Source organism: Luteibacter sp. ME-Dv--P-043b (genome assembly GCF_030209605.1).
GTDB lineage: Bacteria > Pseudomonadota > Gammaproteobacteria > Xanthomonadales > Rhodanobacteraceae > Luteibacter.
Genome location: NZ_JARVRT010000007.1, coordinates 173,015 through 230,685 on the forward strand (window position 1 = coordinate 173,015; position 57,671 = coordinate 230,685).

Consider the following 57,671-nt stretch of genomic DNA (forward strand, 5'->3'; position numbering starts at 1 on the left):
CGCGTAATGCAGGCGCCGGGCCACTTCCGCGCCGATCACCGCGTCATACAGGTCGTTGAACGGATGGCCGGATGCGAACACCAGTGGCTTGCGCGCGCCGTAGCGGTAGTGCACGAAGAAATCGGTGGTGGTGCCGGTCACCCGGTAGCCACGGTGCGAATCGCCCAGCGACAGCGGCACCGTCCAGGCCACCTCGGGCATGGCGCGGATGTCCTGGTACGTTTTCCAGGTAATGTTGTTGGTAGCCTCGCCGACATGGAACACGGCGTACAGCAAGAGGTTGACCGGGCCCGACCGCGCGCCCACCAGCAAGTCGGTACCGGACACGGTGCTGGCGAACCCCTGCCGTGCATCGGTGCGCACGCGCTCCACACCCAGCAGCAGGAAGACACTCAGCGCGATGGTGAGCACCGTGAGGGCTACGCCGGCGCGACGCTGGCGCAGGCTTTTCAGCGTAAGGCGAAGGATGTTCATCAGGCGACCATCCGGTGGGAGGGTGCGTCGCCGAGGACAAGCGCGCGATCGAAGTGCGTGGCCAGCGCCATGTCGTGGCTGACGAACACCACGCCGGTGCCGTGCCGCGTGCACTCGCTCAGCAGCAGCTGCAGGAACGTGTCGCGGGCCTGGGTATCCAGCGCCGAGGTCGGCTCGTCGGCCACCACCAGTTCAGGGCCGCCGATCAGCGCACGCGCCGCCGCGACGCGCTGTTGCTGCCCGACGCTCAGTTCCCCCGTCTTGCGTCGCGAGAGCGCGCGCTGGTCCAGCCCCAGCGCACCCAGCAGGCGCGCCGCCTCGAAACGCACCGCGCCAGCCCTCGCCGTGCGCGTGCGCGACCACGCGCAGCCGAGCAGCACGTTTTCGATGGGGTCCAGGAACGGCAGCAGGTTGAACTGCTGGAAGATGTAGCCGAGGTGGTCCGCCCGGAAACGATCGCGTGCCGACGAGCCCAGTGACGACAGCGGTGTGCCCAGCACCTCGACCTCGCCCGCGCTGGGCGTGAGGACACCGGCGATCAGGCCGAGCAGCGTGCTCTTGCCGCTTCCGCTGGGCCCGCACAGGAACAACCGCTCGCCGCGCGCCACCTCGAAGTCGTCCAGCATCAGCACCGCATCCGACGATGGCCAGGCGAATCGAAGCCCACGGCAACGCAATACACCATCCCACTGCCGCTCGCTCATGACGCCATCTCAATCTGTTATGTTATAACATAAGTTACATGACCTGCCTCGTACCGCGCCAGCCCTCCCGCTCATTCGATCGCTTTGCCTCTTTCTGGGCCATCGGCTGCGCCATCCATTGCCTGGCCCTGCCCCTGCTCCTGTTCGCGGTGCCTTCGCTTTATCTTGCGCTGTATTCCTTCCATGCCCCGCACCGGGCACTCGCCATGGCGTTACTGCGGTTGATCAGCCTGGAACCCTGGTTCGTGGGCACGGGCGCACTCATCAGCGCGCTGGCGATGGCGCGTGGCGCCTGGTACCACCGACGCGTCGGCCCGGCCTTGCTGGCGGCGGCCGGCATCCTTGCGTTGTTCGGCTCGTGGTATGTCGCGGGCGTCGGTGCCGGCTGGATGCATCCGCTGGGCGTCGCCTGCGGCGCCAGCGCCCTTGTGGTGGCGCACGCCTGGAACCTCAGGCATTTGCGGCCGTTCGCTGCGCGGAAACGGCAAGCGTTGGAAAACTGACGGCGTCCGTTGTGTTCGTACAGGATTTCACACGCACAATCGCCTGCACAGGTCGCGGCAGGGGCGACCGACGGGGGGCGCTGGCCCGCAGGCCGACGCCGTTGGCGAACCATGTAAGGAGACGAACGTGCAGGATGCGGAACCGAAACGGATCTCGATCGGCGCACTGATGGCCATCGCCGCGGCCTACGCCGCCTGTTACGAACTGACGCAACATGTCTCGTTTTCCCACTGGAACCTGTCGTCCGGCCTTCGGCTGTCCGCGTTGATGCTGGTGCCGCGTCGTTACTGGCCAGCGTTGCTGCTCGGCGAGACGCTGCCGGTCATCGAGCATGCCGTGCTGTTCGCGCCACGCTTCGGCCTGAACTGGGCGCTGGTCACGGGCATACCGGTGATCGCGCTATGCATGCCGGTCGTCGCGCTGGTGCGCCGGAAGCTCGCCCTGCATCGCGCGGACGGCTCGCTCAATATCGGCCTGATCCTGGCCACCACCCTGGTGTGCGCGCTGCTCAACGCCGGCCTGAACGATCTGGCGCTGCGTGCGGCACTGGCCGCCTCGCCCGGTGCATGGCCCGACCTGGATGCACGCACCTACTTCTTCGCCTACCTGTTGGGCTCCTACCTGGGCGCCCTGACCCTCACCCCCTCCATCCTGGCGCTGAAGACGGCTTTCGACGCGCCCGCGTCCCTGAAATGGCTGCACGGTGGCCTCCGCCCGCGCACGGCCGCACTGATCGTCGCGGCAGCCTCGGGCATGCTGGCGGTCGGCCTGCTGGCAAGTCACACACAGGACGGCCTGCTGATGGCGCTGCGCCTGAGCGTTGCGCTACCGGTGCTGGCTCTCACACTGCGCTTCGGCTGGCAAGGCGGTGCGCTGGCCGGCCTGGTGGCCAGCGTGGTCCTGGCCACCACGTCGACGACGCTGCTCGACCCACCGATGATCAACGCGCAGATCGCCCTCGCCTTCGTCCTCTCCGGCGCCTTGCTGATCGGTATCCCCATTGCCCGGATCAAGATGGCGCGGCTCACGCGCGCTCGCGCCCTCGACGATCCGGCCCACGGTGGGACGGCGGTATCGGACTGACGCCCGCCGCCCAGGTTCCGGTTCCGGTTTACTGAAAGGTGCTCGAGCACTCCGCGGGATTCTTGCAGTCGGAAGGCACGGCCTGCAGATACACGATGCCGCCCGGGCTGGTCACGACGGTGATCGTGATCGTGTCGTCGCGATACACGATGGTGCGCGTACCGGCGGGACGCATTGCCGACCGTTCGCTGGGCGTGGCCACACGGGCCGCATCCAGGCCGATCGGCAGGCCCACGATGTCCTTCCCTGCATAGGCGAAGGCGCCCCGCACATTGCCGTGCAGATCGTTGACCTGGACATAGCGCGTGCCCAGCCGCTCGAAAACGAAGACGTGGTAGGCCGAACTGGCACTCACGTCCGACGCGTTGGGCCACGCCTGGCCCAGGCCGGTGGAAGCGAACCCCTGGGCGAACACCGGTGCGGCGACGACCGACAACGCCGTGGCAAAACACAGCGGAAGCAAACGAAAAACTGAGCGCATGGCAGTCTCTGGCCGTGGAGGTGGGATTAGCCTAGCCCAGCCGAAAATCCCGATTGCGCGAATACGGCAGATCGTCCCGGGCGCCGCCTTACACCGAACTAACAATCGAAGGCGCATGGTGCAGTTACCGTCCGGCGCGCCGGGCGGCATCCCTCGCGCGTGATTTCGCCTGGTCGACCCAACGCCGCTTCTGGAATGTCATGCCCCCTCTGAAACCCGACAACCGCTTCCCCAAGGGAGCCCCGGCCGACCGTTCGTCCGCCGCCTTCGTTTCATACGTGTATTCGCACTCCCGCCGCGCGCCACTGCCCGAGGTGCCGCGTGCGCCGGCCAAGGCCCGCAAGGGCAAGACGGCCGGCCAGGCGTAGTTTCCCCACGCTAGAATCCCACCTCATACGCTGATGCATGAGGTGGGATACGTGACCGAGCCGACACTCCAGGAACTGGCCGCCGAAGAGGCGCGCCTGCAGTTCGATACGCTCACCCTCGCGCAGGCCTGGGACATCGGCTGCGCGCTGCGCGAAGCGGCGCTGCACCGCTCCGGCAAGGTGGCCATCGAGATCGCGCTGCGCGATCGCACGCTGTTCCACGCCGCCCTGCCCGGCACCGACGTCGCCAACGGGCAATGGGTACGCCGCAAGCGCAACACCGTGCTCGCCCTAGGCACCAGCACGCTGGCCGTCGGCATGAAACTGGCGAAGGCCAACCAGTCCCTGGAAGCACGCTACGGCCTTTCCGCCGCCGACCACGCCCACGACGGCGGCGGTTTCCCGCTGCGCCTGCGCGGCCTGGGTGTCATCGGCGCGATCACCGCCTCCGGCCTGCCCTCGCTGGAAGACCATCGTTTGGTCACCGAGGTGCTGGCGCGCTTTATCTAACCCTCGCGGTTTCCAACGCTCGACGTATCTATCCCTCGGGGTATCCACCGTCGCCGTATCCCTCGTACAAAACCTTTCCTTCGTTTTGCGCTCGGAAACGCCGGCATGGGGGTGGGGACGGCCTCTTTCGCCATCGCAACATTGAGGGTTCGCGCACGTGCGTGCGCTCCTACGTGGGCGTGTTGCTTGGGGTAGGAGCGCACGCACGTGCGCGAACGTGTTGCGTGCGGTTATCGGCGGCATTGTCGCGGGGGGCGCGTTTTGTCAGACTCGATGAACCGTCCCTGAAAAAAGATGTTGCCTGATGCTGACCACGCGCCCTGCCCTTCGTCCCCTCGTGACCGGCTCGTCGGTTGTGCTGGCGGCTTGCTGCCTTGCCCTCGTGGCCGGTCCCGTCGCCGCGCAGCAGGCACTGACGCCGGAACAGAAGGCGACGATCGCCAAGCGCGAGGATATCGAGCGGCAGCTCGAGGCCGTGGCCGTGGTGGATCGCAAGGTGATGGTGACGATGCGCGACGGCAAGCGCATGGCGGCCGACGTATACCGACCGAAGAACGCCACGGGCAAGGTGCCGACGATCTTCGTGCGCACCCCGTACAACTTCAATTTCTGGGACGTGAAGCTCGGCGCGCCCAGCGACATGAGCCGGCAGCTGACGGCGGTGAAGCACGGTTACGCGTACGTCGACATGAACGAGCGCGGCCACTACTTCTCCGAAGGCAACTACGAGATCCTCGGCGCACCCGTGAGCGACGGTGTCGACGCCGTGCGCTGGATGACCTCGCAGCCGTGGTCCAACGGCAAGGTGGGCACCACGGGATGTTCGTCCACGGCGGAATGGCAGATGGCCGTCGTCGCGCAAAACGAGCCGGGCCTGGCCACCTTCAACGTGCAGGGCTTCGGCGCCGGCGTCGGCCGGGTCGGCCCGTTCTACGAGCAAGGCAACTGGTTCCGCGGCGGCGCGGTGCAGATGCTGTTCCAGGCATGGATCTACGGCGAACAGAACCAGGTACGGCCGATGTTTCCCGCCAACACCTCGCAGGCGGACCTGATCCGCGCGTCCAAGGCGTTCGACCTGGACCCGCAGATGCCGCCGGTGGACTGGGACAAGGCGTTCTGGCACCTGCCCGAAAAAGACATCCTCAAGGCGGTCGACGGCCCCAAGGGTATCTTCGCCGATGCCATGGACGTGCCGACCGGCGGCAACATGATCGCGCGTACGCCCAACAGCCCGGCCTGGAACAAGGGTGGCCTGTGGCACGAGAACATGAAGATCGACCGGCCGGGCTTGTGGTTCATGAGCTGGTTCGACGTGTCCGTGTCGCCCAACCTGGCCGCGTACAACCGCGTGCGTGCCACGGCGTCGAAGGAGGTCGCCGACCAGCAGTACGCGATCATCGCGCCGGCGCTGCACTGCGGGTTCACCCGCGCCAGCGAGCACACGATGATCGGCGACCTCGACGTGGGCGATGCGCGCTTCGATTACGAGTCGCTGGTGTTCGGCTGGTTCGACAAGTTCCTCAAGGGCGTGGATAGCCCCGTGGTCGATAAGCAGCCCAAGGTGATGTACTACGTGATGGGCGAGAACAAGTGGCACGACTCGGCCACGTGGCCGCCGGCCAACGCGACCCCGCGCGACCTCTTCTTCACCAGCGGCGGCAAGGCCAACACGCTCTACGGCGATGGCAAACTGGTGGCCGCAGCCGGCGGCACGGACCAGCCGGACCGCTTCGTCTACGACCCGATGAACCCCGTGACCACGCTCGGCGGTGGCGGTTGCTGCCAGGGCACGGCCGTGAAGTTCGGCTCGTTCGACCAGAACCCGCAGCTGGCCCGCAACGACATCCTGGTGTACGACTCCGAGCCGTTCAAGGAAGCCACGGAAGTCAGCGGCCCGATCACCGTCACGCTGTATGTCTCCTCCGATGCGAAGGACACCGACTTCACCTTCAAGGTGATGGACGTGGGCACCGACGGCAAGGCCTTCAACCTCACCGAGAACATCCAGCGCATGCGTTATCGCGAGGGCTATGACAAGCCGCCGGTATGGATGAAGGATGGCGAGGTGTACAAGGTGACCTTCCAGCCGATCGACACCAGCAACCTGTTCTACCCGGGCCACAAGCTGCGCGTGGCGATCTCCAGCAGCAACTTCCCGCGATTCGACCGCAACCTCAACACGGGCGGCAACAACTACGACGAGGCCAGCGGGGTCATCGCGCACAACGCCGTGCACCACGATGCCACGCACCCGTCGAAGATCACCTTCACCGTGGTGCCGCGTAGCACGCCGGTCACCGCGCCGGGTAGCTCGCCCTGATACCCACGTCCGGCCGCGGGGGCCGGTTCATCAGACTCCCGCGGCGGGGAAAGACGATCAGGCGGGTTTGCAGGCGGGCGTCACCTCGCCCGGTTGTGGCGTGACGCACACGGAAAATCCGCCCGGCAAACGATCCACCAGCCGTTCCTCGCGCACGGCGAGGTCAAACGTACGCACCGCGTTCGCACCGTCGAAGACGGTGTAGTGGCACTGCCCGGAGTCGCTGGCCGCGCAGGCGAAACGCGCCCGCCCCATGCGCACGTCCGTGCGGCTGTCGAGCGTCACGTGGCCGTTGTCGCTGGCGGTCATCACCAGGCTGCGGTTCTGCGCGTCCGTGCAGCCGGCCAGGTTCATGAAGCAATAGACGATGGCGAGTAACAGTCGCATGGCGATACTCCTTGGGTCACATGGCCCGGAAGATGGCCATGAACGGCTGACTGACACTGAGGGTTTCCGGTCGCCCGCGCAGGCGAAGGCAGCCCTTGCCGCTGTCGTCGCGTTCCACGGAAGCCACCTGGCGCAGGTTGACGATGGTGGACCGGTGGATCTGCCGGAACGTGCGCGAGTCCAGCTGGCGCAGCAGGTCGCGGATGGGACGCGACACCAGCGCGTCGCCCTCGGCCGTGGCCAGCAGCGTGTACTTGTTGTCGGCGCGGAAATAGATCACGTCGTCCACCAGGATCAGGCGCGTGGCCTTGCCCGCACCGGCGGTGATCCAGGTCAACGGTTCGGCCGCGGGTTCGTCGAAGCGCGCGATCAGGTCGCGAGCCACGTCGCCGGTGCGGCGGGCATGTCTTTCCGCATCGTCCGCCAGCCGGCTGCGCAGCCGGGCCACGGTCTGCGCCAGTCGCTGGCCGACCACCGGCTTGAGCAGGTAGTCCACCGCGCCGCGTTCGAACGCATCCACGGCGTACTGGTCGTAGGCCGTAACGAACACCACCAGCGTCGCGGGGCTGGCATCGGCGGCCGCCGCGGCCACCTCCATGCCGGTCAGGCCGGGCATGCGGATATCGAGGAAGGCCACGTCCGGGCGATGCGTGGCGATGGCCTCCAGGGCCTCGCCGCCGTCCTCGCACACCGCCACCACCTCCAGTTCCGGCCAGGCCGCGGCCAGTTCGCGCTGCAACGCGGTGGCAAGCAGTTTCTCGTCCTCGGCGACGATGCACTTAGGCATGATCGAACGCTCCTTTCACCGGCAGCGTGAGGGTCGCTGCCACACCGTTGGGAAAATTGTTGCCGATGGCGAAGCTGGCGGCGGCGCCATAGGTCAGCCGCAGGCGTTCGCGCAGGTTGCGCAGGCCGATGCCCGTGCCGGCCCCTTCGCTGCGGAAGCCCAGGCCGTCGTCGGCCACCGTAAGCACCAGCGACGCGCCGTCGACGCCGGCACGAATCCAGATGCCGCCACCACCGGGCTTCGGTTCGAGGCCATGCTTGATCGCGTTCTCGACCAGGGTCTGCAACATCATCGACGGCATCGGCGTATCCCGCAGGTCGTCTGCCACGTCCACATGCACGAGGAGGCGCTCGCCCATGCGCAGCTTCATGATCTCCAGCCAAGCGGTGGACCGTTCAAGCTCCTGGCCTACCGTGGACAGCGAGCCGTCGGTGCGTGGCAGCGAGCGGCGCAGGTAATCGATGAGGTGACCGAGCATGCGATCGGCACGGGCCGGATCGGTGCGTACCAGCTCCTGTGCACTGGCCAGCGTGTTGTAGAGGAAATGCGGTTCCACCTGCGCCTGCAGCAGCCCGAGTTGCGCCGCGGTCAGCTCCTTCTCCATGGTCGTCTGGCGCACGTCGGCCCGCTCGCGGTTGCGTCGTTCCGCCAGCCGCTGGGTGGTGGAACGCACCAGGGTTTCCGCATATTCCAGCGACGCGCCGCCGTCGGGATTGAACCAGTCCGTCCAGGCACCCGCATCCGGCTCGCACACGAACATGACGCTGCACGATCCATCGACCGGTGTCACGGTGGCGGTGATTCGCGTATTCAGGTCGAACGGAAGCCGCGGAAGCCGGCGGCCACGGAAGCGCGGCCGCTCGTGATCGGGCTCGCGAATGATCGCCCGTACCCTCAGCCCGGCACGTGTGGCCGACACATCGTGGACATGCAGCAGATCGCGCACCACGCTTTCGACGATCTCGTAAGCTTCATCGGCTGCGTAAGGCACCTCGACACGGCGTCGCTGGCGATTGGACAGCGTCTCGGTATCCAGCCGTCCGGCGATGGTACGCACACGGTACAGATGCGTGACGCCGCGCCCCAGAGCGATCAACAAGCCGACGAACCACGCGAGGGAGAACAGCAGCGGCAGGTCGTCGTGCCAGCCCACGTTGCTCCACACCACCTCCAGCACGCAAAGCGCAGCGATCCACGCCATCACGATGCGACCGAGAAACCGGATGCTCATGCGCTTTCCCATCGTGCGTACCCCGTCCTGAAAGTGGGGCGAGCATACGACGCGCACGCCACGTGCCGAAGACGAATCCGACGAAACGGCCGCTGGGCCGACGAAACGCCCCTCCTGCGCCGCAGCATGACCTGCGCGTGGGAATGGGCCATGCTCGGGAAACGGCCTGGCGATGGGGATCGCCGGCCACGACAAAGACAAAGGGGTTACTGCATGGCCTTGTTGCTCGTCGTTTTCGCTGTCGCCGTTCTCGCGATCTTCCTCGGCATCAACATGCTGCCGAAACACCATCCCGCCAACTGGCTGCTCGGCATCGTCGGCGGCGCCTGCCTGGTGCTTGCCTGGTATGCCATCTTCCGCCCGATGCTGATCGCCTCCGGCGGCGGCGATCCGTCACTGGTCGCGGTGGGCCTCACGGCTGCCGGCATCGTGTCCTGCGTGCTGGGACTGGTCTGCCTGGGCGTGTGCGTGTGGCGCGACCCCACGCGGTTCTGGATGCTGTCCGTCGTCTTCATCGGCGTGATCGGCGCCACCCAGGTCACCGCGTTGTCCTAGGCCTCGCCTTCCCGCGTATCTTCGCCCGCGTAGCGGTAATCGCGGGCGGAGAGCGTGGCTTCACCATCGACGACACGCAGTTCGGCGCTCGCGCCGAAGGGCAAGGTGACCTTGTCCGGCCCATGGCCGAACCGGAGCCCGCGCACCAGCGGTGCCTCGGACACGGCGGCGAAGCGATCCAGCGCGTGTTCCATGTCGTAGCCGTTATCGTATTCGCTTACCCGGTGGCCGCCGAGGCTGCCGATCAGGATGGCCGACTGGCGATCGATGACGCCGGCCAGCTTCAGCTCGTAGAGCATCCTCTCGATGCGATAGGCCTGCTCGCCGCTTTCCTCGATGTAGAGGATGCCGCCGTCGATATCGGGCAGGTAGCCGGTGCCGGTGAGGCTGCACAGCGACGACAGGTTGCCGCCCCAGAGCACGCCGCTGGCCCGCAGGTCGGTCTGGCTGTCCGGGCAGCTCCAGGTGAAATCCGCCCGCGGCGCCAGCACGGTCTGCCAGAACTCGCGCCAGGTGCTTTCGCGCAGGTAGGGCGCACCGAAATCATGCAGCAGCATCGGCCCGTGGAACGAGCCGATCCCGCTGCGCGCCAGCAAGGCGCATTGCACGACGGTGAAATCGCCGTGGCCTACCAGCGCGCAGGACGCGTCGGCAAAGCGCGCGGCCAGTCCGGCGTAGTCGAGCCGGTCCAGCAGCGCGATCGCCCCATAGCCACCGCAGGTGGCCATGACGATGTCCGGCAGGGGGCGGCCGGGCTCGGCGAGGCGGTTGATTTCATCGGCGCGTGCGGTGTCGCTGCCGGCGAAGCGCAGGCAGACCCGGTCGAGCACGTCGGTGCCCAGAATGGTGTGGCCGGCGGCCTGGAGACGTTCGATCCCACGCTGGCCGGCAGCGCGGTCTTCCGCATATCCCGAGGGAGCGATGAGCCGTATATCGAGTCGTTTCGGCATGGGAGGCAAGGTAAGGACGCCCTTACCAATACCGCTACGCCGTCAGGAAGGCAACCCGAAATGGGCAGGAAGCCTTCCTGGCAGCCGGTGGCGCCCCTACCAGCCGTCGTATTCCTCGGCCGCAGTGAGCTCTTCCGCCGGTGCACTGCGGGTGAGCGTCTCACGCGGTTGCTCGCCGAAGACGCTGCGGTATTTCTCCGCAAACCGCGAGAGGTCCCACATGCCGCAGCTGAGCGCCACCGACTTGACCGAACGGCGCCCGGCTTCGGCCGTGACCAGGCTGCGATGCGCGGTGCACAGGCGCAGCATGGCCAGGTAACGGTTGGGCGGGATGCCCAGCAGGTCGTCGAAGGCGTAGCGCAGGCCGCGCTCGCTGGCGCCGGCGGCCTGGCACAACTCCTGGGAGTAGATGTCCCGGCGCAGGTTGGCCCGCATGAAGCGTTCCGCGCGGCGCATCACCTGGTAGTGCGCACGGCGACCGCGCGAGGCCACCGGACGGTCTTCCGAGGACGAGCCCAGGGCCACGCGGATGTGCTCGTCGAGCAGGTCTTCCACGGGGCCGAACGCGGTATCGACCGGCTCGCGCACGCGTTCCGCAATCTGCCGGTAGGCCCGCTTCAGATGATCCGAGGTAACTGAGAAAAGCCTCAAGCGCTGGGCGGCCATGTCCACGTCGGCATGGTCGGACGCCAGGAACCGCGAGCGGAAGCGGGCATACGGCGCCACCACCAGGGTGAACCGGGTACCGCGCTCGAACATGAAATCGGTGGGTGTGCCACGCAGCAGCGTCACCGCCATTTCCGATTCCACGCTGATGCCCTGGCACCAGCTGCGCTCGCCGGCCTCGTGCAGGTACACCAGCATGCAGGCGTCTTCGGGCACGGTCAGTGCCCCGCGCACGTCGAAATCGATGTGCGCCGTGACATAGGTGACCCCGTCATGGGTCTTCGTGGACAGCGCGGCGCGAGGGCGCGCCGGGCTCAACGTCAGCAGGTCGACATCGCACACGCCCAGCGCGGCGCCGAGCGTGACAAGGTCGTAATCTTCAAGCCCCTGTGCATCCGTGAGACGACTCATGTCGGCTCTCCCGGGTGATTTTTCTTAGTCATCTGTTCAACCCCCACGTTCCAGGGGCAGGCACTTTGCCCACCCGCCGAATCCCCCTCGACCCGTGCTCACCCATACCGGGGATGACGATGTCAGGACATATAACTACTCATGTAAGGCAAAAAATGCCAGTGAAGTGTGAATTTGCCGAATCGGCATAACGACCGCTCAAGCTTTTGATGAAATTGGCAAAAGCGCCGCTTGAGCCAGGCCCGCGACCACGCCGAGCGACGGATCGCCATGCACGACGGGCACCCCCGGAAAGCTGGCGCCGACCCGTGCGCGTACCTGCGGCGAGCGCGACGTACCGCCGGTCAGGAAGACGCTCGCGGGTGCCTCGTCCAGATCCGCGCCGGCATCGCGAAGCAACCGCGCCATGCGGTCGAGGAAGTCTTCCGACGCGGCGTCGAAATCCGCCGAAACGGCGTGGATCTGCAGACCTGCCTCGATAAAATCCAGTGAAGCGGTGGTCGCGTCCTGCATCGACAGACCGATCTTGACCCGCTCCGCGGACTGGTTCAGCCGCGTGGTCGAACCGGTGCCCTGCAGCGCCTGGAGGCGCGACCGGAACGGTTCGTCCACGAACCGGTAGTCCTGCTTGCGGAATTCGCGCTGCTTGGGCAGGTTGTGGACGCTGGCGGCTTCCACGAAATGGTGCACGGGCACGCCCGTGATGTCCTTGCCGAACAGGGGCATGAAGCTGTGCAGGCTCACGCCCACGTCCAGGTCCGTGCCGCCCCGGGGCAGGCCCCAGCTGCGATGCATGATCGGTGTCCGCCCTGCCCCAAGCTCCGCGTAGGCCACGTCCGTGGTGCCGCCGCCGATATCGACGATGATCGCGCGCTGCCGCTCGCCGAGGGAGAGGTGGTAGTGCATGGCCGCCGCGGCCGGCTCCTCCAGGAAATCCACCGCGTCGAAACCGGCGATGCCGGCCGCCTCGCGCAGGATCGACAGGGCCTGGTCGCCGCCGGCCGGGCCCATCGAGCTGCGAAACTCCACCGGCCGGCCGATCACCGCCTCGCGCACGGGCGTGCCGAACTGACGGGTCGCCACCAGCCGCACGTGCTCGAGGATATGCGCCGCGATGCTGACGATGGTCTTGCGCACGCGCGGGTCCAGCTTGTAGCCGAACATCGACTTGGGCGACTCGATCAGGTTGCCCGAACCCTCTTCCAGATAGGCCTCCACCGCTTCCTCGCCGAACAAGGCGTCCTGGAAGCTGGCGACCGACGCGGACGCCTCGCGCGTGCGCTCCTCCATCCACTGCCGGCGCACCACGCGGATCGCATCGCGGCGCAGGTCGCGGTCCGAGCGCGGCGTGCGGCCGGCCTGGCGCTCGTCGGCACGGGTGGCCCGCACGAAGGCGTCCACCTGCACTTCGAGCAGGGGCGTCAGCACGAAGTCGTCGACGTTCGGCACCACCTCGGGAAAGAACACCGCCGTGCGGAACTGCTGGGCGTCGCCGAAGCGGACCAGCTCGAGCTGGCCGTCGACCACCGCGGCGGCGGCCGAATAACTGGTACCGAAATCGATGCCGATGCGCATGAGGAGGTTTCCGTGACGGCAAACGTTCCATTATGACCACGTAGGCGCCGGGACGACAGGCCCGGGGATGCGGCTACACTCGGGGGCCACCTTCCGCTACCCGGGGATACCCGACGATGCGTCGACTCGCGCTTGCCTGCCTGACCGCCCTCACCCTGGCCGCCTGCCACTCCCACGACGAGGACAAGGCCGCCGCGACGCCTCCGGCGGCGCCAGCTCGCGCCACCACGTCGCCGCCGCCCCCGCTGCCGGCGGTGGCCAACGAACACCATGAGTTCAGCCCCGAGATCACGGCGGGCGATTTCGCCTCCCACTTGCGCACGCTGTCATCAGACGAGTACGACGGGCGCAAGCCGGGCACGCTGGGCGAGCGGCTGACCACCAACTACATCGTCAGCCAGTTCAAGCGGATGGGCCTGGAACCGGGCAACAAGGGTGACTGGCTGCAGACCGTGCCGGCCGTGTCCACCACGCTGAACCATCAGGACACCCTGACCCTGGACATCGCCGAGGGTGGTGGCAAGGAAGCCTTCGCCTTCGGCAAGGACATGGTCGCCGGCACCCTGCAAGCCAAATCCGACGTGGACCTCAAAGACTCCGACATCGTCTTCGTCGGCTACGGCGTGGACGCTCCCGAGGCCCAGTGGAACGACTTCGACGGCGTGGACGTCAAGGGCAAGACGGTCATCATCCTGGTCAACGACCCGGGCTGGAACGCCAACGATCCGAAACTGTTCAAGGGTCGCGAGATGACCTACTACGGCCGCTGGACGTACAAGTTCGAGGAAGCCGCCCGCCAGGGCGCCGCCGCGGCGTTCATCGTCCACCAGACCGAGCCGGCCGCCTACGGCTGGAACGTGGTGCAGAGCAGCTGGACCATGCCGCGCCTTGACCTGCCCGAGGACGAGTCGCCCGCCCCGCGCCTGCCGGTGGCGGGCTGGCTGACCCACGAGGCGGCGCAGCGCCTGTTTGCCAAGGCCGGAAAGAACTTCGACGACCTGGCCCACCAGGCCGACGTACGCGGCTTCAAGGCGGTACCGCTGGAGGCGAAGGCGTCGATCCACCTGGACAGCACCATCGCGCACTCGCTGAGCAACAACGTGATCGGCATGGTGAAGGGCACCGACACCCCCGGCGAGGCGATCGTCTACACCGCGCACTGGGACCACCTGGGCCACGACCCCGCGCTGCCCGGGCACGCCATCTACAACGGCGCGATCGACAACGGCACGGGCGTGGCCGCCCTTCTGGAGATCGCGGGCAAGTTCGCCCAGGACAAGCCGAAGCGCAGCGTGGTGTTCGCCGCGGTGACCATGGAGGAATCCGGCCTGCTCGGCTCGCAGTATTACGTCGCGCACCCGCCCTTCCCGCTGGCGAAGACGGTGGCCGACATCAACATGGATGCGCTGCCGATCACCGGGCCCACGAAGGACATGGAAGTGACGGGCCTGGGCCGGGGCACGCTGGAAGACCTGTTCGCCGACGTGCTGAAAGCCGACGGCCGCGTGATCAGCGGCGACGACACGCCGGAGAAGGGTCACTACTTCCGCTCCGACCACTTCAACTTCGCCAAGGCCGGCGTGCCGGCACTGGCCGCCGGCGGCGGCATCGACATGGTCCAGGGCGGCAAGGCCGCCGGTAAGGCTGCCGCGGAGGACTACAACGCCCACCGCTACCACCAGCCCACCGACGTCTACGACATGCGCTGGAACTTCGATGGCGTGATCCAGAACGTCAAGGCGTTCTATGCGCTGGGTGAGAAGCTGGCGGACAGCGACCTGTGGCCGGAATGGAAGGACGGGAGCGAATTCAAGGCGGCGCGGGAGCGTTCGCAGACGAAGAAATGAGGAATTGCCCGCGTTAGAAATCGCCCACATCGTGGGCTCCTACAACCGCATGCCACGTCGCATCGTTTGTAGGAGCCCACGATGTGGGCGATCCCCCCAGGTCCGGCGATCAGGCAGGAGCCCACGATGTGGGCGATTCCACGCCCCTACCGCCTAATAATTCACCTGCAACTGCACCCGCAACAACTGCCCGTCGATGCGCGGATACGGAGCGGCCGTGACATCGGTGCGGCGCATGTTGGCCCAGGCCACGGCCAACTCCACGGCGCTGGACGGCTGCCACTCGACGCCGGCCTCGGTCTCGTCCACCGACATCCTCGGCGCGTTGGTGTCGAACTTGGCCGCGCCGCGATAGGTCTGCCACTTCACGTACGGCATCAGCGAGCCATACGCGTCCCCGTCGAACTTGTACATCACCTGCGCATAACCGCCACGCAGCGACTTCGTGCGCACGGTGCGCCGCGCGACATCCAGTTCCGGTCCCTTGCCCACCGTCCATTCCGCCTGGAAGCCGAACGGCTGCGGGTAGTACACGACGTGCGCGGCGACACGACGATCGGTGGACCCCGCCACCGGTGCATCCACCGACGGCGTGAACGTGCGACCGTCGATCGTCGCCGCGGCGGTGCTCACCTTGTAGCGGCCGGTGTAGGCATCCGCACCCACTTCGAGGAACTGGCCGTTGGCGAACTTGAACGGGTAGGACACGTGGATGACCGAATGCAGCTGGTCGTTGCGATCCGGGCGATTGGCACCCTGGCCGTTGTACACGCCGACGCCGAACACGCCGTAGTCGCCCGACCCCTTGAGGCCGGATTTCACGAGGTAGGCGTAGCGTTCCTTGATCTCTTTCGGTGTCCAGTAGAAGAACACGCCCAGGTCTCGCTCGTCGCGGACGCCGGAGTTGAGCGCATCGGCGCGATCCAGGGCGAGGCGGTTCTGGCTCGATTGCAGGTCTTCCCAGCCGTAGGGGATCTTCGACTGGCCCGCGCGGATGCGGAAGGTCTTGTCCTTGTCGAGCCACAGATCCGCGTAGGCATCGCGCAGCTGGGCGAAGTTGCCGGTGCTCGAACCCGACGGCGTGCTGGCAAGGTCGGGCTGGATGTAGATCGACATCCGGTCGGTGACATCGCCGCTGATGACCACGCGGGCGCGACGGATACCGAAACCCTGCTCACGCCCGATGTAACGGTCGCCGGGTGACTTCAGGTCCTTCGCGTCGTCGCCGAGCTCCTGGTTGTAGCGCATCTGCACGTAGCCACGGATGCCGATGCGGTCGTACCAGGCCTTCGCGGACGAAGGCGCTTTCGTGTGGCCCGTGGCCGATGCCGCTCCGGTCGGGCCACCTGCCGACGCCACTTGCGTCGATGTCGACGTCGACGGCACGCCGGTGCCCGAAGCCGCGACGGCGCCGGCCGTCGTCCCGCCCGGGGCCGTGGACGTACCCTCCTGCACCTGGGCGAACTTGCCCAGTCGCGTCCGCCCGGGACCCGGTTCGGCAAAAATCTGCCGCGTCGCGGTGTCTACGTACAACTCGATGGCGGCCTCGGGCACACCTTCGGCAGCCGCGGTACCGCACAGGGTCCAGAAAGCCGCTGCCAGGGGAAGTCTCTTCATGCCACCGCTCCGAAAGTCTTGAGAAAATGCTCAAACGTCGCCGATAAAGACGCTTCATGCTGCCAACGTCGTTTTCACGCTCGACGGGCGGCAAGGTATCGGTGGCAGGTTTCACTTCCGTGACACGGCGCGATTTCTTGCGAATGGATGGATTTCTGCACTGCAACACTTTCGTCATGCGGACGTAACAAGGGATAATTCGCGGCGACGCGCCCTCGCCAGGGGATCGGCTCGACGGATTCGGCGAGGCACTTCCATCCCAGGTACACCCAGGCGGAACCCAAACCATGTCCTTCGCAAGCACGCGCACGCCGCGACGTCTCGTCATTGCCCTGTCCATCGCCGCCTCCCTCGGCGCCGTTCCGGCCTTCGCCCAGGACACGGCACCGACGGCACCGCCGGCAGGTTCGCCGGGCAAGACCGCCACGCTGCAGACGATCAGCGTCACCGCCGAAAAGCGCACGGAAGACCTGCAGAAGGTGCCGATCTCGATGACGGTTGTGACCGCCGAGAAGCTGGAGGCCTTCGGCCAGGCCGGCGACGGCGTGCTGCAACTCGCCTCGCGTGCGCCCAGCGTGTATGCCGAGACGTCCTACGGCCGCGAGTTCCCGCGCTTCTACATCCGCGGCCTGGGCAACAGCGATTTCGACCTCAACGCCTCGCAGCCCGTGTCGATGGTCTACGACGACATCGTGCAGGAAAACCCCATCCTGAAAGGCTTCCCGCTGTTCGACCTGGAGCAGGTGGAAGTGCTGCGCGGTCCGCAGGGCACGCTGTTCGGCCGCAACTCGCCGGCCGGCGTGATCAAGTTCGAATCGCGCAAGCCGACGCAGGAAACCGAGGGCTATGCGCGCGTCTCATACGGCTCCTACGGCACCGCCAACGCCGAGGCCGCGCTGGGCGGCAAGCTGAGCTCCAGCTGGTCCGGCCGCGTGTCCGCCGTGGCCCAGCACCGCGACGGCTGGATCGACAACGACTACACCGGCAAGAAGGACGACCTGGGCGGCTACAACGACCGCGCCATCCGCCTGCAGGCCCTGTACAAGGCCACGGAGGACTTCGACGCCCTCATCAACGTGCACGGCCGCTGGCTGGACGGCAGCGCGATGGTCAACCGCGCCAACGCCATCACCCTGGGCAGCAATCAGTTCGTGCCGGGCTTCGATCGCGATTCGGTGTCGCAGGATGGCGACAACAAGCAGCACCTGTTCACCTGGGGCAGCAACCTGCACCTGAACTGGCACTTCGGCGACCTCAACTTCGCCTCGATCACGGGCCTTGAGCGCGCCACGACCTACAGCCTGGGCGATGTCGACGGCGGTTACGACGCGTCCGGCACGCCGGCACGCGCCAGCGCCACCAACCGCGTCACGCCGTTCCCCTCCGAGACCGCCGACGCACTGCCGAAGGATCGCCAGATCACCCAGGAATTCCGCCTGTCCAACGACACGTCGGACCGGCTGAAGTGGCAGGTGGGCACCTATTACTTCGACGAAGACATCGCGATCAGCAATTTCTCCTACGACACGCTGAACAATCACGTGCTCAACGGTTGGGTGGACCAGAGCCAGCGCACGAAGGCATGGGCGGTGTTCGGCTCGGCCGATTACAACGTGACCGACAGCTTCGACGTGCGTGCCGGCGCGCGCTGGTCGCACGACAAGCGCGAGTTCAGTGCCGAGCGTTTCCTGGGCTTCACCGGCCCGGTCGGTCCGCTCACCTCCGACCCCACCGACTCGCGCTGGAGCGGCGACCTGACCGGCACCTGGCAGCTGACCAAGAACGCCAACGTCTATGCACGCGTGGCCAACGGTTTCCGCGCGCCCAGCGTGCAGGGTCGGATCAACTTCGCCAACAGCATCTCCACCGCGAAGCCGGAGACGATCACCTCGTACGAAGTGGGCTTCAAGTCGACCACGGACGACCAGAAGCTGCGTTTCAACGCGGACATCTACAAGTACAACATGCACAACCAGCAGCTGACCGCCGTGGGGGGTGCCACCAACGTCACGCAGCTGATCAACGCGAAGAAGACCGAAGGCTACGGCGCCGAGTTCGACCTGGAGGCCTACCTCACCCCGCAGTTCTACATGACCGCCGGCGGCAGCTATAACCACACCGAGCTGAAGGACCGCAACCTGGCCATCGCCCCGTGCGGCGGCGGCTGCACCGTGCTCGATCCGCTGAACCTCGCCGGCAACGCGCTTATCGACGGCAACACGCTGCCCAACGCGCCGAAGTGGATCGGCACCTGGACCGCGCGTTACGGCATCCCCTATGGCGAAAGCGGCGAGTTCTTCGTCTACACCGACTGGAACTACCGCAGCGAGGTGAACTTCTTCCTGTACGACTCGGCGGAGTTCAAGAGCAAGCCCTTCCTCGAAGGCGGCATCCGCGTCGGCTACAACTGGGACTTCGGCAAGCGCGAGGTCGCGCTCTACGGCCGCAACATCACCAACAAGAAGGTGATCACCGGCGGCATCGACTTCAACAACCGCACCGCCTTCGTCAACGATCCGCGCGTCGTCGGCATCGAGTTCCGCGCCGAACTCTAAGCCACCCCCGCGCCCCCGCAGGGCGCCCCGCACACCGATCGCCCTCGCGGCCGGCCCCTCCCAGGGCCGGCCGCTTCCACATCCAGCCGCCTCGTCCCGCCTTCTCGCCTTCTCGCCTTCTCGCCTTCTCGCCTTCTCGCCTTCTCGCCTCCCCGCATCCCCGCCTCGCCCGGCCTCTCCGCCGCCGCGCTCACCTGGCCGCTCCACCGCCGCGTAGGAGCGCACGCACGTGCGCGAAATCCCCCCGCGACACCCTGCCCGATCGCACTCACACAGCCCCGCCTTAAACCCTATCCCCCGAACCCGCATCAGACCGTGTGCCCGCCGCCCACCTCACCAGCACAGCGCGGCACGGCCTAGGCCACAAGTCATAGAAGAATCCCGAACGATTCCGCTTGACGACTAAAAATCTGGTGTTATAGTTCACTACAACACCGGTCACCCACATCACCGCAGGAGCAACACCATGAAAACCCCGAACCTCGTCGCTGTCGCCGCATCCGTCGCCCTCGCCGTCGCCAGCCTGGCCGTCTTCAGCAGCACCTCCACCTCCGCCGCCCCGGTCTCGGTCATCAACGGCAGCAAAGTCACCAACCTGGCCCCGATCGTCGTCTACGCCGACGCCGCCCCCGTCGTCGCTTCCCTCTAACCACAACCACAACTACACCTGCACGGCGCCACGCCGGCAGCACGTCCTCGGAGTCGTCCCATGAAAGCGCCGAACCTCATCGCACTGACCGTCTCTGTCCTCATCGCCGGAACCAGCGTGTTCGCCCTGCGCTCCTTCGACGACCGTGTTGCCGCCCTGGCCAGCGTGCCCGCCTTCGTCAACGGCGTCCGCGTCGTCGACCTGCCTGCCCTGAACGTCCGCCCCACCGCCGCCGATGTGCGCGAGGCGGCCCTGGGCAGCGAAGCCAACCTGGACTCGGCAGCTGCCACCCTTCGTCGCAGCGCGGAGGATCGTGCCGCCGCACTGATCGGCGCACAGATGGCCATGCCCTACTATTCGTTTGGAAATGCATTGCGCCGCACGGCGAAGGAATGAATTACATGTCCATCACCTGGAACGACAGCATCCCGATCTACCGCCAGCTCCGCGAACGCGTGGTGGCGATGATCCTGGATGGCGCCTTGAACGAGGGCGATCCGCTGCCGTCGGTACGCCAGGTCGCGGGGGATTTTCAGATCAACCCGCTGACCGTGTCCAAGGCGTACCAGGAGCTGGTCGACGAACAACTGGTTGAGAAACGGAGGGGTCTTGGCATGTTCGTGATCGATGGGGCGCGCGACGCGCTGCTGAAAAGTGAAAGGGAGCGCTTCCTGCGCGAGGAATGGCCGGCCTTGTTCGCCCGCCTCCAGCGCATGGGGCTCGACATTAAAACCCTGATGCGTGAAGCCCACGGCTCCACGGAGGATCCATCATGACCGCGGTCGTTACCGCCACCGGCCTCACCAAGCGCTTCAAGTCGTCGCTGGCCCTGGACGGCGCCTCGTTCCAGATCGGTCCGGGCCGCATCGTCGGCCTCATCGGTCCCAACGGCGCCGGCAAGACCACCGCGCTGAAAGCCATCCTCGGCCTCACCACCTTCGAAGGGCAGCTGGACGTCCTGGGCATGGATCCCCGCCGCGAGCGCGGCAAACTGATGGAACAGGTGTGCTTCATCGCGGATGTGGCGGTGCTGCCACGCTGGCTGAAGGTGCGCGACGCCATCGACTTCGTGGCCAACACGCACCCCCGCTTCGATCGCGCCAAATGCGACGCCTTCCTCGCCCGCACCAAGCTGCAGCCGGGACAGAAGGTCAAGCAGATGTCCAAGGGCATGATCGTGCAGCTGCACCTCGCCCTGGTCATGTCGATCGACGCGAAGCTGCTGATCCTGGACGAGCCCACGCTGGGCCTGGACATCCTCTACCGCAAGCAGTTCTACCAGACCCTGCTGGAAGACTATTTCGACGAGCAGAAAACCATCGTGGTGACCACCCACCAGGTGGAGGAGATCGAACACATCCTCACCGACCTGATGTTCATCCGCGACGGCAAGATCGTGCTGGACACCGACATGGACAGCCTGGGCGAGCGCTTCGCCGAGGTGCTGGTCGGCGCGGAGCACGCGCAGGCCGCCCGGGAACTGGGGCCGCTGGACGAGCGCCAGGTGTTCGGCAAGAGCATCTTCCTCTTCGACAACGTGGATCGAGCGCGGCTGGAACAGCTGGGTGAGGTACGACGTCCGTCGATCGGCGACCTTTTCGTCGCCACCATGAAGGGCACCTACGTATGAAAACCTTCTACTGGCTGGTCAAGCGCGAGTTCTGGGAACACAAGGGCGGGTTCTTCTGGGCCCCCGTGATCTCCGGCATCGTCTTCCTCGCGATCAACCTCATGGGCATCGCCGTTGGCGAGATGTTCGGCAACAACGGCCGCATGGGTGGCTTCCACTTCGACGACATGCACCTGCAGGGCGGCATGAGCCTCGAGGATCTGCGCAACGCCGGCGCCGCCATCGACATCATGCTCTACGCCGTGGCCGGCATCATCCTGGCGGTGGCCGCCATCGTGATCTTCTTCTACTGCCTGGGTGCGCTGTACGACGATCGTCGCGATCGCAGCATCCTGTTCTGGAAGTCGCTGCCGGTGTCGGACACCTCCACCGTGCTGTCCAAGGTAGCCAGTGCCGCGGTGCTCGCCCCGGTGATCGCGATCGTGGTCGGTGTCATCGTCGGCTTATGCCTCGCCCTGGTGGTGGCCATCGTCGGTCAGGTCCACGGCCTGAGCGTCTGGCGGCTGCTGATGGAAGCGCATCCGGTGGGCGTGGTGCTGAAGATGGTGCTGCTCATCCCGCTCTACGCCATCTGGGCCCTGCCGACCATCGGCTGGCTGCTGCTCTGCTCCGCCTGGGCCCGCAGCAAACCGTTCCTCTGGGCGATCGCCCTGCCCCTCGGCGCCGGCGTCATCGTGTCGTGGTTCAACCTGATGGGTGCCGCCGGCATGGAAAGCGGCTGGTTCTGGAAGAACATCGTGGGACGCCTGCTGGGCAGCCTGGCCCCGGGTGGCTGGGTCACCAAGTCCTCCACGCTGGTGGTCACCGGCCACGACAACCCGGCGGCCCTGCTCAACAGCATGGACCTGGCCTACCACTACAGCGCCCTGGCCAATCCGTCCGCCTGGATCGGTGCGATCGCCGGTGTAGTCATGATCGCCGGCGCCATCTGGTTCCGCCGCTGGCGCGACGACAGCTGAGCGCGAACGACAACGGCCCCCACGGGGGCCGTTCATTGCAGAACGACAACGGCCCGCAAGGGCCGTTTTTGTATGGTGTAGGAGCCCACGATGTGGGCGAACCCTCAACGTAGCTACAGCGAAAGACGCCGCCCGCATGCACAAGCGAGCGTCTTTAGACTCCCCTAACGCGGCTTTAAGGCGCTTTAAAAGCCGCTTCGTTCAACACATGGAAACGCTGGCACGGATGCGGCGCATGGCTTCATTCGCTGCACGTAGGCTGAGGGTTCGCCCACATCGTGGGCTCCTACACAAAGACCATGCGTGCACGAAGACCATGCGTGGGTGCAGGAAGAGCATGGGTGGGTGCACGAAGGCCATGGTCGGATGCGCCCGATCCATGGGCGGTTACACGAAGAGCATCGTCGGTGGGGGATGCATCAGGAAATGCTGGTGCGAGATGTTCCACGCGTACGCGCCGGCGAGTGTAAACACCAGCCAGTCGCCGGGGGCCAGCGTCGCGAGGCGCTGGTCGCGGGCCAGCACGTCCTTGGGCGTGCACAGCTGGCCGACGAGGGTGACCTCCTCGTCGGCGACCACGGGCGCACCGCCGCGTCGCACCGTCACGAACGGATGGTCGTGTCCCTGCGCCGCGGGCGTGCGGAAGTGATGCGTGCCGCCGCGTGCGATGGCGAACCAGCGGCCATGGTTGCGCTTGATATCCAGCACCTCCATCGCGTAGAACCCACATGCGACGCTGACATAGCGCCCCGGCTCGAACCGCAGTGTCATCGCCGGATACCGCGCAAGACGCTCGTCCAGGCCGGCGCAGAAGCGGGCCCAATCGAACGAACGTGATGGTTCCGCATAGTCCACACCGAAGCCGCCGCCGACGTTGACTACCGTCGTTTCCACACCGTAGGCCTGCCTCCAACGTGCCACCGCGGCCAGGCAGGCATCCACCAGGGCCAGATGCGTATCGACATCGGGCTGATGCGACATCAGGTGGAAGTGGAAGCCCTGCAACGCCAGCCACGGCGATGCCCGCAGGCACGCCAGCGCATCGGGCAACGCGTCCTCGTCCAGCCCGAACGGCGAAGGCCGGCCGCCCATCATCAGCCGCGTGCTGCCCAGCGCGGGCAAGGCGATGTTCATGCGCAGGAAGACCGGCACGCGGCGCTCCGCCCGCTCGGCGATCGCCGCAAGCCGGGTCAGTTCACCCACGCTTTCCACATGGATGGCGCAGTCGGGCAGCGACACGGCCAGTGCCAGTTCCTCGTCCAGCTTGCCCGGGCCGCCGAACAGCAAGCGGCTGCCGGGCTCGTGCTCGTGCAGCCAGCGCAGTTCGCCGCCGGAGGCCGCCTCGAAGCCGTGGACGATGGGGCGAAGCGTCCGCAACACCGGCGGCTCGGCGTTGGCCTTCGCGGCGTAGAACACCTCGCAACGCGCTGGCAACAGCGACATCATCCACTCGGCATGACGACGCAATGCATCCAGGTCGTACACGTAGGCACACACCGGCTGGTCCGCGTCCGCACGCAGCCGGTGCAGGGCCTTCATGGCCCGGGTCGGATCGGGCGCCAGGCTCATGCCGCAGCCCGCGGGATAGCCCGATCGATGAGCGGGCTGGGCAGCGCGGTGTAATCCGACTCGCGATCCGCGCGGCGGAACAGGCGGGTACGCAGGTTGTTCTTGCTCGGCAGGTCGGCACCGTCGACCAGCGCGTCCAGCAACGACTCCGCGCCGAAACGCTGCCCCCAGCGTCGGGCGATACCGCCGACCACCTGCCACAGGCGTTGCTCCAGTTGATCGAACGCGGCACCGGCACCCGCGCCGGACGCGATATGGAAGATAGCCTCGCCGAGATTGTTGATGAGCGCGCAATAGGCCACGCGCTTCCAACCCAGGTCACGCGGATAGAGCAGCGAATCGCGGGCACGCGGCGACATGTCCGCCAGGCGCGGCCCGGCCCAGGCATCGTCGCTGAGCTTGGTGCCTTCCAGGTCACGCACCCAGACGCGCGTGGGCAGGCCATTCTCGAAACCGAGCACCGTGTTCTGCAGGTGGGGTTCGAGCACCACGCCGTGGTCGAAGAACGCCAGCCACACACCATCCAGAAGCAGCGCGGCATAGCTGTCGAACCAGCGCTCAGCGGCCGCGGCGTAGTGCAGGCCGGCCCGTTCGGCATGCTCGCGCACCATGGCTTCGCACGGCCGCTCGCCGTGACGGTCGGTGGCGAACAGCGCACCCGCCACGGCCGGGCGATACCGCGTGCGCGTGGCGCCGTCCAGCGTGTCGCGGTAGAGCATGCCGAAGCTCTCGGTGAGTTCACGCACGGCGTCGGCATCCTCGCTGGCCGCACCGAAATCCAGCGTCGTGGCGGCGGGTTCGGTGAGGACATCGAAACCGCGCACGCGCCGGCGCACGTCGGCCCATACCGGCGCCAGCAGCCGGGTCAGCGCCACCGCACTCTCCAGTTCGTACCACGCGTTCTTGCGCACGCAGTTGGTCAGGCGGACATGGATGGACAGCTTGAGGAAGTAGTCGAGGTCCGCGTGGTACATGGTGCGCACCGACGAGGTGGGACCCAACGCCAAACCACGCTCGCCCACCGGCTCGATCAGCCCCTGCGCGCGTGCGGCCTGGAACGCCGGGTTGGCGAGCACCCGTTCCACCTCCCAGGGATGGCAGGGATACAGCGCCTCGCCGCCCGCGGCGCGCAGCAGCGTCGCGTCCACGTCGATCCCGTAGCGCTTGCGCAGGCCCGCATCGACACGGAACCAGTACAACGGAAACCGCGTGCCTGCCTCGGGCGAACAGGCCAGCACGTCCTCGACGGGTACGCCTTCGCGGCTTTTCGGGGTCGGGTGCATGGCATGGCCCCAGATCATGGCCTGCTCCGCATCCAGCAGGCTATCGCCGCTGGCCACCTTGTCCAGCCCGCGGGCCAGCAGGCGCCGCGTGATGTCCACGCTGTTGACGCTCTGCGCCAGCAGTTCGGCGTTGAAGCCGACCGCGGGTGCCACGCGCTCGAGCAGGAAGTGCACCAGGCTGGTGGCATCCGCGCAGCGCCAGGGCTCACCGGGACGCTTGAGATACGGCGCCGACACGTAATCGCAACGACCGAGCCGGCTCATGCGACCTGTACGCACGGCGATGGCGTAACCGGCTTCGGGAAACCGGATGCGCAGGCATTGGCCGCCTGCGTGGCCGAGCGCCACGGGATCGTCTGCATGGGACGTATCGATATCCACCTCGCCCGCGGGCAAGGCGAACTCACGCAGGTAGCAGTTGAGCCAGCACGCGATGGCCTGGGACTGGGCCAGCGCGTCGTACCACTGGTCACGCATGACGTGGGGGGACATGGACGTTTCTCCGTGTGGCGGGAAGATAGACGGCGACGGCGAGCAACCAGGCCACGCCGGCGGTGATCGCGGCAGCCACGAAGGGCATCGCCAGGCCGTAGCGCGCCACCAGCGAACCGGCGACCACGCCACCCAGCGCACCGGCCCACTTGCCGGTGGCGTCGAAACGGCCGAACAACGTGCCCGCGCCGCGCTCGTGCGACTGCGCCGCCATGGCGCGGTTCAGCCCGACGAAGGAAAGCAGCATGCCGGCGCCGTAGGCCAGGCGCATGACCGGCAGCCAGGTGTCCACGGTGAGCACGGCATGCCCGACGCACGCGAGCGCGAGCACGGCCAGCCCCGCCAGCAGGGTCAACGGCGAGGTGCCCATCCGCCGCAGCCAGGGCATGGCGACCAGGTAGACCAGGTGCGGCAGGCTGTAGAACCAGCCCGCCACGCCGTCGTCGCGTACGCCGAGGTGCTCGCTGTACGGCAGGAAATACGGGAACGTGACCACCATCGCGAAGCAGAACAGGAACTGGATGGCGAGCAGGCCCGCGAGGACCGATGTGGGCGAGATGTCCCCGGCATGAGGCATGCCGGTGATGGCTGGCGCCGGCGGCGTAGATGCAGCGGCTTTCGTGGACGCCACAACGCGTGGCACATCGCGCGGCAGGCGCGAGGTGACCAGCAGCGCGAGGCACGGCAGCACGGCCAGGTAGCCGTACAGCTCGTGGGTCAGCCCCGTGCGCGTGGCCAGGCCGAGCAGGATCGGTGCGGTCACCATGGCCAGTCGTGCGGAATACTGCGTCCAGTCCAGCGCGCGCGACAGCGTGCCGGCCTTCGACTGCGTCGCCAGATACGCATTGGCTGCAGCCAGCGAGCCCCCGAACGTGCCCTGGATGACCAGCGCCACGACAAACACCGGAAGGTTGGGCGCGAAGCCGGCGATGAGGAAACCGACGGCCAGCCCCGCCTGCGCGCGCAGCAAGGACAGCCGGCGGCCGTGCCGGTCCGCCCAGCGCCCCCACGCCGTGGCGGTCAGCGCGGTGCAGACCGTGGGCAGGACGTACAGTGTGCCCACCAGCCAGGTCGGTGCGCCGGGAGCCAGCACACCCAGTACCCGCGGCATGAACAACGGCATGCCCAGTGCCGTGAATGCCGCGAGATAGTGCGCGAACAGCACCGGGCCGAGGATGCGCATCAACCCGCACCCTGCGCGACGAACGCACCGGCAAGCCTGTCGTCACGCGTATCCCGCATGAAGTTGGGCCCGCTCTCGCCGTAGAACTTGTTGATATCCGCCGCGCCGCTGGCCGCCTTGCTGAGCAGGCTGCCCGCGCTGAGCAGGTACTTCACCGGCAGGCGTGGCGCATCGAGCAGGCGGCGTGCCGGCGCGATATCGACGCCCTCGCCCGACAGCACACGCAGCATGTGTTCCAGCGCGTCGCGCAACACCACATACATCGCATCGCGAAGATCGGCGCGCTGTTCCGCCAGCCCTTCGATCACCGCGACCAGGCACAGTTGCAGCGTAATCGTGCAGAACATCCGTGCGAGCGCCGCATCGTCGTCCACGGCGATGCGCGCATCGCGCAGCGGCCCGTACGCCTCCAGATCGCCCAGCGTGCCGCGCAGGCGCGGCAACAGGACGCGCGCGGCATCGTTGTCCTTCATCAGCAGACGCAGCGGATGGCCCGCTTCGTGGATCAGCACGGCGTTCTGCTGGTTGGATTCCAGCGCGATGCCGTGCACCAGCCACAGGCGCAGGTGCACGTCGCACAGCAGCCCGGCATACGCCGTCCACCAGGCCAGGACATCACCGTCGTACCACCGATCCGCCAGGTGCATCGCCATGGCGCGCCCGTCGGGCAGCGTGGCGCACAGCGCCGCGACGGGAACGAGGGTGGCGTCGTCCAGGGCGGGGTAGCGGCGCACCAGCCAGGACAGATGGCGCGCTTCGTCCACATGGCCGCCGTGCGATTCGTCCACGTGCACGTAACGGTCGCGCAGCGCGTCGTCCACCTCGGCCACGCGGCGCAGCACCCGCTCGAACCAGTGCCCGTCGTACAACGTGGACGGCTTGATGAGACGCAGGTTGAGCGCCCCCAGCGTCCGCATCAGCAGGGGCAGCTTGAGGTGCTCGCGCGGATGATCGACCGGCACCACGGTGCGTACGGACAGCGTCGGCCGCACGGTCAACCACGCGTGCGGCGCGCGATGAGACCCGTGCGGCAACGCCAGTCCCTCGGCCTCGCCGCCCTCGCCCAGGCGCGACCACGTGAGCGGATGGACCGGCAGCAGCGCGTGCGTGGCATGCAGCGCGGACGGCAGGCCCACGTCCGCCATCGACGGCCAGAAGCCCGGCGGCGGCGTGGTCATGGTCACGAGCGCCACCGGCACGGCCAGCCAGCGCAAGGCGAACGACGGATCGTATTCCGGCGCATAACGGCGCAGGTCGTCACCGTCGAAGCCGGACTTGGCCCGGGCGGTCGGATAGAAGGGATGATCGCGGAAGCTGGCCAGGCGATCGCAGGCCAGCAGGCGTTCGTCCCACGTCGGGTGGTCCAGTGCGTGGGCCAGCACCGCGGCATCGCGCTCGAACGCCTCGCGCGCCAAGCCGCGATGGGCGACGGCACAGGCCGCCTCGTCGGCATACGCACGGTGCAGGGCCACGGTTTCCTCGTCCAGCCCGTCCGACAGGTGCGCCAGCCAGCAAGCCGCCCCACCCTCTTCCACCACGCCCGTGCCGTCGTCGCGCAACCAGCGCGACGCATCGGCGCGCACATCCTGCATCGCGTCGTACTGGGCCGCCGGCAACCAGATCACGCCGGCCGGCAGGTGATCGATCCGCCACCACCCCTGGGGCGACGCGCCGCTCCAGTGCGAGCGGACGGCTGCGGATGGTTGCGCAAACGCGCCGCGACCGGCGATGCCGCGCACGTCCTCCCGCAGGCAGGTATCGATGATCCGGCGCACGATGTACGCCTCGTCCGTCATGTGCACAAGGCCGCTCATCCGTGCGACTCCATCGGAGCGATGTGCCAGCGCAGGCCGGACTCGATACGCGACAAGGCGCGGGCCAGATCGTCGTCGTTATCGGCCACCAGGCTCAGCGCGCCCAAGTAATCCTTGTTGGAACGGGTGAGGCGGATCTCGTCGCCGGTCTTGCGCAGGGCGCGGAACACCCCGTGCGCACCGTCACCGGCTTCCTCCCGATCGGTCGGCGAGGCGGATAGCGTGCCCTCCTCCGTGGCCACGTAATAGCGCACCATCGCGCGGCGCTCGCTGGGCACCGCATCTTCCAGCGGATGACCCAGGTGCAGGCGCAGTATCCGCTCGAACCAGCCGTCCGGCTGCAATGCATCGAGCATGAACTCCCGGCCGTCGCCGATGCTGCGGTAGTTGATCTCGATCAGCACGGGACCCTTCGGCGTGGCGACGAACTCGCTATGGCACACCCCGAAGCCGACGCCGAAGGCGATCACCTGGGCCAGCGCCTGCTCGCGGCAGGCCACGCCATGCGGCCCGTTCCAGTGCGCCTCGCGCTCGATGAAATCAGGCGGCGGCGACAACGTGACGTCGAAGCCACCGATGGCCTGCACGCGATGCCCGTCACCCAAGGTCTCCAGCGTGAACAGCGGGCCCTCGATGAAGGCTTCCAGCAACACCGCACGCTCCGGCCCCTGGCGGCGGAAAGCCTCCAGGTACGCCAGCAAATCCTCGGCAGAGGCACACAGGCGGACATCCAGGCTGGCGACACCTTCGCGCGGCTTCGCGATCACCGGATACGGCGTGTCCGCCGGTGGCTGTTCGCCCGGCGCCAGCATGTGGAACCAGGGACACGGCAAGCCGCGTTCGCGCAACCGCTCGCGCATGGCGGCCTTGTTCTTCGCCGCGTAGCACACGCGCCAGTCCTTGCACGGCACGCCGAATTCCGCCGCCACCAGCGCGGTGGCGGTCTGCAGGTGGTCGCTATTAGAGAACACCGCCGCCGGCCGGATGCCTTCATTGCGCAAGGCGTCGATCACGGCCAGCGGATTGAAGACGTCGCAGGCCACGACCTCCACAGGTGTGTCGGTCGCGCTCAGGCGCTCGAGATGGTCCAGCCGCCGGTCCGTGGCGATGACCACGCGCAGGCCGAGGCGGTGCGCGGCGGGGAGGAAGCCGTCGAGGACGGCGGGATGCGCGATGTGCGCGAGGATGACGAGGGGGGAGGACACCATGGGGGAAGTTCCTTGTAACGTGGAGCGTTAGAAAGCCAGCTCCAGTCCGAGGGTCACACTGCGACCCGGGGCCGGCTGGCGACCCCACGGACTGGTATCGATTCCCCTGTACCAGTACTGCCTGTCGAAAAGATTGTTCAGCGCCAGCGACCCGGTGAGCACCGACGTGCCCTGCGTGAGCAGGGTCTGCGTCCACTGCGCGTTCCACACCGCGTACGCGGGCAAGCGGCCCACCGAGGCGATGGCGTTCTCGGCCCGCGTGTTGGCGGTGTCCGTGAAGGCGCTGCTGAAGTAGTAACCCGACAACGCGACGGTGGTATGACCGCGCGTGTACGACGCGCCCACGTTCACCTGGTTGCGCGAGGTGTACGGCACGCGCAGGCCTTCGAAGGCGCCCGAGCGCTGCTCGGCGTCGAGGTACGCGTAGCCGGCGGTCAGCTTCAGCCCATCCAGCGCTTCAGGCGACCACGCCACATCGGCCTCCAGGCCCTGGTGGATGGTCTTGCCGATGTTGCCGTAGGTGCGCGTGGTGTTGTCGAGCTGGATCTGCTTGTCGAAGTCGATGCGATACAGGTCGGCATGGATGGCCGTCCGCGCGGTGGGCTGGAAACGCGCGCCCAGCTCGTAGTTCCAGGCCAGCTCCGAATCCAGGTTGTCGCCGAACACGATCTGCGTGACCTGCGGCGCGCGCAGCGAGCGCTGCGCATCCGCATACACGTACCACGCATCCGTGGCCTTGAAGCCCACGGTCAGGCCCGGCAGCGCGTTACGCACGTTGTTCTCGAAGCTCACGCCGTTGGCGAGGTTACGATAGGTAGCGTCCAGGTGCTCGTAACGCACGCCGGGGGTCACGGTCAGCCGGTCGTCGGCAAAACCGATCGCATCGCTGACATACGCCGCCCAGGCACGGTCGCGGAACTGCCAGTCGCGCACCAGCGTGTACACGCCGTTGTCGAGGCCGGTGTTGCCGACCAGGAAATCGATGTCCTCGTGCACCGCACGCGCGCCCACCGTCCACTGCTGGGTCACCGGCCCGTCGATGTGCAGGCTGAACTGCGGTTGCGTGCCGTACACCTTGAAGCCGCGCGGCGCGCTTTGCAGCAACTGCGGGGGCAGGTCGGAACGCCAGGTCTGCGCGGAGGAACGGCGCATGCCCACGATGAAATTGCGTTCGCTGTCGGAGCTGAAGTTGCTCCAGCTGAACTTGGAGGTGTCGAACAGCCACCAGGCGCCCAGGTCCTGCTCGTAGGTCAGCGATGCGCGGGTGGTGGTGCCGTGGAAGCGATCCAGCGGCCGCGTGGCCTGCCGCGGGTCGTCCTCGTAGTCGGCGACCGACAAGGCACCCGCCATGTCCATGCGCGCGACGTAGCGCTGCACATCCGCCTTGAGCAGCTTGTCGTCGCTGATCCACCACTCGGTACGCAGGCGGACGTTCTTGACGTTCGTACCGCTGTGCCCACGGAAGTATTCACCCTTGAGGTAATCGGCATCCAGCTGCATGCCGAAGTTCGGCGTGAGGTAGCCGCCGGTGGACACCGAGGTGTCGCGCAGCATCTGGCCGCGGCCATACGCGGTGATGCGCTCGCCGACCGTGGTGCGCCACGTATCGGGAATGGGCTTGCTGACGAAGTTGATGACGCCGCCCACGTTGTTCGGACCGTACTGCACGGCCGCGCCGCCGCGCACGATGTCGATGCGATCGATCTGGTTCAGCGTCACCGGGAACAGCGACAGGCTGGTCTGCCCATACGGCGCCAGCGACAGCGGGATGCCGTCCAGCAGCGCCTGCACGCGTCCGCTGCGGCTTTCATACAGCCCGCGCAACGCGATCTGCGGCAGCACGCCGGTGCCCGTCTCGTCGAAGACCTTCACGCCCGGCACGCGCTGCAAGGCATCGTCCAGCGAGCGATTGGCACCGGTGGCCAGCGCCTCGCGATCGATCACCTGACGGCTGCCCGCATACGTCTTCACGTCCTCCGCCCGCGATGCGCCCAGCACGCTGCCGGTGACCGTCACGGCATCGAGCTTGCGCGCCTTGTCCGGCGGCGTGGCCGTGGTGGAGGCGGTCGTGGCGTCCTGTGCCGACACGGCTTGCGCGAGCACGGCAAGGCCCAGCGCGATAACGATGTGCCGCTGGCGGAGGCGGTGCTTCATGGAACGTTTCCTTGGCATGAATTAAGAGGGATTACGGATCACGCAGTTCGCTGGCCCGTGCGCGCAACGCGCCCTGCAACAGGCCACGGTCTTCACCGGCAAGCAGCCACGCCCCGCCGTGCGCGAGCCAGTAGGCACGCTGCTCGGCCGTGCGGGGGTTGGCGCAGAATGGGATGTCGTGCGCAGCGCAACGCGCCGCCAGGTACAACAGGGCGTCCCATACGTCAGCGTGCAACGGCTGGGGACCCAGGCCCATATCCAGCGACAGGTCGAGCGCGCCTTCCATGACCAGCGATACGCCGGGCACGGCAAGGATCTCGTCGATGGCCTCCACGCCCGCCCTGCTCTCGATCATGGGAACGATGCGGATATCGCGGTTGGCGCGCTCGATATAGGTATCGAGCGGTTCCCGGCCGAAGCCGGTGACGCGGCCGCCGGTGATGCCGCGACGCCCCAGCGGCGGAAAACGTGCCGCCGCCACGGCATCGCGTGCCTGTGCGGCGGTTTCCAGGCGAGGTATCACCACGGCCCGCGCACCGGCATCCAGCACGCGGCCGATCAGCTTCGCATCGACTTCGGGTACGCGGACCCACGGCTCACAACCCACCACCTCGCAGGCGCGGATGGCGTGCATCAGCTGATCGGGGGAGACCAGCTGATGCTCGAGGTCCAGCACGACGAAGTCGTAACCGGCCCTGCCGATCATCTCGCAGAGCAACGGTGAGTGGAGCGAATTGAGAATGCCGATCTGGCGTTGCATAACGTCCTGTCGAGCCGGGAAAGGATCGACGCGAACGATAATGCGAATAGTTCTCAATAACAAGCCTAACCGATCACACTCCGCTTACAAAAACTTGCGAATCAGCCGCCGCCACCGCCACCGCCACCACCTCCATGAATGCCGCCCTTGGTAAGCGCCGCGGGATCGAGCAGTTTGGCAAGCTCCGCCTTCGACAGGCCCGTGGTTTCCAGGGCCACGTCCATGATCGGGCGCTTTTCCTTGTACGCCTGCTTGGCGGTCGCGGCGCCCTTCTCGTAACCGATGACGGGATTGAGCGCGGTGACCAGGATCGGGTTTTTGTCCAACGCTTCGCGGATGTGTTCCTCGTTGACCTTGAAGCCCGCGATGGCTTTGTCCGCCAGCAGCACGGTGACATTGGCCAGGATCTCGATCGACTGCAGCAGGTTGTATGCGATCACCGGCAGCATCACGTTGAGCTGGAAATTGCCCGACTGCCCCGCGATGGCGATGGTCGCGTCGTTGCCGATCACCTGGGCCGCCACCATGGCCGCGGCCTCGGGAATCACCGGATTGACCTTGCCCGGCATGATCGACGACCCCGGCTGCAACGCCGGCAGTTCGATCTCGCCCAGGCCGGCCAGCGGCCCGGAGTTCATCCAGCGCAGGTCGTTGGCGATCTTCATCACCGCCACGGCCAGCGTGCGCAACTGGCCGGACAATTCCACCGGTGCATCCTGCGCCGCCATGCCGGCGAAGTAGTTGGCCGCGGACTCGAACTTCACGCCGGTCAGCTTCGACAGCTCCGCCGCCACCGCCGGGCCGAACTTCGGATCGGCATTGATGCCCGTGCCCACCGCGCTGCCGCCCTGCGGCAGGCGCCGGGTGCGTTTCAGCGTGTCGCCGATCCGCTCGATCGCGTCGTCGATCTGCGCCGACCAGCCGGACAGCTCCTGGCCGAAGGTGATCGGCATGGCGTCCATCAGGTGGGTGCGCCCCGTCTTCACCACCTTCTTCAGCTCCTTTGCCCGGCCGTCGATCGTCTTGCGCAGGTGCTTCAGGGCAGGCAGCAGCGTTTCGGTGGTGGCCAGCGTGGCGCTGACCAGGATCGCGGTGGGAATGACGTCGTTGGAGCTCTGGCCCGCGTTGACGTGATCGTTGGGATGCACCGTGCTACCCGCCGCCTCGGCCAGGTGCGCGATCACCTCGTTGGCATTCATGTTGGAACTGGTGCCCGAGCCGGTCTGGAAGACATCGATGGGGAAATGCGCGTCCACCTCGCCCGCCGCCACCCGCTCCGCCGCCGCGCGGATGGCCTTGGCCGACGCCTTGTCCAGGTGGCCCAGCTTGACGTTGGCCTCCGCGGCGGCCGACTTGATCAGCCCCAGCGCGCGGATGAACTCGCGCGGCAGGGTCAGGCCCGAGATGGGGAAATTGTCCACGGCGCGCTGGGTCTGCGCCCCATAAAGGGCCTTGGCAGGCACCTTCAGCTCACCCATGCTGTCGCGTTCAGTACGGAACCGGGCCATAAGAAACCTCCAATAAAACCATGTAGGAGCGCACGCTGTGCGCGAATGCTTTACCCGAACGGTATACTAAAGAACTGACCGAAACGCCCCAGGAACGCCTCCATGTCCCACGCCACGCTCACCGCCCTTTCGCCGCTGGACGGCCGTTACGCCGCCAAGGTGGAGCCGCTGCGCCCCATTTTCAGCGAATTCGGCCTGATGCACCGGCGCGTGCACGTGGAGATCCACTGGCTGCTGGCCCTGGCCGCCCACCCGGGCATCGTCGAGCTGCCGGCCTTCCCCGCCGAGGCGGTCACCCGCCTGCTGGCCATCACCGACGGCTTCTCTATCGAAGACGGCGAGCGGATCAAGGCGATCGAGGCCACCACCAACCACGACGTCAAGGCGGTGGAATACCTCATCAAGGAAAAGATCGGCAACGATCCCGCCCTGGCCCAGGCCAAGGAATTCGTCCATTTCGCCTGCACCAGCGAAGACATCAACAACCTCGCCTACTCGCTGATGCTGCGCGACGCCCGCGAGTCCGTGCTGCTACCCGCCCTGGACCAGGTGATCGCCCGCTTGCGCGCCCTCGCCCACGAACACGCCGGCCTGTCGCTGCTGTCGCGCACGCACGGACAGACCGCCTCGCCCAGCACCATGGGCAAGGAGATCGCCAACGTCGTGGCGCGCCTGGAGCGCCAGCGCAAGCAGCTGGTCGCCATCGAGATCCCCGGCAAGATCAACGGCGCCGTGGGCAACTACAACGCCCACGTCATCGCCTATCCCGACGTGGACTGGCCGTCGCTCGCCGCGCACTTCGTCGATGGCCTGGGCCTCACCTTCAACCCGTACACCACGCAGATCGAACCGCACGACGGCATCGCCGAATTCGCCGACGTGCTGCGCCGGATCAACATCATCCTGATCGACCTGGCGCGCGACGTGTGGGGCTACATCTCGCTGGGCTACTTCCGCCAGGCGTTGAAGGCCGGCGAAGTGGGTTCCTCCACCATGCCGCACAAGGTCAACCCGATCGACTTCGAGAACGCCGAAGGCAACTTCGGCCTCGCCAACGCCCTGCTCGGCCACTTCGCCGAGAAGCTGCCGATCAGCCGCTGGCAGCGCGACCTCACCGACTCCACCGTGCTGCGCGCCCTCGGCACCGCGTACGGCCATTCGCTGGTCGCGATCGAGTCGCTGCTCAAGGGCTTGGGCAAGCTCAACGTCAACGCCGAGCGCGTCGCCGCCGACCTCGACGCCAGCTGGGAAGTGCTGGCCGAAGCCGTGCAGACGGTGATGCGTCGCTTCGGTTTGCCGGAGCCGTACGAACAGCTCAAGGCGCTGACGCGCGGCCAGGGCATTACGAAGGACTCGATGCGCGCCTTTATCGACGGGCTGGATCTGCCGGCCGATGCGAAGCGGGCGCTGGCGGAACTGACGCCTGCTTCGTATATCGGCCTGGCGGATAAGCTGGCTCGCGATATCTGAGTCTCTGTAGGTTGCGTGGTCATGGAAACCCGGCTCGGGTGAGTCGGGTTTTTTTGTGGGGTCTTCTTGCATGGCCCGGGCTTGTCTCGAAGCCGCTATGCCGGAGCCGCGGTTGCTCGCATGGTGCGGCGACGAGGCGCTGGGTGGTCACACTCTGCGCTCGAGCAGCGGCCACAAGTGGCCGAACTCGCTCAGAGCGTAACCACCCAGCACCTCTACGAATACAGAGGTAAACGGGATGGAGGACATGTTATAGCTTGTCCCACTCCATCTTCTTCTGTGCGTGCGCCACGCATTGCACGCTCATCGACACCAGTGTCCCTACGGCACCCAGCGCCAGCATCGTGCGTTGGCGGTGCAGAATGTCATCGTCTTCGAGTGATTCGACCAGCAAGCCGGTGACCCCGCCTGCGTAACGTAGCCATGCATGCGCATCGTTGAGCAGCATGTTGACGCTGACGTCAGCAGCGATCGCCATGCTGCCTTCACCCGTGTGTCCGTTCTCGTCCATGGAGTTCTCCTTGATGCCGCCGTGTTGCCGAGTCGTGGCACGCCATGGGTAAGCACGTGCCACCATCGCTCGCACGATGAGTCTCATCGGCCTGCCCGTGACCGGGCGCCGGGCGGCGTGATTGCAGAAGTGGATGCAGCGTCAGCCGTCGACCGTCGGACACGCGGCAACGCGCCGTGTGTGCTCGGCACGAATCGTCTCAGGACAACGGCGAGCGCCGTGGTTCTTCAACCGTGTCTGCAGATGCGGCAGACGGCCCGGTAACCGTTGAGGGAAGCGCCACCGGGAAGCGGCGCGCGTGAGAATGCCTTAAGCTTTGGCGTAGCCATGGTCAACCTTGTTCGTTGATTAGGGTCAGCGGACCTTGTGGTGCTGTCACACCCCTGGTCCGCGCTTCTCACCGCTTTCGAGCGATGGTTGCCTGCGGGGTGGATAGCGGGTCCGCAGGCAACGGGGACAACCTAGCAAAAAGGTTGGGGGGTTGTCTTGAGAATGTGGCGGCTGGTTTCTCTGTAAGGTTTCCCCTACAGACACAGAGTCCGAGGCGATTTACTCTCGCGCCCGTCGGGGCGGTACGGCCCCTCAGGGGAATACCATGGATAAGTCCACCCGCCTGCGGGCACGCCTTGGCCGGCTTTGCATAGGCCTCCTGCTGATGTGCCTTTGGGGCCTCGCGGAAGCTGGACACGCACCCATCATTTTCTACAACGTCCCCGACTGGTACAACGGCGGGTGGGACCAGATTCGATACCAGACGCCCTACGATGCATTTGCAGAGGACTGGGGCAAGCATGCGCCTTATTGTCAGAATGGCTCACTCCAATGGGTGTTGCAGTCCGTGGAGGCAGTCCACTCGAGCGACTATGAAGACGGTGACTTAAACAGAGCCAAGAAAATAGCGAATCACTACGACGATTGTTCGTTTTTCGAAAACGACTACTACGCTTCGCTTGCTCGACGCTGGGCAATGTGTCCCGGTTCCACTTGGGGACCCTACAACGCCGATGCGTGGGGCGGTCGCTGCCCGGGCATCATGCCAGACCCCGATAAAAGCCGGGGTGCCCCCCAATGCCCGGTTTGCGCAGTCGGTGACCCAGTCAACCCCGCGACAGGAAATAAGTTTGAGTCACTGACTCTATTTTCCGGGCAGGGAACGTTTCCCGTCCGTTTCGACATCACCTACTACGGTGGACAGAGTGTGCCTATCCTGAGCCCTGTCCAGCTTTCGCTTGGTGCGCGGCGGGTGCACAACTACCAGATGCGGGTGGTTGTCGAAAGCAATTCGACCCTTACGTCCGCCTATGTGCTTCGCCCTGACGGAAAGGTCTATGGGTTTGATCAGAATGGTACATCGTGGACCGGCGACTTGGACGTCGTCGATACGCTAGAGTCGACCCTTGACGCATCGGGAAACATCGCGGGATGGACTTACACGCGCAGCGACAAGACGCGCGAAACCTATGATTCGACTGGTACGCTTAGATCCATCATTCGTCAGGATGGAATGACGCAAACCTTTGCCTATGATTCGCAAGGTCACCTGAGTTCCATCACGGATCCCCAGGGCAGGAGCATCGTCTTTACCTGGGACACCAGCAACCGTATGGCGGGAATGCAGGACACCGCAGGTGGAAACTACACGTTCTCATATGACGCGAATAACAATCTGGTTACGTTGACGTACCCGGACAATACGACGCGCCGGTATGTCTATGGCGAGAACGACGGGTCGACCAATTTCGCGGGCGTCAACGACCTGACGGGACAGCTGGACGAACTTGGCACGCGCGTCGACACGACAACGTATGCCCAGTATCACGCGACCGTAAGCAGCACGGTGGGTGCCGCAGGTTCGAATCCAACTGCAGTCATTAATGACCCGCATGGCGTACAGAACAGCACGCAGTACGCTGTCGTCGATAGCTTTGGCGCAACTGAAACGACCACCGTGTCTTACATGTTTGGCGTCAGCAAGCCGATGACGGTCACGCGGACCTGCGATGGCTGCGCGGCCCAGACCACGACCTATACATATGACGCCAACGGCCGCATTGCGTCCAAGGTCGATGGCAATGGAAATACGACGTCTACCACCTACGACGCCAATGGCTTGTTACTGACGAAGGTTGATGCCAAGGGTTTGTCCGAGCAGCGCACGACGGACACGACGTGGAACTCATCTCTGCGTGTACCCCTTGTGCGCACGGTCAGGGACAGTTTGGGCAAAGTGGTCAGCAAGGAAGGCTGGGCGTACAACACAGCCGGACAAACCACCGCCCAGTGCCTCATCGACCCGGCAACGGCCCCGTCTTATACCTGTTCTCCGAGCAGCACTGCGCCAGCCGGCATCCGACGTACGGTGATGACCTACTGCACGGCCGTCAACACCACGACCTGTCCCCTGGTCGGCCTGCTGCTGAAGACCGACGGCCCGCGCACGGATGTCGCCGATACCCTGTCCAACAGCTACTATCTGACCACGGACGAGTCGGGCTGCGCCACGGCGGGTGGTACCTGCCATCACCTCGGTGACCCCAAGTCGACGACGGACGGTGCCGGCCTTGTCACCACCTACGTGTCGTACGACAAGGCGGGGCGGGTGACCCGCATGAAGGACCCGAACGGGGTCTTGACCGACTATACCTATACGGCCCGGGGCTGGCTCGCAACCAAGACCCTTCGCGCCAACGCCTCCGGGGCGGCCTCGACCCTTGATGCGACCACCACCATCGCCTATGACCCGACCGGCACGGTCCATTCGGTCACGGATGCGGATGGCGTTGTGACCACATACACCTACGACGCGGCCCACCGCCTGACCGACGTCACGGATGGCGTTGGCGCGCGAATTCACTACACCCTGGACAACGCCGGCAACCGCACGGCCGAGCAAGTCCTGAGCCCGACGGGAACGGTGGTTCGGTCCCTCGGCCGTACGTTCAACAACCTCGGCCAAGTGACCGCCTTGACCGATGGCCTCAACCGGACGGTGTTCAACGCAGGCTTTACCGATAGCTATGACGCCAATGGCAATCTGGTCCACAGCCAGGATGGCCTGTCGGTGCAGCAAAAGCAGGTTTACGACGGGCTCAACCGCCTCGTCAGCACCTTGCGGGACTACCAGGGCAGCAATACCGCGACGGCCAACAGCCAGTCAGTATCGAGTTTCGACGCCCTTGATCGGCTGACCGGGTTCAGTGACCCGGATGGGCTCAACACCACCTATGACATCGATGCCCTGGGCAATGCCGGGGGACTGCACAGCCCGGATACGGGCACGACCTCGCAGACATTCGATATCAGTGGCAACCCGGTCACCTCGATGGATGCGACCAATGTATCGACTGCCTCGACCTTCGACGCGCTCGGACGGCCGACGGCCAAGACCTATGCCGACACCACGCTCAACGTCGCCTACAAGTTCGATGAAGCCGACTCCGTCACTGGCTGCACTGGAAGTGTCGGAAAGAGCCGCCTGACCCGAATCATCGAGGGCAATGGCGGGCTGGTGTACTGCTACGACCGGCGCGGCAACGTGGTGAAAAAGCAGCAGACGGTTGGCACTGATACCCGGACCACGATCTACACCTGGACACCCGGCAACCGGCTCAAGTCCCTAACGACCGCCAACGGCACTGTGGTTGCCTACGCCCGCGATGCGGCGGGTCGTATCATGTCGGTCACGGCCACCCCATCTGGCGGCACCACGACGACGGTTGCCAGCAACGTCGCCTACCAGCCATTCGGCCCGGTGGCGAGCTACAAGCTCGGCAACGGCCAGACGGTCACCCGCACCTTTGACGCCACGGGTCAGCTCACCGACATCGCAAGCACCGCGTTTTCACTGCATCTGAAGCGCGACACCATGGGTAACATCATTGCCCTTGGCGACACGGCAGGTGTGGCGACTCCTGCGGAGACCTACGGCTACGACGCGCTTTATCGTCTGACCGGCGTCAATGCTGGGGACGGCACGGCGGTGGAGGCCTACACATATAATAAGACGGGCGACCGGTTATCGAAGGTCGCACCCGGCATGCTCACCGGCACCTACACGTACAAGGCGGGTACGCACCAGCTGACTGGCGTCGGTACGACCAGCCGCCAAGTCGATGCACGAGGCAACGCCACCGCGAATGTGCTGGCCTCCGGAACCTATGGCTTTGGCTACAACCAGCGCAACCGGTTGACCGTGGTTCAAAACGGCGGCGCGACGGTCGGCAGCTATGTACTGAATACCTTCGGGCAGCGGGTCCAGAAGGTAGCTGGCGGGCTAACCACGCGATTTGACTACGACGAAGGCAGTCACCTGCTGGGTGAAAGCACCGGGACAACCACGCGTGACTACGTCTGGGTGGATGACTTACCGGTCGGCATTGTTGACCGCAATGGCACGACAGCGACCGTCAACTTCCTCTACGCCGATGGACTCGGGTCTCCCCGCGTCATCACCAACAACAGCGGTGTCCTGCTCTGGCAATGGGCGTATGCAGGCAACCCGTTTGGCGAAAAGGAGCCGGTATCAACGAGTGGATATGTAAACAACCTGCGCTATCCAGGCCAGTATTTCGACCAGGAGTCAGGTTTGGCGTACAACGTAAAGCGGGATTATGAGGCCGCAACGGGAAGGTATATCCAAAGCGATCCGATTGGGCTTCTGTCCCGGCAGGCAAGCACCTATGCCTACGTCCAAAGCAATGCGCTACGCGGCATAGACCCGCTCGGGCTCGCTGAGTGTGGCGGGCACTGGGTTCAAGTTGGCTCGGACATGCTGAATCTCGACATTCTTGGCGACCTAGGCACGTTGATTAGTAACAATGTTTGTCATTGCTTGTGGCTATGGGTCAATACGTCGGGACCCTATATGTGGTCCGGCGACCTTAACGACCCGACTCTCACGAGGACACGCGGTTATCCTGTGGGGATGGGAGGCGACCCCTCTTTGGACTACGACCATGAAAAAGGTCATTCGTTGACGCCATCCCCGAGTAACTGTCTCTGCTCACCGCCACCTGCCAAGGACTAGAAATGTTAACTAGACAGAGAATAGGCCTACTAGTTGTTCTAGCTGCTATGGGCACTACAGCCTGCTCCAGACAGCACAACCAGTTGGAGGCCATGGTTCCAGCTGGAGCCAGCAGCGTCTCTTACATACATCAATCCGATCTGAGCGATGGCGTGAGCTTCCACCTCATCTCGGAGCCCGAATCCTATCGGTACGTTGAAAGCATTCGACATGCCCTGCGTGCGCAGGGGTTTTCACTCTGCAAGAAGTCAGCGATTAGCGGATGGGCAGCGAAGCCGCTTCAATCGGGAGAAGCATCTCATGGCGAATTCTGGCTCAGTGAACTGTATAAGAAGGATGGCCTTGGCAAGTTTTTTATGATTCGTGCGGACGGCACTCCTGTCGATGGTGGCGCTCACTGGCGTCAAGGTTTCCTTTTGGCAGTCCAAACCGTTCCAGAAGGTCGTCAGGACATGGCATCTATCAAGAATTTCTGTGAGTGAATGTCGATTCCAACCCGCGCGGTGCCAGGCTTGATGCATTTGTTGCCGGGATGCAATCTCAGCTGTTCGGTAGTCAAGGACCCTCCGACACACACGACGTGGCGATGATGAAAAGCATCTTCTTGATCTATCTTCGTATTGGCAGTGATAGTTGTGAACTTGACGTTTTTGCCGAGCAATTTTCATCGCTGCTTGGCGGAGAGGTTAAGACACGCTTGGGTCGCGGCGCGCCAATTAACAACATTTCTGCTAAGTACTGGCGATCAGAATATTTCTTAACTTCTTTTGAGGAAATTTCAAGTGACTTGATAGCTCTTCTGGCACTCATTCCAAACAACGTACTGAAACCGTTCGCGGGACATATTTCAATCTGTCTGGTCGAGCGATATCAAGCAGATGACGATCGCCATGGATACTACCTTTCCATGGATGTGCTCAGAGCGATGGCATCGAGTGGTGCTGACTTCGATCTTGATCTGGCAGAACAGGACGGATTTGATGCTGGCAAGTTCAGACCTGTTCCGAAGGGTGAACGGAAAGCGTCGCGAGGATGAGTTCAAGATCGAAGCGTTGATGCAGATGACCGGGCACGGCAGGCCCGTGCTCGAAGTCGCCCAGCCTTTGTGCATCACGAGCCACAGCTTCGATGCCTGAAATGAAAACATTCACCAGTTCACCCTTTGTACTCCGTGTCGAGCTGGATCAGAGTGGCGAGGTTTCTACTGCCCCGTACTGAAAAAATCTGGGAGTAACCTGATGAAGTATTGCGATGGCCAAGTTTGCCAGCTAGGTGACATCGTCTCTTTAAGTGGAAAGACAGGCAACGTAGTCGTCGATATCGATGGCGACCAATATGGAGGTAATCTAGAATATTCGGTTGAGCAATGGACGTATCTTGGAGCGGGCGTCATGATCAACTTCGAAAGTTACGGCCTCATCCATTACACCGAGCCCGAGCAAGATTTGATCCTTCTCCACCGCACAGGTGAAACTGACTAGCTAAGACGTATTTCGCGGACACGGATTGGGACCCAGTGTCGATGCCGAATTCGCTTGGGAATCGACTTATATTCACGTCTCGAAAGACACATGCCCGAATTGCGAGAAATGAGCAGCATCAATCTATTTATCGCAGTGCCTGTGGTGCTCTTGTGCCTTGTGACCACCCTCGTGTGGTGGTCGCATCGGACAAAAGTGGGGACGAAAAGGACACGAGCTGCTGACTTTATGTTTCTGTGGCCGTTTGTTCTTCGGCAGCGACGTAGCCGTAGGGAAAACCTCTTCCTTGTATTCGGTGTGGTCATCGCGATCACTCTAATCTGTTGGTCTTTTACGCTTCCAAAGTCGTAAAGCATTCGATTTCTGTTAGATCAGTACTTCGACGCAGAGTTACCTGCCTTACAACGTCAGCCGGGATACGAGGCGGTATCAAAACGACCAAGCAGCGGGAAAAAATTCAACGTGACGCCCTCTATTGGAACATGTCGAATCCTTCTGGCGAATGGCCCACATCCACAGTTCATCAATCACGCCGAACAATACTCGCACCAACCCATGCGAACCCGTCGATGACTGCCAAACGTCTAACCTCCCTCGCACTTGCATCCCTGCTGACCGTGGCCGTCCCTGCTTCCGTCCTGGCGCAAACCTCGCCCGCGCCGTCGGGCACGATGACTCAGGCGCCCGCATCCGCAAGCGCACCATCCAAAGACGCCCTTCTCCAACGCCTCACCGCAAGAGCCAAATCCCTCTCCGCGCAAATCGCCACCGCGGAAAAATCCGGCCACCTCTCCCATCCCGAGAGCACCGCCCTGTCGTCCAAAGTCACCCAGGTCGTCAAGAAAGCCCGCGCCGACCACGCCAGCCAAGGCTTCCTGAGCGCCGGCGAAAGCGCCTCCTACATGCGCGAACTCGACCAGATCCAGTCCACGCTCGGCACGCCCAAAAGCACCCAGCCCAAGACCTCATAAACGCAGCGACGCCCCAAAGCTCTTCCCCCAAACCTCCACACCGTACGCAGGCGCGGCCGGGTCGGATCTTGGGGCCGCCTGAGCTGAGGGCCGCGCACCCTGATTCGAGCACAAGCGCAGCGACGGCCCGCCCCGAAGGGCAGCGTCGAAGGCCCCAAGGTCCGACCCGGCCGCGCCCCCCGCCACGCGCCGGCCGCGCCCCCGCCGCACGCCACGCTACAATCCCGCCCCATGGCCATCCCAACCCCCACCCGCAAACCCCTCCCCATCGAAGTCCGCGGCACGTCCACCCATCCCCTGGGTATGACCCCCGCGCACTTCCTCCGCGACTACTGGCAAAAGCGCCCGCTGCTGATCCGCAACGCCTTCGAGAACTTCGACCCGCCCATCGAGCCCAACGACCTCGCCGGCCTGGCCTGCGAAGAAGGGGTGCTGGCCCGCCTCATCGTCCACGACGAGAAGCGCGACCGCTGGACGGTGAAAACCGGCCCCTTCGAAGAAGCCGAATTCAGCAAGACGCCCAAGCGCGACTGGACGCTCCTCGTCCAGGACGTCGACAAGTGGGACGCCGATGTCGCCGCGCTGCTCGACCACTTCGCTTTCCTGCCCAGCTGGCGCGTGGACGACGTGATGGTCTCCTACGCCGAGGACGGTGGCGGCGTCGGTGCGCACGTGGACCAGTACGACGTGTTCCTGATCCAGGGCATCGGCCAGCGTCACTGGGCCATCAGCGACGACCCGGACGCCCCATTGGACTTCCGCACTGATGTGGAGCTGAAGCAGCTGAAGGACTTCCTGCCCACCCACGAGTGGCTGCTCGAGCCCGGCGACATGCTCTACCTGCCGCCCGGCGTGCCGCACGACGGCGTGGCCCTCGGCGACTGTATGACCCTCTCGGTCGGCATGCGCGCGCCCTCGCAGGCGGAGCTCACCGGCGACCTGGCCGACTTCCTCGCCGAGCGCATGCCCGATGAACTGCGCTACACCGATGCCGACCTCGCCCCGGTCAAGCGCATCGGCGAGATCGACACGGCCGCGCTCAACCGGCTGCGCCAGGCGCTGCCCTTCGCCGGGGCGCTGGACCGTGACCTGCTGGCCGACTGGTTCGGGCGCTTCATCACCCGCTACCGCAACGCCCAGTCGCCCGCCGCCCCGCCCAAGGCGACCACCGCCGCGGCGCTGGACAAGGCACTGGCCGCCGGGGCCGGCCTGGTTCGCCATCCGTACGCCCGGCTGGCCTGGGTCGGCGGCAAGAAGGCCGCCACGCTGTTCGTCAGTGGTAACGCCTATGCCTGCCCGGCCGAGCTGGCCGAGCGGCTGGCCGCCGAGCGCGACGTCCGGCTCGACCGCGCGCCCTCGCCGGCCGAACGCGAGCTGCTGCTGGCCCTGGTCAACGAGGGCGCCCTCGCCGTCCGCAAGGGCCGCCGTCGGTGAACGGGCCGGCGGACACGGTGCTGGCCGCGGACGATCGCGCCAGCCTCGAGCTCGCCCAGATACGCCTGCTCAGCCAGGCGCGCTACCGTGCCGCGCTGTACCTGCCGAGGATGGCCGTGGGCGAGCTGGACAGTGAGGCGATTCTCACCGAACTGCGCCGACTCGCCACCAGTGGCCGACAGGCCCAGGTCCGCATCCTCACCCACGATGCGGAGCAGGCCCACCGCGACGGTCACCGGCTGGTCGCCCTCGCCCAGCGCCTGCCTACGGCGGTGTCGATCCGCGTCCCGCTCGACGAGGTGCACCTCGCCTACGCATCGGCGTTCATCTGCGATACGAAAAGTGGCTACCTGTTCCGGCCGGTGGCCGGGCGCTTCGAAGCCCGTGGCGACCTCGACGCACCCGGTGAGACCTCTCGTCTCATGGCCTATTTCGACGAGGTCTGGGAGCGGGCCGAGCCCGCCTGGCAGATAAGACCACTCGGGATCTGAAAGGCATCCCCTACGTGAATTCGGGTTGGCGCCGTGTAGCGCCACGGGGCTATACTTAACGGATTCTTATGCCGCGGCGCGCCCCCTTGCGCCCAGCGGCAACCCGTCTTTTTCGTGTGTGCCGGTGGTGACGTGAGCGCAAACCTGATCCGCGAGTTTTCCGAATCCTCCCAGCTCGCCGGCGGCAACGCCGACTACGTAGAGCAGATCTACGAGGCCTGGCTGGCCGATGCCGGTTCCGTGCCGTCCGAGTGGGATGGCTACTTCAAGGCGTTGAAGGGCCGCGAGGCTGGCGATGTCCCCCACTCCGCCGTCATCGCCCGCATCGAGGCCGCGCAGAAACAGCGCCGTGGCGCGGTCGCGGCGCCCGCCGCCGGCTCGGCCGACAACGCGTATGCCCAGAAACAGGCCGGCGTCCTGCGCCTGCTGACGGCGTACCGTTCGCGCGGCCACATCGCCGCCCAGCTCGATCCGCTCGGCCTCACCGTCCCGGATATCGACACGCCGGACCTCGGCCTGGCCTTCCACGGCCTGTCCGACGCCGACCTGGATACCGAGTTCGACGCGGGCACCTTCGCCGGTGGCGGCCAGCGCATGAAGCTGCGCGATCTGCTGGCGAAGCTCAAGCACATCTATACCGGCACCGTTGGCGCCGAGTTCATGTACATCTCCGATTACGAGCAGCGCTCGTGGATCTACTCGCGGCTGGAGAAAGCCGCCGGTTCGCCGGGCCTGGAAAAGGCCGAGAAGGTCCGTGTCCTGGAGGCGCTCACCGCCGCCGAGGGCCTGGAGCGCTACCTGCACACCAAGTACGTCGGCCAGAAGCGCTTCTCGCTGGAAGGTGGCGACAGCCTGATCCCGATGGTCGACGACGTGGTCCGCGCCGCCGGCGACAACGGGGTCAAGGAAGTCATCATCGGCATGGCCCACCGCGGCCGCCTGAACGTCCTGGTCAACATCCTCGGCAAGGCGCCCTCGCAGCTCTTCAACGAGTTCGAAGGCAAGTTCGAGCACGACGACAGCGCCATCCACACGGGTGACGTGAAGTACCACATGGGCTTCTCCACCGACGTCAAGACACCCAACGGCGGCGTGCATGTCGCCCTGGCGTTCAACCCGTCGCACCTGGAAATCGTCAACCCCGTGGTTGCCGGCTCCGTGCACGCCCGCCAGTCGCGCCGTCGCGACACCGCGCGCGACAAGTCGCTGGCCGTGCTGATCCACGGCGACGCCGCCTTCGCCGGCCAGGGCGTCAACATGGAGCTCCTGCAGATGTCGCAGGCCCGTGGCTTCGCCATCGGCGGCACGCTGCACATGGTGGTCAACAACCAGGTGGGCTTCACCACCTCCAAGCGCGAAGACGCCCGCTCCACGCTGTACTGCACCGACCTGGCCAAGATGGTCAACGCGCCGGTGTTCCACGTGAACGGCGACGACCCGGAAGCCGTGATCCAGGTCACCCGCCTGGCCTACCAGTTCCGCAAGCAGTTCAAGAAGGACGTGGTGATCGACCTCGTCTGCTACCGCCGCCACGGCCACAACGAGGCCGACGAGCCGGCGGCCACCCAGCCGCTGATGTACCAGGTCATCCGCAAGCGGCCGACCACGCGCGATCTCTACGCGCAGTCGCTGGTCGCCGCCTCCACCATCGGCGCGGACGACGGCCAGAAGATGCTCGACGATTACCGCGCGCGCCTGGAAAAGGGCGAGCCGCTGATCGCGATCAATCCGAACCCCACCCGGGACATCCCGGTGGACTGGAGCCGTTTCCAGAACAACAAGCTGTCGATGTCCGTGGACACCGGCGTGCCGCGCGAGCAGCTGGGCAAGGTGCTCGACGTGCTGCTGGACATCCCCTCCGATGTCACGCTGCACCCGCGTGTCGCCAAGATCTACGACGACCGCCGCAAGATGGCCGCCGGCGAGATCCCGGGCGACTGGGGCTTTGCCGAGAACCTGGCCTACGGCACGCTGATCGCCGAAGGCAACGACCTGCGCGTGGTCGGCCAGGACGCCGGTCGCGGCACGTTCTTCCACCGCCACGCGGTGCTGCACGACCAGAAGAGCGACGACGTCTACCTGCCGCTGTCCAAGATCCGCGCCGACGCCCGCGTCGACGTCATCGACTCGCTGCTCTCCGAAGAAGCCGTCATGGCCTTCGAATACGGCGAAGCCACCACCTCGCCCGACCAGCTCACCATCTGGGAAGGCCAGTTCGGCGACTTCGCCAACGGCGCCCAGGTCGTCATCGACCAGTTCATCAGCTCCGGCGAAGCCAAGTGGGATCGCTTCTGCGGCCTGTCGCTGTTCCTGCCGCACGGCTACGAGGGCCAGGGTCCGGAGCATTCCTCCGCGCGCCTGGAGCGTTTCCTCCAGTTGTGCGCCCTGGACAACATGCAGGTCTGCGTGCCGACCACGCCGGCGCAGGCGTTCCACATGATCCGTCGCCAGCAGGTGCGCCCGGTGCGCAAGCCGCTGATCGTGATGACGCCCAAGTCGCTGCTGCGCCACAAGCTGGCCGTGTCCTCGCTGGACGAACTGGCCCGCGGCCAGTTCCAGCTGGTGATCGGCGAGCACCGCGAACTGCCGGCCAAGAAGGTCCAGCGCATGGTGCTGTGCTCGGGCAAGGTCTACTACGACCTGCTCGAGGACGCCCAGAAGCGTGAACTGACCGACGTGGCCATCGTCCGCGTCGAGCAGCTCTATCCGTTCCCGCGCCCGGAAGTCACGGCCGAACTGGAAAAATACCCCTCCGTGAAGGAAGTGGTGTGGTGCCAGGAAGAACCGATGAACCAGGGCGCCTGGTTCCAGATCCGCCACCACCTGCAAGCCTGCATCGGGCCGAAGCAGAGCCTGTCCTACGCCGGACGCTCGCGCTCGCCCTCGCCGGCCGCCGGCCACCTCAATACCCATATCGCCGAACAGACGGCGCTTGTCGAGCAGGCGCTCGTGGCGCCCGTCGGCACCGATCACGCAGCGGAGTAAGGCAAGCATGTCCATCGAAGTCAAAGTCCCGGTCCTGCCGGAATCGGTCTCCGACGCGCTCATCGCCACCTGGCACAAGAAGGCCGGTGACGCGGTCAAGCGCGACGAGAACCTGCTGGATCTCGAAACCGACAAGGTCGTGCTCGAAGTGCCCTCGCCCGTCGACGGCGTGCTGAAGGAGATCAAGTTCCAGGAAGGCTCGACGGTCACCAGCAGCCAGGTCATCGCCGTGATCGAGGAAGGCGCCGCCGCTGCCGCGCCCGCCCCGGCGCCGGCCGCTGCCGCCGCTGAAGCGCCCAAGGCCGAGAAGGCCGAGTCCAAGGAAGCCCCGAAGGGCGTCGACGAACTCTCCCCCGCCGGCCGCCGTGTCGCCGTGGAAGACAACATCGATCCGTCCAAGGTCGCCGGCACCGGCCGCGACGGCCGCGTGACCAAGGAAGACCTGGTCAACGCCGGCAAGGGCGGCGCCACCGCGCCAGCCGCTGCCGCCGCGCCCGCCGCCAAGCCCACCCCGGGTTCGCGTCCGGAAGAGCGCGTGGCCATGACCCGCATCCGCACGCGCATCGCCGAGCGCCTGATGCAGTCGAAGAACTCCATCGCCATGCTCACCTCGTTCAACGAAGTGAACCTGGCCGAGGTGGTCAAGCTGCGCAAGGCTCTGGGCGAGCAGTTCGAGAAGGCCAACGGCGTGAAGCTGGGCTTCATGAGCTTCTTCGTCAAGGCCGCCACGGAAGCCCTCAAGCGCTACCCGGTGATCAACGCCTCGGTGGACGGTTCGGACATCATCTACCACGGCTACCAGGACATCTCGATCGCCGTGTCCACCGAGAAGGGCCTGGTCACGCCGGTGCTGCGCGACGTGCAGGACATGTCCTTCGCGGACGTCGAGAAGGGCATCATCGGTTACGCCAAGAAGGCGCGTGACGGCAAGCTGGGCCTGGACGACCTCCAGGGCGGCACGTTCACGATCACCAACGGCGGCACCTTCGGTTCGCTGCTGTCCACCCCGATCGTCAACCCGCCGCAGAGCGCCATCCTGGGCATGCACACCATCAAGGAGCGCCCGATCGTCGAGAACGGCCAGGTGGTTGCCGCCCCGATGATGTACATCGCCCTGTCGTACGACCACCGGATCATCGACGGCCGCGATGCCGTGCTGTTCCTCGTGGACATCAAGAACCAGCTGGAAAACCCGCAGCGGATGCTGCTCGGCCTCTGATGGTCGGTTGATTCAGTCACGTGAAAACGGGAGTCGAAAGACTCCCGTTTTCACGTTCCGACCCCATATATGGCGGCAGCACCCTTCCGCCGTTTCATCCGGAGCAAAGCAATGAGCGACAAGTTCGACGTCATCGTCATCGGTGCGGGCCCCGCGGGTTACGTGGCCGCGATCCGCGCCGCGCAGCTGGGCCTGAAGACCGCCGTGGTCGACGCGTTCGTCGGCAAGGACGGCAAGGCGGCCCTGGGCGGCACCTGCCTCAACGTGGGCTGCATCCCGTCCAAGGCGCTGCTGGATTCGTCCAAGCAGTTCCACAACCTGACGCACAACTTCAAGGATCACGGCATCACCGCCGAGAACCCGAAGATCGACATCGGCACGTTCATCGGCCGCAAGGACAAGATCGTCAAGCAGTTCACCGGCGGCGTGACCATGCTGTTCAAGGCGAACAAGGTCACCTCGTTCTTCGGCAAGGGCAAGCTGCTGAAGGGCAACGAAGTGGAAGTCACCGGCAACGACGGCACGGTGTCGACCATCTCGGCCACCAACGTCATCCTCGCCTCGGGCTCGGTGCCCATCGAGCTGCCGTTCGCCAAGTTCGACGGCAAGCACATCATCGACAACGCCGGCGCGCTCGACCTCACCGAGGTGCCCAGGCGCATGGGTGTGATCGGTGCCGGCGTGATCGGCCTGGAGCTGGGCAGCGTGTGGAAGCGCCTCGGCGCCGAGGTCACGGTGCTGGAAGCCCTGCCGAAGTTCCTCGCCGTGGCCGACCAGGACATCGCCAAGATGGCCGCCCGCGAGTTCGCCAAGCAGGGCCTGGACATCAAGGTCAATGCGAAGGTCACCTCCGCCGAAGTCAAGGGTGACGAAGTGCACCTGGGCTACACCGACAAGGACGGCGCCGCGCAGACGCTGGTCGTCGACAAGCTGCTGGTCGCCGTCGGCCGTCGCGCCTACACCGCCGGCCTGCTGGCCGACGACACCGGCGTCAAGCTGGACGAGCGCGGTCGCATCGTGGTCGACGAGCACAACCACACCGGCGTCGATGGCGTCTGGGCCATCGGCGATGCCGTGCGCGGCCCGATGCTCGCGCACAAGGGTTCCGAGGAAGGCGTCATGGTGGCCGAGCTGATCGCCGGCAAGCCGGGCCACATCAACCTCGACACCGTGCCCTGGGTCATTTACACCGAGCCGGAAATCGCCTGGGTCGGCAAGACCGAAGAGCAGCTCAAGGAAGAAGGCATCCCCTATAAGACGGGCGCCTTCCCCTTCGCCGCCAACGGTCGCGCCGTGGCGATGAACGAGGGCATCGGCCAGGTCAAGATGATCGCCCACGCCGAAACCGATCGCATCCTCGGCGTGCACATGGTCGGCCCGGTGGTCTCCGAACTGATCCACGAGTGCGTCGTGGCGATGGAGTTCAAGGGCTCGTCGGAAGACCTGGCCCGCATCGTCCACGCCCACCCCGCCTTGTCGGAAGTGGTGCACGAAGCCGCCCTCTCGGTCGACAAGCGCGCCATCCACAAGGGCAACTGACCTAGCCCGCGCCACCGAAGCCCGCCCCTGCCCCAAGCAAGGGCGGGCTTCGTTGTTTGTACGCACGTTGCCGGAATGTTGCCGGAACACCGTAGGAGCGCACGATGTGCGCGATTCACGCCGCGACACGCCCAAACCCGGCGCACAGGCTCACCGGTTCGGCCTCAAAACATGTCGCGCACATCGTGCGCTCCTACACGCCTGGCCGGTTCGCGCACATCGTGCGCTCCTACGCGCCAGACCGGTTCGCGCAAAGCGTGCGCTCCTACAAATACATCGGAGACTTCAACCATGCGTGAGATCAGATCCCTCTGCGTCTACTGCGGATCCAACAGCGGCTCGCATCCGGCGTATGTCGAAGCGGCCACGGCTTTCGGGCAGCGGATGGCCCGCGAGGGCATCGCCCTGGTCTACGGCGGGGGCAAGGTCGGCCTCATGGGCACCGTGGCCGACGCCGTGCTCGCCGCGGGCGGCCGCGTCATCGGGGTCATTCCGCGCCAGCTGGTGGAAAAGGAGGTCGCCCACACCGGGCTGTCCGAGCTGCAGGTGGTCGAGACGATGCACCAGCGCAAGACGCGCATGTACGAGCTGTCCGACGCCTTCGTCGCGCTGCCGGGCGGCTTCGGCACCATGGACGAGATGTTCGAGATGCTGACCTGGGCCCAGCTGGGCCTGCACAGCTACCCCTGCGCCTTCCTGGACGTGCGCGGGTTTTACCAGGGCCTTGCGGCGAGCATGGACCACATGGTGGCCGAGGGCTTCGTCAAGTCGACCCAGCGCGACCAGGTGTGGTTCGGCGACGACATCGACGCCCTGTTCAACTGGATGCAGCACTACGAATCCAGCTACACGCCGAAATGGATCACCGCCACATCGGTCGATACGGGCGGTTGAGGGCGGCATTGGCCGTGTTAAGTCGCTGTCGAGGCAGGTTTAATCCGCCCGGCCATTGATACGGGCGCATCGGTCGGTAGAATGGCCCATCGCCAGAGGCGCAACGCGTGACGGATTACCGTCACGCGTGGTTATCGAAGATGCCCGCCCGGATGGCGGGGGTCACCAAGGAAACACATCGGGCTTTGCCCGGGGGAAAGTGAATGGCTCGCATCCTGATCGTCGACGATTCGCCGTCGCAGCTGCTGGGAATCAAGCGCATCGTCGAGAAGCTGGGCCACGAGGCCATCACCGCCGAGGACGGTGCCCAGGGCGTCGAAGTCGCCAAGCGCGAGATCCCCGACCTCATCCTGATGGACGTCGTCATGCCCAACCTCAACGGGTTCCAGGCCACGCGCACCATCAGCAAGGAAGAGGCGACCAAGCACATCCCGATCATCCTGGTCACCACCAAGGACCAGGACACCGACAAGGTATGGGGTCTGCGCCAGGGCGCCAGGGCCTACGTGGTCAAGCCCATCAAGGAAGACGAGCTGATCGCCGCCCTGAAGGAACACCTGCCGGCCTGACCGCCGGGCCGGACAACGTCTGGCCGCACGGACGATGTCTGTAGGAGCGCACGATGTGCGCGATGGGGCTTGCCGAACCTTCGTGGCTTGCCTCATCACCGCTTTGTCGGCTTTTCGCGCACATCGTGCGCTCCTACACACACCCCGCGACGAGTTAGCGACGGGGGTCGAAGCCGCTGAAGGCGTCCTTGAACTCCGCGTAGGCCGCTTGCTCTTCGTGCGTTTCCGGCACGGGGACGCGAATCTCCAGCACCACGATCTGGTCGCCGGGCTCCGAGCCCGGCAGGCCACGCCCCTTGAGGCGCAGCTTGCGACCGGACTGCGAGCCGGCGGGGATGCGCAGGTCCACGTGGCCGCCAAGGGTCGGCACGGGCACCGTGGCACCCAGCGCGGCTTCCCACGGGGTGATGGGCAGCGTGTGCGTGACGGTACGGCCGTCGAGGCGGAAGCGCGCATCGTCGCGGATGCCGATCTCCAGCAGCAGATCGCCCGAGGGGCCACCACCGGCGCCCGGGTGGCCCTGTCCGGCCAGACGGATCGTCTGCCCGGACGCGATGCCCGCCGGGATCTTCACTTCCAGCGTTCGCTCGCCGCCGTTCGAGTCGTTCAGCACCACGCGCGTCTTGCCGCCGGTGAAGGCGGTCTGCAGGTCGGTCTCGATCCTGGCCTGGATATCCCGGCCGCGACGCGCCTGGGCCTGCTGCTGCGGCCCCCTGCCCCGCCCGGCACCGCCGAACAGGCTTTCGAAGAAGTCGCTGAAGTCGCCGCCACCGCGGCCACCCATGTCACCGAAGTCGAAGCCACCACCGCCCTGGCCGAAGCCCGGGGGCGGACGGAACTGCTCGCCCTGGCGATAACCGCCGGCGCGGATCTGGTCGTACTGGCGGCGTTTCTCGGGATCTTTCAGGGCCTCGTTGGCCTCGTTGATCGCCTTGAACTTTTCCTCGGCCCCCGGCTCCTTGTTCTTGTCGGGATGGTATTTACGGGCAAGCTTGCGGTACGCCGCCTTGATCTCGGCGTCGGTCGCATCGGGCTTGACCCCTAAGGCTTCGTAGTAATCCTTGAACTCCACAGGCTCTCCCGGGCTTGTGTCGACAACCAAAAAACGAAATGCCCGCGGCGGAACGTGTCCACCGCGGGCCAGGCTTCCAAGCTTAGAGCGAATCAGCCCGCGGCGTTAACTACAATACGACGTGGCGCACTCTGGGCCTTCTTCGGAATGGCGATTTCGAGCACGCCGTTGGCGCCGGATGCCGTGATGCCCTCGGCATCGGCGCTCTCCGGCAGCGTGAACCGGCGCTTGAACGCACCCGCCGCACGCTCGACGCGGCTGAAGCTGCCTTCGGCCTCGCTGGCGAACGCCTTGCGCTCACCCGAGATGCTCAGCACGTTCTTTTCCATCTGGATCTCGATACCGGCCAGGTCCACCCCGGGCACGTCGGCCAGGATGAGGAATCGCCCGGCTTCTTCACGGATATCCACGCGCGGCGCCCAGGCGCTTTCAGTGCTGGCCGTGGCTGCGTTCGCCGGGATCTCGGCGCCGAAGAACTGATCGAACACGTTGCGGACGTCGCTGGCGAACACCGGCGCACGACGGAACGACACCTGACGAAGCTGGTTCATCTGTTTGACTCCCAAGAAGTTTTTCGGCCCGCTGGCCGTCTGGGATGAAACATATGACCGCCGCGGCGCGATTCAAGAGCACGCGGGCGACGGTTGCCGTCGCTTCAGCAAAAGCGCCTTCCCGTACACTCGGCACTTCCATCACCCCAAGGACCTTGCCATGACCATTGCCGTCGGCGACCGCATTCCCGAAGCCACGCTCGCCGTCTTCCAGGACGGCATCCAGACCGTCTCCAGCACCGACGTCCTCGGTAAGGGCAAGGTCGTGCTGTTCGCGGTACCCGGTGCCTTCACCCCGACCTGCTCCAACAGGCACCTGCCCGGCTACATCCAGCACCTGGAGGATTTCACGGCACGTGGGGTCACGGTTGCCTGCCTGTCCGTCAACGATGCCTTCGTGATGCACGCCTGGGGCGAATCGCAAGGGGTGCCCGACGGGCTGCTGATGCTCGGCGACGGCAATGCCACGTTTGCCAAGGCCATGGGCCTGGAACTGGACGGCACCAAGAATGGCATGGGTATTCGCGCGAAGCGTTTCGCCCTCTACGCGGAAGATGGCGTGGTCAAGGTGCTGAACGTCGAGGCGCCCGGCGAGTTCCGCGTGTCGACGGCGGAGACGATGTTGCAGGCGATCGACGGCTGAAAAAAAACCCCCGCGGATACCGCGGGGGTTTCTCGTGACGCGTCGATCTGTTTACGCGTCGCTCGGTTCGGTGCCGTCGTCGTCCACCGGACCGCTTTCGACCGGCGGCATGTCCGCCGCCGCCTCGCCGCCGATCATGGCGACATCGTCGGCAAGTTCGCCGTCGATCTCCAGCTCCTCTTCCGCTTCCAGGCGCACGATGCCGATCAGCGTCTCGTCCTTGGGCAGCTTGATCAGGGTGACGCCCTGCGTATTGCGGCTGAGCTGCGAGACTTCGGACACACGCGTGCGCACCAGCGTGCCCTGGTCGGAGATCAGCATCAGCTGCTGCGTCTCGGTGACCTGGGTGGCGGCCACGAGCTGGCCGTTACGATCCGAGCACTGAATGGCGATGACGCCCTGCGTGCCGCGGCCCTTCTTCGGGAATTCCTGCAGCTCGGTGCGCTTGCCGTAACCACGTGCCGTGGCGGTGAGGATGTCACCCTCGCCCTTGGCTACGATCAGCGAGACCACCTCGGAACCGTCGGCGAGGCGCATGCCGCGCACACCGGTGGCCGTACGACCCATCGAGCGGACGGTGCCTTCGTCGAAGCGTACCGACTTGCCGTTGGACGCGAATAGCAGCACGTCGCTTTCGCCGTTGGTCATGGCGACATCGACCAGCGCATCGCCCTCGTCGAGGTTGATGGCGGCCTTGCCCTTCTGCAGCTGGAACGCGAATTCCGTGAGCGGTGTTTTCTTCACCGTGCCCTGTCGGGTCGCGAAGAAGACGAAGCAGGTCGGATCGTACTCGCGCACCGGCAGCAAGGCCTGCACCTTCTCGCCCTCGCCCAGCGGCAGGAGGTTGACGATGGGCTTGCCGCGCGCACCCGGGCCGGCTTCCGGCATCTGGTACACCTTGAGCCAGTAGACGCGACCGGTGCTGGTGAAGGTGAGCAGCGTGTCGTGCGTGTTCACCACCCACAGCTGCTGCACCACGTCTTCGTTCTTCAGCGCCGACGCCGAACGGCCCTTGCCGCCGCGCTTCTGCGCACGGTAGAGGCTGGCCGGCTGCCGCTTGATGTAGCCGGTGTGCGACAGCGTGACCACGACATCCTCGGGCGCGATGAGGTCGAGGACGTTGAGGTCTTCCTGCGAATGCTGGATCTCGGTGCGACGGGCGTCGCCGTAGTCCGTGCGGATCTGTTCCAGTTCCTCGCGGATGACTTCGAGCAGGCGCGCCGGGTTTTCCAGGATATCGATGAGCCCACGGATGGCCTCGAGGATTTCCTTGTACTCGTCGGAGAGTTTTTCCTGCTCCAGGCCGGTGAGGCGATGCAGGCGCATCTGCAGGATCTCGGTGGCCTGGGCTTCGGACAGCTGGTAGCCGTCGTCACGCAGGCCGTCGCGCGGGTCCATGTCTTCCGGACGCGAGGACGATGCGCCGGTGGCGGCGAGCAGCGCCTTGACCAGGCCCGGCTCCCAGCGACGCGCAACCATGCGCTCGCGGGCTTCCTGCGAGGAGGCCGACGTGCGGATCAGCTCGATCATCTCGTCGATGTTGGCCAGGGCGACCGTCAGGCCTTCGAGGATGTGCGCGCGCTGGCGTGCCTTGCGCAGGTCGAAGATGGTGCGACGGGTGACGACTTCGCGGCGATGGCGGATGAACGCCTCGAGGATGTCCTTGAGGTTCATCAACCTCGGCTGGCCGTCGAGCAGCGCGACCATGTTGATGCCGAAGGTGACCTGCAGCTGCGTCTGCTGGAACAGGTTGTTCAGCACCACGTCGCCCATGGCGTCGCGGCGGATCTCGATGACCACGCGCATGCCGTCCTTGTCGGACTCGTCGCGCAGCTCGCTGATGCCCTCGAGCTTCTTTTCCTTGACCAGCTCGGCGATCTTCTCGATCAGCCGCGCCTTGTTGACCTGGTAGGGAAGCTCGTGGATGAGGATGGTTTCGCGACCGTTGGCCTCGGTTTCGATCTCGGTGCGCGCGCGCACCAGGATGCGGCCACGGCCCGTGCGATAGGCCTCGACGATGCCGGAGGAGCCGTTGATGATGCCGGCGGTCGGGAAATCCGGACCGGGGATATGCGTCATCAGTTCGTCGACGCCGAGCGAGGGTTCCTCGATCAGCGCCAGCGTGGCGTTGATCACCTCGGTCATGTTGTGCGGCGGGATGTTGGTCGCCATACCCACGGCGATGCCCGCGGAACCGTTGACCAGCAGGTTGGGCACGCGCGCCGGCAGGACCAGCGGCTCGCTTTCGCTTTCGTCGTAGTTCGGCCCGAAGTCGACGGTTTCCTTGTCGATATCGGCAAGCAGTTCGTGCGTGAGGCGCGACATGCGCACCTCGGTGTATCGCATGGCGGCGGCGTTGTCGCCGTCGACCGAACCGAAGTTACCCTGGCCGTCGACCAGCATGTAGCGCAGCGAGAACGGCTGGGCCATGCGGACGATCGCGTCGTAGACCGACGAATCGCCGTGCGGGTGGTATTTACCGATGACGTCACCGACCACGCGGGCCGACTTCTTGTAGGCACGGTTCCAGCCGTTGCCCAGCTCGTTCATGGCGAACAGAACGCGTCGATGTACCGGCTTG

Annotated in this window: 50 protein-coding genes (2 of these 50 running past the window's edge); 28 read left to right on the forward strand and 22 right to left on the reverse strand. The window is 65.6% G+C overall.

Annotated features, from left to right (window positions below; translation table 11 throughout):
- Positions 1 to 474, reverse strand: the beginning of a protein-coding gene (locus QRN34_RS04760) for an ABC transporter permease (RefSeq protein ID WP_285402473.1). It extends 783 nt beyond the left edge of the window; 474 of the gene's 1,257 nt are visible here — the first part of the coding sequence; it begins with the start codon at positions 472 to 474; its stop codon lies off the left edge, out of view.
- Entirely contained in the window at positions 474 to 1,100 is a 627-nt protein-coding gene (locus QRN34_RS04765; protein ID WP_285402573.1) for an ABC transporter ATP-binding protein, read from the reverse strand. The genes QRN34_RS04760 and QRN34_RS04765 overlap by 1 nt, the downstream gene beginning before the upstream one ends.
- Before the next feature lie 116 nt (positions 1,101 to 1,216).
- Here QRN34_RS04765 and QRN34_RS04770 point away from each other — a divergent pair, with 116 nt between their 5' ends.
- Both QRN34_RS04770 and QRN34_RS04775 read left to right on the forward strand, forming a co-directional pair.
- Positions 1,217 to 1,681: a MerC domain-containing protein gene (locus QRN34_RS04770; protein WP_285402475.1), complete on the forward strand. Its 465-nt coding sequence runs from the start codon at positions 1,217 to 1,219 to the stop codon at positions 1,679 to 1,681.
- A gap of 127 nt (positions 1,682 to 1,808) precedes the next feature.
- Positions 1,809 to 2,765, forward strand: a complete 957-nt coding sequence (locus tag QRN34_RS04775) for an MASE1 domain-containing protein (protein WP_285402477.1) — start codon at positions 1,809 to 1,811, stop codon at positions 2,763 to 2,765.
- Positions 2,766 to 2,793: 28 nt separating this feature from the next.
- Here QRN34_RS04775 and QRN34_RS04780 read toward each other — a convergent pair whose 3' ends face one another.
- Entirely contained in the window at positions 2,794 to 3,246 is a 453-nt protein-coding gene (locus QRN34_RS04780; protein ID WP_285402478.1) for a hypothetical protein, read from the reverse strand.
- A gap of 200 nt (positions 3,247 to 3,446) precedes the next feature.
- Between QRN34_RS04780 and QRN34_RS04785 the strand changes: the two genes are divergently transcribed.
- The 3 genes from QRN34_RS04785 (at position 3,447) to QRN34_RS04795 (ending at position 6,444) form a co-directional block, all read left to right on the forward strand.
- Positions 3,447 to 3,614 carry a hypothetical protein gene (locus tag QRN34_RS04785; protein WP_285402479.1) on the forward strand — a complete coding sequence of 56 codons (168 nt, stop codon included), beginning with the start codon at positions 3,447 to 3,449 and terminating at the stop codon, positions 3,612 to 3,614.
- A 51-nt stretch (positions 3,615 to 3,665) separates the two neighbouring features.
- On the forward strand, positions 3,666 to 4,124 hold the full coding sequence (locus QRN34_RS04790) for a heme-degrading domain-containing protein (RefSeq protein WP_285402481.1): 459 nt from the start codon (positions 3,666 to 3,668) through the stop codon (positions 4,122 to 4,124).
- A 304-nt stretch (positions 4,125 to 4,428) separates the two neighbouring features.
- Complete coding sequence (locus tag QRN34_RS04795) at positions 4,429 to 6,444, forward strand: CocE/NonD family hydrolase (protein WP_285402482.1); 2,016 nt, start codon at positions 4,429 to 4,431, stop codon at positions 6,442 to 6,444.
- A 57-nt stretch (positions 6,445 to 6,501) separates the two neighbouring features.
- Here the strand turns inward: QRN34_RS04795 and QRN34_RS04800 are convergent, their stop codons facing one another.
- From QRN34_RS04800 to QRN34_RS04810, 3 genes are read right to left on the reverse strand one after another with little or no spacing between them, the layout of a single operon-like run.
- Positions 6,502 to 6,831 carry a hypothetical protein gene (locus QRN34_RS04800; RefSeq protein WP_285402483.1) on the reverse strand — a complete coding sequence of 110 codons (330 nt, stop codon included), beginning with the start codon at positions 6,829 to 6,831 and terminating at the stop codon, positions 6,502 to 6,504.
- Between the two features lie 16 nt (positions 6,832 to 6,847).
- Entirely contained in the window at positions 6,848 to 7,618 is a 771-nt protein-coding gene (locus QRN34_RS04805) for a LytTR family DNA-binding domain-containing protein (RefSeq protein WP_285402484.1), read from the reverse strand.
- On the reverse strand, positions 7,611 to 8,849 hold the full coding sequence (locus QRN34_RS04810) for a histidine kinase (protein WP_285402486.1): 1,239 nt from the start codon (positions 8,847 to 8,849) through the stop codon (positions 7,611 to 7,613). The genes QRN34_RS04805 and QRN34_RS04810 overlap by 8 nt, the downstream gene beginning before the upstream one ends.
- A 213-nt stretch (positions 8,850 to 9,062) precedes the next feature.
- Between QRN34_RS04810 and QRN34_RS04815 the strand changes: the two genes are divergently transcribed.
- Positions 9,063 to 9,404 carry a hypothetical protein gene (locus tag QRN34_RS04815; protein WP_036142332.1) on the forward strand — a complete coding sequence of 114 codons (342 nt, stop codon included), beginning with the start codon at positions 9,063 to 9,065 and terminating at the stop codon, positions 9,402 to 9,404.
- Here the strand turns inward: QRN34_RS04815 and QRN34_RS04820 are convergent.
- The 3 genes from QRN34_RS04820 to QRN34_RS04830 all read right to left on the reverse strand — a co-directional run bounded on the left by QRN34_RS04820 (position 9,401) and on the right by QRN34_RS04830 (position 13,006).
- Positions 9,401 to 10,354, reverse strand: a complete 954-nt coding sequence (locus tag QRN34_RS04820) for an LD-carboxypeptidase (RefSeq protein WP_285402489.1) — start codon at positions 10,352 to 10,354, stop codon at positions 9,401 to 9,403. The genes QRN34_RS04815 and QRN34_RS04820 overlap by 4 nt on opposite strands.
- 96 nt (positions 10,355 to 10,450) lie before the next feature.
- Positions 10,451 to 11,431: a helix-turn-helix domain-containing protein gene (locus tag QRN34_RS04825; RefSeq protein ID WP_036142334.1), complete on the reverse strand. Its 981-nt coding sequence runs from the start codon at positions 11,429 to 11,431 to the stop codon at positions 10,451 to 10,453.
- A 198-nt stretch (positions 11,432 to 11,629) separates the two neighbouring features.
- On the reverse strand, positions 11,630 to 13,006 hold the full coding sequence (locus QRN34_RS04830; RefSeq protein ID WP_285402491.1) for an Hsp70 family protein: 1,377 nt from the start codon (positions 13,004 to 13,006) through the stop codon (positions 11,630 to 11,632).
- Positions 13,007 to 13,122: 116 nt separating this feature from the next.
- Here QRN34_RS04830 and QRN34_RS04835 point away from each other — a divergent pair, with 116 nt between their 5' ends.
- Positions 13,123 to 14,853, forward strand: a complete 1,731-nt coding sequence (locus tag QRN34_RS04835; RefSeq protein ID WP_285402493.1) for a M28 family metallopeptidase — start codon at positions 13,123 to 13,125, stop codon at positions 14,851 to 14,853.
- Positions 14,854 to 15,006: 153 nt separating this feature from the next.
- Here QRN34_RS04835 and QRN34_RS04840 read toward each other — a convergent pair whose 3' ends face one another.
- The gene (locus QRN34_RS04840; protein ID WP_345782889.1) at positions 15,007 to 16,470 is read right to left on the reverse strand and encodes a porin; all 1,464 of its coding nucleotides are present in this window, start codon (positions 16,468 to 16,470) and stop codon (positions 15,007 to 15,009) included.
- Positions 16,471 to 16,757: 287 nt separating this feature from the next.
- Here QRN34_RS04840 and QRN34_RS04845 point away from each other — a divergent pair, with 287 nt between their 5' ends.
- From QRN34_RS04845 to QRN34_RS04870, 6 genes are all read left to right on the forward strand, one after another.
- Entirely contained in the window at positions 16,758 to 19,025 is a 2,268-nt protein-coding gene (locus QRN34_RS04845) for a TonB-dependent receptor (RefSeq protein WP_285402494.1), read from the forward strand.
- 466 nt (positions 19,026 to 19,491) lie between these two features.
- Positions 19,492 to 19,674 carry a hypothetical protein gene (locus QRN34_RS04850; protein WP_285402496.1) on the forward strand — a complete coding sequence of 61 codons (183 nt, stop codon included), beginning with the start codon at positions 19,492 to 19,494 and terminating at the stop codon, positions 19,672 to 19,674.
- Between the two features lie 60 nt (positions 19,675 to 19,734).
- Complete coding sequence (locus tag QRN34_RS04855) at positions 19,735 to 20,070, forward strand: hypothetical protein (protein ID WP_285402498.1); 336 nt, start codon at positions 19,735 to 19,737, stop codon at positions 20,068 to 20,070.
- A gap of 5 nt (positions 20,071 to 20,075) precedes the next feature.
- The gene (locus QRN34_RS04860) at positions 20,076 to 20,450 is read left to right on the forward strand and encodes a GntR family transcriptional regulator (protein WP_036142347.1); all 375 of its coding nucleotides are present in this window, start codon (positions 20,076 to 20,078) and stop codon (positions 20,448 to 20,450) included.
- Complete coding sequence (locus QRN34_RS04865; RefSeq protein ID WP_036142350.1) at positions 20,447 to 21,304, forward strand: ABC transporter ATP-binding protein; 858 nt, start codon at positions 20,447 to 20,449, stop codon at positions 21,302 to 21,304. The genes QRN34_RS04860 and QRN34_RS04865 overlap by 4 nt, the downstream gene beginning before the upstream one ends.
- A complete protein-coding gene (locus QRN34_RS04870; RefSeq protein ID WP_285402501.1) occupies positions 21,301 to 22,263 on the forward strand; it encodes an ABC-2 transporter permease in 963 nt (320 codons plus the stop codon). Before QRN34_RS04865 ends, QRN34_RS04870 begins: the two co-directional genes overlap by 4 nt.
- 387 nt (positions 22,264 to 22,650) lie before the next feature.
- Here QRN34_RS04870 and QRN34_RS04875 read toward each other — a convergent pair whose 3' ends face one another.
- The 8 genes from QRN34_RS04875 to QRN34_RS04910 form a co-directional block, all read right to left on the reverse strand.
- A complete protein-coding gene (locus QRN34_RS04875) occupies positions 22,651 to 23,832 on the reverse strand; it encodes a type III PLP-dependent enzyme (protein ID WP_285402503.1) in 1,182 nt (393 codons plus the stop codon).
- Positions 23,829 to 25,607, reverse strand: a complete 1,779-nt coding sequence (locus QRN34_RS04880; RefSeq protein ID WP_285402505.1) for an IucA/IucC family protein — start codon at positions 25,605 to 25,607, stop codon at positions 23,829 to 23,831. The genes QRN34_RS04875 and QRN34_RS04880 overlap by 4 nt, the downstream gene beginning before the upstream one ends.
- Entirely contained in the window at positions 25,585 to 26,793 is a 1,209-nt protein-coding gene (locus tag QRN34_RS04885; protein ID WP_285402506.1) for an MFS transporter, read from the reverse strand. The genes QRN34_RS04880 and QRN34_RS04885 overlap by 23 nt, the downstream gene beginning before the upstream one ends.
- The gene (locus QRN34_RS04890; protein ID WP_285402508.1) at positions 26,790 to 28,604 is read right to left on the reverse strand and encodes an IucA/IucC family protein; all 1,815 of its coding nucleotides are present in this window, start codon (positions 28,602 to 28,604) and stop codon (positions 26,790 to 26,792) included. The genes QRN34_RS04885 and QRN34_RS04890 overlap by 4 nt, the downstream gene beginning before the upstream one ends.
- Positions 28,601 to 29,812 carry an ATP-grasp domain-containing protein gene (locus QRN34_RS04895; RefSeq protein WP_285402510.1) on the reverse strand — a complete coding sequence of 404 codons (1,212 nt, stop codon included), beginning with the start codon at positions 29,810 to 29,812 and terminating at the stop codon, positions 28,601 to 28,603. Before QRN34_RS04895 ends, QRN34_RS04890 begins: the two co-directional genes overlap by 4 nt.
- A gap of 27 nt (positions 29,813 to 29,839) precedes the next feature.
- Positions 29,840 to 31,966, reverse strand: coding sequence for a TonB-dependent siderophore receptor (locus tag QRN34_RS04900; RefSeq protein WP_285402512.1), 2,127 nt, complete (start codon positions 31,964 to 31,966; stop codon positions 29,840 to 29,842).
- Positions 31,967 to 31,997: 31 nt separating this feature from the next.
- Positions 31,998 to 32,726: an aldolase/citrate lyase family protein gene (locus QRN34_RS04905; protein WP_285402514.1), complete on the reverse strand. Its 729-nt coding sequence runs from the start codon at positions 32,724 to 32,726 to the stop codon at positions 31,998 to 32,000.
- Between the two features lie 101 nt (positions 32,727 to 32,827).
- Positions 32,828 to 34,234 carry a class II fumarate hydratase gene (locus QRN34_RS04910; RefSeq protein WP_285402516.1) on the reverse strand — a complete coding sequence of 469 codons (1,407 nt, stop codon included), beginning with the start codon at positions 34,232 to 34,234 and terminating at the stop codon, positions 32,828 to 32,830.
- Positions 34,235 to 34,336: 102 nt separating this feature from the next.
- On the opposite strand from QRN34_RS04910, the gene purB reads away from it, so the two are divergent.
- Positions 34,337 to 35,704 (forward strand): adenylosuccinate lyase, encoded by a 1,368-nt coding sequence (purB, locus tag QRN34_RS04915; protein ID WP_285402518.1) that lies wholly within the window; start codon positions 34,337 to 34,339, stop codon positions 35,702 to 35,704.
- Between the two features lie 250 nt (positions 35,705 to 35,954).
- Here the strand turns inward: purB and QRN34_RS04920 are convergent, their stop codons facing one another.
- Positions 35,955 to 36,215, reverse strand: coding sequence for a hypothetical protein (locus QRN34_RS04920; protein WP_285402520.1), 261 nt, complete (start codon positions 36,213 to 36,215; stop codon positions 35,955 to 35,957).
- 595 nt (positions 36,216 to 36,810) lie between these two features.
- Between QRN34_RS04920 and QRN34_RS04925 the strand changes: the two genes are divergently transcribed.
- From QRN34_RS04925 to pilH, 13 genes are all read left to right on the forward strand, one after another.
- Positions 36,811 to 41,241 carry an RHS repeat-associated core domain-containing protein gene (locus QRN34_RS04925; protein ID WP_285402522.1) on the forward strand — a complete coding sequence of 1,477 codons (4,431 nt, stop codon included), beginning with the start codon at positions 36,811 to 36,813 and terminating at the stop codon, positions 41,239 to 41,241.
- Between the two features lie 152 nt (positions 41,242 to 41,393).
- The gene (locus QRN34_RS04930; RefSeq protein ID WP_285402524.1) at positions 41,394 to 41,723 is read left to right on the forward strand and encodes a hypothetical protein; all 330 of its coding nucleotides are present in this window, start codon (positions 41,394 to 41,396) and stop codon (positions 41,721 to 41,723) included.
- The gene (locus QRN34_RS04935; protein ID WP_285402526.1) at positions 41,720 to 42,277 is read left to right on the forward strand and encodes a hypothetical protein; all 558 of its coding nucleotides are present in this window, start codon (positions 41,720 to 41,722) and stop codon (positions 42,275 to 42,277) included. The genes QRN34_RS04930 and QRN34_RS04935 overlap by 4 nt, the downstream gene beginning before the upstream one ends.
- 202 nt (positions 42,278 to 42,479) lie before the next feature.
- Entirely contained in the window at positions 42,480 to 42,722 is a 243-nt protein-coding gene (locus tag QRN34_RS04940; protein WP_285402528.1) for a hypothetical protein, read from the forward strand.
- A 569-nt stretch (positions 42,723 to 43,291) separates the two neighbouring features.
- Complete coding sequence (locus QRN34_RS04945) at positions 43,292 to 43,693, forward strand: hypothetical protein (protein WP_285402530.1); 402 nt, start codon at positions 43,292 to 43,294, stop codon at positions 43,691 to 43,693.
- Between the two features lie 231 nt (positions 43,694 to 43,924).
- Complete coding sequence (locus QRN34_RS04950; protein WP_285402532.1) at positions 43,925 to 45,127, forward strand: cupin domain-containing protein; 1,203 nt, start codon at positions 43,925 to 43,927, stop codon at positions 45,125 to 45,127.
- Positions 45,124 to 45,618, forward strand: a complete 495-nt coding sequence (locus QRN34_RS04955; protein ID WP_285402534.1) for a hypothetical protein — start codon at positions 45,124 to 45,126, stop codon at positions 45,616 to 45,618. The genes QRN34_RS04950 and QRN34_RS04955 overlap by 4 nt, the downstream gene beginning before the upstream one ends.
- Positions 45,619 to 45,750: 132 nt before the next feature.
- Entirely contained in the window at positions 45,751 to 48,603 is a 2,853-nt protein-coding gene (locus tag QRN34_RS04960; protein WP_285402537.1) for a 2-oxoglutarate dehydrogenase E1 component, read from the forward strand.
- A gap of 7 nt (positions 48,604 to 48,610) precedes the next feature.
- Positions 48,611 to 49,822, forward strand: a complete 1,212-nt coding sequence (gene odhB / locus QRN34_RS04965; protein ID WP_285402539.1) for a 2-oxoglutarate dehydrogenase complex dihydrolipoyllysine-residue succinyltransferase — start codon at positions 48,611 to 48,613, stop codon at positions 49,820 to 49,822.
- A gap of 111 nt (positions 49,823 to 49,933) precedes the next feature.
- The gene (gene lpdA, locus QRN34_RS04970) at positions 49,934 to 51,361 is read left to right on the forward strand and encodes a dihydrolipoyl dehydrogenase (protein ID WP_285402542.1); all 1,428 of its coding nucleotides are present in this window, start codon (positions 49,934 to 49,936) and stop codon (positions 51,359 to 51,361) included.
- 104 nt (positions 51,362 to 51,465) lie between these two features.
- Positions 51,466 to 51,660, forward strand: coding sequence for a hypothetical protein (locus QRN34_RS04975; RefSeq protein ID WP_285402544.1), 195 nt, complete (start codon positions 51,466 to 51,468; stop codon positions 51,658 to 51,660).
- Positions 51,653 to 52,255 (forward strand): TIGR00730 family Rossman fold protein, encoded by a 603-nt coding sequence (locus tag QRN34_RS04980; RefSeq protein WP_285402546.1) that lies wholly within the window; start codon positions 51,653 to 51,655, stop codon positions 52,253 to 52,255. Before QRN34_RS04975 ends, QRN34_RS04980 begins: the two co-directional genes overlap by 8 nt.
- Positions 52,256 to 52,458: 203 nt before the next feature.
- Entirely contained in the window at positions 52,459 to 52,824 is a 366-nt protein-coding gene (gene pilH / locus QRN34_RS04985) for a twitching motility response regulator PilH (protein WP_036142375.1), read from the forward strand.
- 154 nt (positions 52,825 to 52,978) lie between these two features.
- Here the strand turns inward: pilH and QRN34_RS04990 are convergent, their stop codons facing one another.
- Together QRN34_RS04990 and QRN34_RS04995 are read right to left on the reverse strand one after the other, a co-directional pair.
- Entirely contained in the window at positions 52,979 to 53,896 is a 918-nt protein-coding gene (locus QRN34_RS04990) for a DnaJ C-terminal domain-containing protein (RefSeq protein ID WP_036142378.1), read from the reverse strand.
- A 92-nt stretch (positions 53,897 to 53,988) separates the two neighbouring features.
- A complete protein-coding gene (locus QRN34_RS04995; RefSeq protein WP_285402549.1) occupies positions 53,989 to 54,447 on the reverse strand; it encodes an Hsp20/alpha crystallin family protein in 459 nt (152 codons plus the stop codon).
- 160 nt (positions 54,448 to 54,607) lie between these two features.
- Between QRN34_RS04995 and QRN34_RS05000 the strand changes: the two genes are divergently transcribed.
- The gene (locus QRN34_RS05000) at positions 54,608 to 55,090 is read left to right on the forward strand and encodes a peroxiredoxin (RefSeq protein WP_285402551.1); all 483 of its coding nucleotides are present in this window, start codon (positions 54,608 to 54,610) and stop codon (positions 55,088 to 55,090) included.
- A 51-nt stretch (positions 55,091 to 55,141) separates the two neighbouring features.
- On the opposite strand, the gene gyrA is transcribed toward QRN34_RS05000, so the two are convergent.
- Positions 55,142 to 57,671, reverse strand: partial view of a DNA gyrase subunit A gene (gene gyrA / locus QRN34_RS05005; protein ID WP_285402553.1) — the 3' portion only. It continues 122 nt past the right edge of the window; the window shows 2,530 of its 2,652 coding nt (coding positions 123-2,652); its start codon lies off the right edge, out of view; the stop codon is at positions 55,142 to 55,144.

Excerpts from the sequence above, each read along its gene's own strand:
- QRN34_RS04945 (WP_285402530.1), top strand. The coding sequence starts at position 43,292 with ATGACTGCCAAACGTCTAACCTCCCTCGCACTTGCATCCCTGCTGACC.
- QRN34_RS04890 (WP_285402508.1), bottom strand. The coding sequence starts at position 28,604 with ATGAGCGGCCTTGTGCACATGACGGACGAGGCGTACATCGTGCGCCGG.
- QRN34_RS04855 (WP_285402498.1), top strand. The coding sequence starts at position 19,735 with ATGAAAGCGCCGAACCTCATCGCACTGACCGTCTCTGTCCTCATCGCC.
- QRN34_RS04995 (WP_285402549.1), bottom strand. The coding sequence starts at position 54,447 with ATGAACCAGCTTCGTCAGGTGTCGTTCCGTCGTGCGCCGGTGTTCGCC.
- QRN34_RS04865 (WP_036142350.1), top strand. The coding sequence starts at position 20,447 with ATGACCGCGGTCGTTACCGCCACCGGCCTCACCAAGCGCTTCAAGTCG.
- QRN34_RS04770 (WP_285402475.1), top strand. The coding sequence starts at position 1,217 with ATGACCTGCCTCGTACCGCGCCAGCCCTCCCGCTCATTCGATCGCTTT.
- QRN34_RS05000 (WP_285402551.1), top strand. The coding sequence starts at position 54,608 with ATGACCATTGCCGTCGGCGACCGCATTCCCGAAGCCACGCTCGCCGTC.
- QRN34_RS04810 (WP_285402486.1), bottom strand. The coding sequence starts at position 8,849 with ATGAGCATCCGGTTTCTCGGTCGCATCGTGATGGCGTGGATCGCTGCG.
- odhB (WP_285402539.1), top strand. The coding sequence starts at position 48,611 with ATGTCCATCGAAGTCAAAGTCCCGGTCCTGCCGGAATCGGTCTCCGAC.
- QRN34_RS04830 (WP_285402491.1), bottom strand. The coding sequence starts at position 13,006 with ATGCGCATCGGCATCGATTTCGGTACCAGTTATTCGGCCGCCGCCGCG.
- QRN34_RS04875 (WP_285402503.1), bottom strand. The coding sequence starts at position 23,832 with ATGAGCCTGGCGCCCGATCCGACCCGGGCCATGAAGGCCCTGCACCGG.
- QRN34_RS04815 (WP_036142332.1), top strand. The coding sequence starts at position 9,063 with ATGGCCTTGTTGCTCGTCGTTTTCGCTGTCGCCGTTCTCGCGATCTTC.
- QRN34_RS04950 (WP_285402532.1), top strand. The coding sequence starts at position 43,925 with ATGGCCATCCCAACCCCCACCCGCAAACCCCTCCCCATCGAAGTCCGC.
- QRN34_RS04895 (WP_285402510.1), bottom strand. The coding sequence starts at position 29,812 with ATGGTGTCCTCCCCCCTCGTCATCCTCGCGCACATCGCGCATCCCGCC.
- QRN34_RS04870 (WP_285402501.1), top strand. The coding sequence starts at position 21,301 with ATGAAAACCTTCTACTGGCTGGTCAAGCGCGAGTTCTGGGAACACAAG.
- QRN34_RS04860 (WP_036142347.1), top strand. The coding sequence starts at position 20,076 with ATGTCCATCACCTGGAACGACAGCATCCCGATCTACCGCCAGCTCCGC.
- QRN34_RS04785 (WP_285402479.1), top strand. The coding sequence starts at position 3,447 with ATGCCCCCTCTGAAACCCGACAACCGCTTCCCCAAGGGAGCCCCGGCC.
- QRN34_RS04920 (WP_285402520.1), bottom strand. The coding sequence starts at position 36,215 with ATGGACGAGAACGGACACACGGGTGAAGGCAGCATGGCGATCGCTGCT.
- QRN34_RS04910 (WP_285402516.1), bottom strand. The coding sequence starts at position 34,234 with ATGGCCCGGTTCCGTACTGAACGCGACAGCATGGGTGAGCTGAAGGTG.
- pilH (WP_036142375.1), top strand. The coding sequence starts at position 52,459 with ATGGCTCGCATCCTGATCGTCGACGATTCGCCGTCGCAGCTGCTGGGA.
- QRN34_RS04905 (WP_285402514.1), bottom strand. The coding sequence starts at position 32,726 with ATGCAACGCCAGATCGGCATTCTCAATTCGCTCCACTCACCGTTGCTC.
- QRN34_RS04975 (WP_285402544.1), top strand. The coding sequence starts at position 51,466 with ATGTGCGCGATTCACGCCGCGACACGCCCAAACCCGGCGCACAGGCTC.
- QRN34_RS04980 (WP_285402546.1), top strand. The coding sequence starts at position 51,653 with ATGCGTGAGATCAGATCCCTCTGCGTCTACTGCGGATCCAACAGCGGC.
- QRN34_RS04840 (WP_345782889.1), bottom strand. The coding sequence starts at position 16,470 with ATGAAGAGACTTCCCCTGGCAGCGGCTTTCTGGACCCTGTGCGGTACC.
- QRN34_RS04820 (WP_285402489.1), bottom strand. The coding sequence starts at position 10,354 with ATGCCGAAACGACTCGATATACGGCTCATCGCTCCCTCGGGATATGCG.
- QRN34_RS04780 (WP_285402478.1), bottom strand. The coding sequence starts at position 3,246 with ATGCGCTCAGTTTTTCGTTTGCTTCCGCTGTGTTTTGCCACGGCGTTG.
- lpdA (WP_285402542.1), top strand. The coding sequence starts at position 49,934 with ATGAGCGACAAGTTCGACGTCATCGTCATCGGTGCGGGCCCCGCGGGT.
- QRN34_RS04940 (WP_285402528.1), top strand. The coding sequence starts at position 42,480 with ATGAAGTATTGCGATGGCCAAGTTTGCCAGCTAGGTGACATCGTCTCT.
- QRN34_RS04880 (WP_285402505.1), bottom strand. The coding sequence starts at position 25,607 with ATGTCCCCCCACGTCATGCGTGACCAGTGGTACGACGCGCTGGCCCAG.
- QRN34_RS04805 (WP_285402484.1), bottom strand. The coding sequence starts at position 7,618 with ATGCCTAAGTGCATCGTCGCCGAGGACGAGAAACTGCTTGCCACCGCG.
- QRN34_RS04850 (WP_285402496.1), top strand. The coding sequence starts at position 19,492 with ATGAAAACCCCGAACCTCGTCGCTGTCGCCGCATCCGTCGCCCTCGCC.
- QRN34_RS04765 (WP_285402573.1), bottom strand. The coding sequence starts at position 1,100 with ATGCTGGACGACTTCGAGGTGGCGCGCGGCGAGCGGTTGTTCCTGTGC.
- QRN34_RS04925 (WP_285402522.1), top strand. The coding sequence starts at position 36,811 with ATGGATAAGTCCACCCGCCTGCGGGCACGCCTTGGCCGGCTTTGCATA.
- purB (WP_285402518.1), top strand. The coding sequence starts at position 34,337 with ATGTCCCACGCCACGCTCACCGCCCTTTCGCCGCTGGACGGCCGTTAC.
- QRN34_RS04825 (WP_036142334.1), bottom strand. The coding sequence starts at position 11,431 with ATGAGTCGTCTCACGGATGCACAGGGGCTTGAAGATTACGACCTTGTC.
- QRN34_RS04795 (WP_285402482.1), top strand. The coding sequence starts at position 4,429 with ATGCTGACCACGCGCCCTGCCCTTCGTCCCCTCGTGACCGGCTCGTCG.
- QRN34_RS04845 (WP_285402494.1), top strand. The coding sequence starts at position 16,758 with ATGTCCTTCGCAAGCACGCGCACGCCGCGACGTCTCGTCATTGCCCTG.
- QRN34_RS04800 (WP_285402483.1), bottom strand. The coding sequence starts at position 6,831 with ATGCGACTGTTACTCGCCATCGTCTATTGCTTCATGAACCTGGCCGGC.
- QRN34_RS04835 (WP_285402493.1), top strand. The coding sequence starts at position 13,123 with ATGCGTCGACTCGCGCTTGCCTGCCTGACCGCCCTCACCCTGGCCGCC.
- QRN34_RS04900 (WP_285402512.1), bottom strand. The coding sequence starts at position 31,966 with ATGAAGCACCGCCTCCGCCAGCGGCACATCGTTATCGCGCTGGGCCTT.